Origin of the sequence: Paraburkholderia kirstenboschensis (assembly GCF_904848585.1) — a bacterium.
GTDB classification, from domain to species: Bacteria; Pseudomonadota; Gammaproteobacteria; order Burkholderiales; family Burkholderiaceae; genus Paraburkholderia; species Paraburkholderia kirstenboschensis.
In genome coordinates this window covers 170,835-227,678 of the sequence record NZ_CAJHCR010000011.1, presented here as the reverse complement: position 1 = coordinate 227,678, position 56,844 = coordinate 170,835, and the positions used below count along the sequence as shown (strand labels likewise).

Annotated in this window: 49 protein-coding genes and 1 pseudogene (2 of these 50 running past the window's edge); 21 read left to right on the top strand and 29 right to left on the bottom strand. The window is 63.7% G+C overall.

The window, feature by feature from the left end:
• Together JMY24_RS25475 and yjfF are read left to right on the top strand one after the other, a co-directional pair.
• On the top strand, nt 1-289 hold the 3' end of the coding sequence (locus tag JMY24_RS25475) for an ABC transporter permease (RefSeq protein ID WP_201703153.1). Its footprint begins 755 nt before the window's first position; only the last 289 of its 1,044 coding nucleotides appear in the window; the start codon falls outside the window, past its left edge; the stop codon is at nt 287-289.
• On the top strand, nt 286-1,383 hold the full coding sequence (gene yjfF, locus JMY24_RS25470; protein WP_128586837.1) for a galactofuranose ABC transporter, permease protein YjfF: 1,098 nt from the start codon (nt 286-288) through the stop codon (nt 1,381-1,383). Before JMY24_RS25475 ends, yjfF begins: the two co-directional genes overlap by 4 nt.
• 417 nt (nt 1,384-1,800) lie before the next feature.
• On the opposite strand, the gene JMY24_RS25465 is transcribed toward yjfF, so the two are convergent.
• Nucleotides 1,801-3,102 carry an MFS transporter gene (locus JMY24_RS25465; RefSeq protein ID WP_128596623.1) on the bottom strand — a complete coding sequence of 434 codons (1,302 nt, stop codon included), beginning with the start codon at nt 3,100-3,102 and terminating at the stop codon, nt 1,801-1,803.
• A 67-nt stretch (nt 3,103-3,169) separates the two neighbouring features.
• Nucleotides 3,170-3,949: a putative hydro-lyase gene (locus JMY24_RS25460; protein ID WP_128591498.1), complete on the bottom strand. Its 780-nt coding sequence runs from the start codon at nt 3,947-3,949 to the stop codon at nt 3,170-3,172.
• A 178-nt stretch (nt 3,950-4,127) separates the two neighbouring features.
• Here JMY24_RS25460 and JMY24_RS25455 point away from each other — a divergent pair, with 178 nt between their 5' ends.
• Nucleotides 4,128-5,069: a LysR family transcriptional regulator gene (locus tag JMY24_RS25455; protein WP_201703151.1), complete on the top strand. Its 942-nt coding sequence runs from the start codon at nt 4,128-4,130 to the stop codon at nt 5,067-5,069.
• Between the two features lie 12 nt (nt 5,070-5,081).
• Here JMY24_RS25455 and mdcH read toward each other — a convergent pair whose 3' ends face one another.
• From mdcH to JMY24_RS25415, 8 genes are all read right to left on the bottom strand, one after another.
• Nucleotides 5,082-6,014 carry a malonate decarboxylase subunit epsilon gene (mdcH, locus tag JMY24_RS25450; RefSeq protein WP_128596624.1) on the bottom strand — a complete coding sequence of 311 codons (933 nt, stop codon included), beginning with the start codon at nt 6,012-6,014 and terminating at the stop codon, nt 5,082-5,084.
• Nucleotides 6,014-6,709 (bottom strand): malonate decarboxylase holo-ACP synthase, encoded by a 696-nt coding sequence (locus tag JMY24_RS25445; protein ID WP_201703149.1) that lies wholly within the window; start codon nt 6,707-6,709, stop codon nt 6,014-6,016. Before JMY24_RS25445 ends, mdcH begins: the two co-directional genes overlap by 1 nt.
• Nucleotides 6,709-7,524 carry a biotin-independent malonate decarboxylase subunit gamma gene (mdcE, locus tag JMY24_RS25440; protein ID WP_201703147.1) on the bottom strand — a complete coding sequence of 272 codons (816 nt, stop codon included), beginning with the start codon at nt 7,522-7,524 and terminating at the stop codon, nt 6,709-6,711. The genes JMY24_RS25445 and mdcE overlap by 1 nt, the downstream gene beginning before the upstream one ends.
• Entirely contained in the window at nt 7,521-8,408 is an 888-nt protein-coding gene (locus tag JMY24_RS25435; protein WP_201703145.1) for a biotin-independent malonate decarboxylase subunit beta, read from the bottom strand. Before JMY24_RS25435 ends, mdcE begins: the two co-directional genes overlap by 4 nt.
• Entirely contained in the window at nt 8,405-8,719 is a 315-nt protein-coding gene (locus JMY24_RS25430) for a malonate decarboxylase subunit delta (RefSeq protein ID WP_128596627.1), read from the bottom strand. Before JMY24_RS25430 ends, JMY24_RS25435 begins: the two co-directional genes overlap by 4 nt.
• A complete protein-coding gene (locus JMY24_RS25425; RefSeq protein ID WP_201703163.1) occupies nt 8,707-9,660 on the bottom strand; it encodes a triphosphoribosyl-dephospho-CoA synthase in 954 nt (317 codons plus the stop codon). The genes JMY24_RS25430 and JMY24_RS25425 overlap by 13 nt, the downstream gene beginning before the upstream one ends.
• A gap of 203 nt (nt 9,661-9,863) precedes the next feature.
• Nucleotides 9,864-11,525, bottom strand: a complete 1,662-nt coding sequence (mdcA, locus tag JMY24_RS25420) for a malonate decarboxylase subunit alpha (RefSeq protein WP_128596628.1) — start codon at nt 11,523-11,525, stop codon at nt 9,864-9,866.
• Between the two features lie 8 nt (nt 11,526-11,533).
• Nucleotides 11,534-12,307 carry a GntR family transcriptional regulator gene (locus JMY24_RS25415; protein ID WP_128587434.1) on the bottom strand — a complete coding sequence of 258 codons (774 nt, stop codon included), beginning with the start codon at nt 12,305-12,307 and terminating at the stop codon, nt 11,534-11,536.
• A 171-nt stretch (nt 12,308-12,478) separates the two neighbouring features.
• Between JMY24_RS25415 and JMY24_RS25410 the strand changes: the two genes are divergently transcribed.
• Nucleotides 12,479-13,777 (top strand): MFS transporter, encoded by a 1,299-nt coding sequence (locus JMY24_RS25410; protein ID WP_201703143.1) that lies wholly within the window; start codon nt 12,479-12,481, stop codon nt 13,775-13,777.
• Between the two features lie 72 nt (nt 13,778-13,849).
• Here JMY24_RS25410 and JMY24_RS25405 read toward each other — a convergent pair whose 3' ends face one another.
• On the bottom strand, nt 13,850-14,782 hold the full coding sequence (locus JMY24_RS25405) for a DMT family transporter (protein WP_128596629.1): 933 nt from the start codon (nt 14,780-14,782) through the stop codon (nt 13,850-13,852).
• Between the two features lie 102 nt (nt 14,783-14,884).
• Between JMY24_RS25405 and JMY24_RS25400 the strand changes: the two genes are divergently transcribed.
• Nucleotides 14,885-15,772 carry a LysR substrate-binding domain-containing protein gene (locus tag JMY24_RS25400; protein ID WP_128596630.1) on the top strand — a complete coding sequence of 296 codons (888 nt, stop codon included), beginning with the start codon at nt 14,885-14,887 and terminating at the stop codon, nt 15,770-15,772.
• 45 nt (nt 15,773-15,817) lie between these two features.
• Here the strand turns inward: JMY24_RS25400 and JMY24_RS25395 are convergent, their stop codons facing one another.
• Complete coding sequence (locus JMY24_RS25395) at nt 15,818-17,374, bottom strand: carbohydrate porin (protein WP_128596631.1); 1,557 nt, start codon at nt 17,372-17,374, stop codon at nt 15,818-15,820.
• A 261-nt stretch (nt 17,375-17,635) separates the two neighbouring features.
• Between JMY24_RS25395 and JMY24_RS25390 the strand changes: the two genes are divergently transcribed.
• The 8 genes from JMY24_RS25390 to hutC (JMY24_RS25355) all read left to right on the top strand — a co-directional run bounded on the left by JMY24_RS25390 (nt 17,636) and on the right by hutC (JMY24_RS25355) (nt 25,631).
• A complete protein-coding gene (locus tag JMY24_RS25390) occupies nt 17,636-18,322 on the top strand; it encodes a hypothetical protein (protein ID WP_128596632.1) in 687 nt (228 codons plus the stop codon).
• A gap of 28 nt (nt 18,323-18,350) precedes the next feature.
• Nucleotides 18,351-19,187, top strand: a complete 837-nt coding sequence (locus tag JMY24_RS25385) for an arylamine N-acetyltransferase family protein (protein ID WP_128596633.1) — start codon at nt 18,351-18,353, stop codon at nt 19,185-19,187.
• Nucleotides 19,188-19,705: 518 nt separating this feature from the next.
• Nucleotides 19,706-20,566 (top strand): transporter substrate-binding domain-containing protein, encoded by an 861-nt coding sequence (locus JMY24_RS25380; protein WP_128587424.1) that lies wholly within the window; start codon nt 19,706-19,708, stop codon nt 20,564-20,566.
• Nucleotides 20,567-20,654: 88 nt separating this feature from the next.
• Complete coding sequence (locus JMY24_RS25375; RefSeq protein ID WP_027780247.1) at nt 20,655-21,377, top strand: ABC transporter permease; 723 nt, start codon at nt 20,655-20,657, stop codon at nt 21,375-21,377.
• A 13-nt stretch (nt 21,378-21,390) separates the two neighbouring features.
• The gene (locus JMY24_RS25370; RefSeq protein ID WP_128587422.1) at nt 21,391-22,146 is read left to right on the top strand and encodes an ABC transporter permease; all 756 of its coding nucleotides are present in this window, start codon (nt 21,391-21,393) and stop codon (nt 22,144-22,146) included.
• A gap of 35 nt (nt 22,147-22,181) precedes the next feature.
• Entirely contained in the window at nt 22,182-22,973 is a 792-nt protein-coding gene (locus JMY24_RS25365) for an ABC transporter ATP-binding protein (protein ID WP_128596634.1), read from the top strand.
• A 38-nt stretch (nt 22,974-23,011) separates the two neighbouring features.
• Nucleotides 23,012-24,688 carry an HAL/PAL/TAL family ammonia-lyase gene (locus JMY24_RS25360; RefSeq protein WP_128596635.1) on the top strand — a complete coding sequence of 559 codons (1,677 nt, stop codon included), beginning with the start codon at nt 23,012-23,014 and terminating at the stop codon, nt 24,686-24,688.
• Nucleotides 24,689-24,947: 259 nt separating this feature from the next.
• Nucleotides 24,948-25,631 (top strand): histidine utilization repressor, encoded by a 684-nt coding sequence (gene hutC / locus JMY24_RS25355; RefSeq protein WP_128585090.1) that lies wholly within the window; start codon nt 24,948-24,950, stop codon nt 25,629-25,631.
• 42 nt (nt 25,632-25,673) lie between these two features.
• Here hutC (JMY24_RS25355) and hutC (JMY24_RS25350) read toward each other — a convergent pair whose 3' ends face one another.
• From hutC (JMY24_RS25350) to JMY24_RS25330, 5 genes are all read right to left on the bottom strand, one after another.
• Nucleotides 25,674-26,504: a histidine utilization repressor gene (hutC, locus tag JMY24_RS25350; protein ID WP_201703141.1), complete on the bottom strand. Its 831-nt coding sequence runs from the start codon at nt 26,502-26,504 to the stop codon at nt 25,674-25,676.
• 51 nt (nt 26,505-26,555) lie between these two features.
• Nucleotides 26,556-27,419 carry an amino acid ABC transporter ATP-binding protein gene (locus JMY24_RS25345; RefSeq protein ID WP_128596636.1) on the bottom strand — a complete coding sequence of 288 codons (864 nt, stop codon included), beginning with the start codon at nt 27,417-27,419 and terminating at the stop codon, nt 26,556-26,558.
• Between the two features lie 17 nt (nt 27,420-27,436).
• Nucleotides 27,437-28,099, bottom strand: a complete 663-nt coding sequence (locus JMY24_RS25340; protein ID WP_128596637.1) for an amino acid ABC transporter permease — start codon at nt 28,097-28,099, stop codon at nt 27,437-27,439.
• Nucleotides 28,100-28,118: 19 nt separating this feature from the next.
• The gene (locus tag JMY24_RS25335) at nt 28,119-28,769 is read right to left on the bottom strand and encodes an amino acid ABC transporter permease (protein ID WP_128596638.1); all 651 of its coding nucleotides are present in this window, start codon (nt 28,767-28,769) and stop codon (nt 28,119-28,121) included.
• A gap of 91 nt (nt 28,770-28,860) precedes the next feature.
• Nucleotides 28,861-29,688, bottom strand: coding sequence for a transporter substrate-binding domain-containing protein (locus JMY24_RS25330; RefSeq protein ID WP_027780241.1), 828 nt, complete (start codon nt 29,686-29,688; stop codon nt 28,861-28,863).
• 218 nt (nt 29,689-29,906) lie between these two features.
• Here JMY24_RS25330 and JMY24_RS25325 point away from each other — a divergent pair, with 218 nt between their 5' ends.
• Nucleotides 29,907-30,881: an isopenicillin N synthase family dioxygenase gene (locus JMY24_RS25325; RefSeq protein WP_201703139.1), complete on the top strand. Its 975-nt coding sequence runs from the start codon at nt 29,907-29,909 to the stop codon at nt 30,879-30,881.
• Nucleotides 30,882-30,908: 27 nt separating this feature from the next.
• Nucleotides 30,909-32,330: an FAD-binding oxidoreductase gene (locus tag JMY24_RS25320; protein WP_201703137.1), complete on the top strand. Its 1,422-nt coding sequence runs from the start codon at nt 30,909-30,911 to the stop codon at nt 32,328-32,330.
• Between the two features lie 10 nt (nt 32,331-32,340).
• Here the strand turns inward: JMY24_RS25320 and JMY24_RS25315 are convergent, their stop codons facing one another.
• Nucleotides 32,341-35,751, bottom strand: a complete 3,411-nt coding sequence (locus JMY24_RS25315) for an alpha/beta fold hydrolase (RefSeq protein ID WP_201703136.1) — start codon at nt 35,749-35,751, stop codon at nt 32,341-32,343.
• Between the two features lie 190 nt (nt 35,752-35,941).
• A complete protein-coding gene (locus JMY24_RS25310) occupies nt 35,942-36,733 on the bottom strand; it encodes a hypothetical protein (protein WP_128585082.1) in 792 nt (263 codons plus the stop codon).
• A gap of 341 nt (nt 36,734-37,074) precedes the next feature.
• On the opposite strand from JMY24_RS25310, the gene JMY24_RS25305 reads away from it, so the two are divergent.
• Nucleotides 37,075-39,012, top strand: a complete 1,938-nt coding sequence (locus JMY24_RS25305; RefSeq protein ID WP_128596641.1) for an ATP-binding response regulator — start codon at nt 37,075-37,077, stop codon at nt 39,010-39,012.
• Nucleotides 39,013-39,062: 50 nt separating this feature from the next.
• On the opposite strand, the gene JMY24_RS25300 is transcribed toward JMY24_RS25305, so the two are convergent.
• The 4 genes from JMY24_RS25300 to JMY24_RS25285 all read right to left on the bottom strand — a co-directional run bounded on the left by JMY24_RS25300 (nt 39,063) and on the right by JMY24_RS25285 (nt 42,734).
• A complete protein-coding gene (locus JMY24_RS25300; RefSeq protein ID WP_128596642.1) occupies nt 39,063-39,824 on the bottom strand; it encodes a response regulator transcription factor in 762 nt (253 codons plus the stop codon).
• Nucleotides 39,825-40,165: 341 nt separating this feature from the next.
• A complete protein-coding gene (locus JMY24_RS25295) occupies nt 40,166-40,318 on the bottom strand; it encodes a hypothetical protein (protein ID WP_164853690.1) in 153 nt (50 codons plus the stop codon).
• Nucleotides 40,293-41,297, bottom strand: coding sequence for a cytochrome d ubiquinol oxidase subunit II (gene cydB, locus JMY24_RS25290; RefSeq protein ID WP_128596643.1), 1,005 nt, complete (start codon nt 41,295-41,297; stop codon nt 40,293-40,295). Before cydB ends, JMY24_RS25295 begins: the two co-directional genes overlap by 26 nt.
• Nucleotides 41,298-41,321: 24 nt before the next feature.
• Complete coding sequence (locus tag JMY24_RS25285; protein ID WP_201703134.1) at nt 41,322-42,734, bottom strand: cytochrome ubiquinol oxidase subunit I; 1,413 nt, start codon at nt 42,732-42,734, stop codon at nt 41,322-41,324.
• 600 nt (nt 42,735-43,334) lie between these two features.
• On the opposite strand from JMY24_RS25285, the gene JMY24_RS25280 reads away from it, so the two are divergent.
• From JMY24_RS25280 to ilvD, 3 genes are all read left to right on the top strand, one after another.
• Nucleotides 43,335-44,186: an NAD-dependent epimerase/dehydratase family protein gene (locus JMY24_RS25280; protein WP_128596644.1), complete on the top strand. Its 852-nt coding sequence runs from the start codon at nt 43,335-43,337 to the stop codon at nt 44,184-44,186.
• Between the two features lie 29 nt (nt 44,187-44,215).
• Complete coding sequence (locus JMY24_RS25275; protein ID WP_128596645.1) at nt 44,216-45,514, top strand: MFS transporter; 1,299 nt, start codon at nt 44,216-44,218, stop codon at nt 45,512-45,514.
• A gap of 289 nt (nt 45,515-45,803) precedes the next feature.
• Complete coding sequence (gene ilvD, locus JMY24_RS25270; RefSeq protein ID WP_128596646.1) at nt 45,804-47,663, top strand: dihydroxy-acid dehydratase; 1,860 nt, start codon at nt 45,804-45,806, stop codon at nt 47,661-47,663.
• Nucleotides 47,664-47,809: 146 nt separating this feature from the next.
• Here ilvD and JMY24_RS25265 read toward each other — a convergent pair.
• A pseudogene (locus JMY24_RS25265) lies at nt 47,810-49,682 on the bottom strand (glycoside hydrolase family 28 protein).
• Between JMY24_RS25265 and JMY24_RS38485 the strand changes: the two are divergent.
• Entirely contained in the window at nt 49,576-49,809 is a 234-nt protein-coding gene (locus JMY24_RS38485) for a hypothetical protein (protein ID WP_236597502.1), read from the top strand. The pseudogene JMY24_RS25265 and the gene JMY24_RS38485 overlap by 107 nt on opposite strands.
• A 223-nt stretch (nt 49,810-50,032) precedes the next feature.
• On the opposite strand, the gene JMY24_RS25260 is transcribed toward JMY24_RS38485, so the two are convergent.
• Nucleotides 50,033-50,947 carry a 2-hydroxy-3-oxopropionate reductase gene (locus JMY24_RS25260; protein WP_128585076.1) on the bottom strand — a complete coding sequence of 305 codons (915 nt, stop codon included), beginning with the start codon at nt 50,945-50,947 and terminating at the stop codon, nt 50,033-50,035.
• A gap of 54 nt (nt 50,948-51,001) precedes the next feature.
• A complete protein-coding gene (gene garL, locus JMY24_RS25255; protein ID WP_128596648.1) occupies nt 51,002-51,808 on the bottom strand; it encodes a 2-dehydro-3-deoxyglucarate aldolase in 807 nt (268 codons plus the stop codon).
• Between the two features lie 228 nt (nt 51,809-52,036).
• Here garL and JMY24_RS25250 point away from each other — a divergent pair, with 228 nt between their 5' ends.
• On the top strand, nt 52,037-53,644 hold the full coding sequence (locus tag JMY24_RS25250; RefSeq protein ID WP_201703131.1) for an aldehyde dehydrogenase (NADP(+)): 1,608 nt from the start codon (nt 52,037-52,039) through the stop codon (nt 53,642-53,644).
• A 113-nt stretch (nt 53,645-53,757) separates the two neighbouring features.
• Here the strand turns inward: JMY24_RS25250 and JMY24_RS25245 are convergent, their stop codons facing one another.
• The 3 genes from JMY24_RS25245 to kdgD form a co-directional block, all read right to left on the bottom strand.
• Nucleotides 53,758-54,501 (bottom strand): FadR/GntR family transcriptional regulator, encoded by a 744-nt coding sequence (locus JMY24_RS25245; RefSeq protein WP_201703129.1) that lies wholly within the window; start codon nt 54,499-54,501, stop codon nt 53,758-53,760.
• A 178-nt stretch (nt 54,502-54,679) separates the two neighbouring features.
• Nucleotides 54,680-56,029, bottom strand: coding sequence for an MFS transporter (locus JMY24_RS25240; RefSeq protein ID WP_128596651.1), 1,350 nt, complete (start codon nt 56,027-56,029; stop codon nt 54,680-54,682).
• Nucleotides 56,030-56,210: 181 nt separating this feature from the next.
• Nucleotides 56,211-56,844, bottom strand: the 3' portion of a protein-coding gene (gene kdgD / locus JMY24_RS25235; protein ID WP_128596652.1) for a 5-dehydro-4-deoxyglucarate dehydratase. The gene runs 284 nt beyond the window's last position; only the last 634 of its 918 coding nucleotides appear in the window; its start codon lies beyond the right edge, outside the window; the stop codon is at nt 56,211-56,213.

Genomic DNA, 56,844 nt, shown 5'->3' with positions numbered 1-56,844 from the left:
CGGCAACAACGCCGGCCTTCTGCTGGAGCTCGACGCTATTCTTGCCGTGACGCTCGGCGGCACGTCGCTGCTCGGCGGCCGCTTCAGTCTCGCGGGCACGGTGCTCGGCGCCCTGATCATCCAGACGCTGACCTACACGACGTATTCGATCGGCGTTCCGCCCGAAGCCACGTTGGTCGTGAAGGCGGCGGTAGTGCTCACGGTTAGCGTAATCCAGTCGCCAGCCGCGCGCGCACTCGCGATGTCGTTCGGAATGCAGATGATCAAGCAACGCGGGGTGGCACGATGAGACGATTTTTCTCGGCGTGGGCTCATATCGTCGATCCGCGCACGTTGCCCATCGCGGTCACGATTTTGCTGTTCTGCGCGCTGTTCGGCTTCGGCTCCGTGATGTACACCGGTTTCTTCTCGTGGCAGGTATTGCTCGATCTGCTCGTGGACAACGCCTTTTTGCTGATCGTTGCAATTGGCATGACGTTCGTGATCGTGTCGGGCGGCATCGACCTGTCGGTGGGCTCCGTGGTTGCCCTCACCACCATCGTCGAAGCGGTATTGTCCGAACGCCTTCATTTATCGGTGTGGGTCATCGTGCCGATCGTTTTGTTGATGGGCACCGTATTTGGCGCCGTACAGGGCGCGCTGATTCACTTCTTTCGCCTGCAGGCGTTTATCGTGACGCTCGCCGGCATGTTCTTCGCGCGCGGCTTGTGTTTTCTGATCACCACACAGTCGATCACGATCACGGATCCGACCTTCCACGCCATCTCGGCATTCCGGCTGGACATCGGTATCGGCTCTGTGACGGCGAACGTGCTGATCGCTTTCGTCGCGCTGCTCGCTGCCATCTACGTCGCGCACTTCACGCGTTTTGGCCGCAACGTGTACGCGGTAGGCGGCAATGCCCGCTCTGCTTTGCTAATGGGGCTGCCGGTCGCGCATACGCGCATCGGCGTGTATGCGCTGAGCGGTTTCTGCTCGGCGCTCGGCGGCGCTGTTTTCACGTTCTACGTGTTGTCCGGCTACGGCCTGCAAGGGCAAGGGATGGAACTCGACGCCATCGCGGCAACCGTGATCGGCGGAACGCTGCTGACGGGCGGCGTCGGCTATGTGGTCGGTTCGCTGTTCGGCGTCGGCATTCTCGGCACGATTCAGACGTTGATTACGTTCGACGGCACACTTAGTTCCTGGTGGACCCGTATCGTGATCGGCGCGCTGCTTTGCGCTTTCTGCCTGCTGCAACGGCTGATCGAACGGCATGCAAAGTCGGTGCGGCGACCTGGCGGCACCGGCGCGGTCGTAACGTCGGGACGCGAGCGCGGGCAAAGCGAGCCTTCGAGCGCATCGGACTCGCATGTGATAGGACGCGCGCCCGAACAGGCGTGAGCGGTGGCTGGCGGCGGGTGTAACCGCTGGCCTTAACAGTGGCCTCAACGGCGGCCTCACCAGCGGCCTGAACCGCGGCCTCACCAGCGGCCTGAACGGCGGCCGCACCAGCGGCCTGAACGGCGGCCGCACCAGCGGCCTGAACGGCGGCCGCACCAGCGGCCTGAACGGCGGCCGCACCAGCGGCCTGAACAGCGGCCGCACCAGCGGCCTGAACAGCGGCCCTACAGCGGCCTGAACGGCGAGCCATGTGGCGGATAAAGCGGCGCGGGATAAAGCGGCGGCTTGCAGCGGCGCCATAAAGAGGCGCCATGCAGCAGCGCCACGAAGCGACAGACGTCAGCCGCGGATGCAAAGCGACGGGCTCGAACGATGACCTCAACCGCCCATCGAAACACACCACACCCACCGCAATCCTCACTCCCTAAGCGCCCGCCCTCGCGTTTCCGGCAGCGTAAGCGCGGCGAGAATCACGATGCCGTAGGCTGCCGCAGCGAATGTGCCGATCGCGTGGCCAAGCGTCATCGTTTGCGACACGTAGCCGATCAGGAACGGAAACGTCGCGCCGATAGCTCGCCCGAAGTTGTAGCAGAACCCTTGGCCCGAGCCGCGGATCCGCGTCGGAAACAACTCGGTCAGGAACGCGCCCATGCCCGAGAAAATGCCCGATGCGCAAAATCCGAGCGGGAAACCGAGCACGAGCATCGACAGATTATCCAGCGGAAGCTGCGTGTAAATCGACGCAATCGCGCATGAAGCGACAGCGAACGCGATGAACGCGCGCTTGCGGCCAATACGGTCGCTGACATACGCGCCTGTCAGATATCCGCAATACGATCCGACGATCACGACGCCAAGGTAGCCGCCGGTGCCGATCACGCTCAAGTGCCGCTCGGTTTTCAGATACGTCGGCAGCCACGTGGTCACCGCGTAATAACCGCCTTGCACGCCGGTCGCGAGAATGGATGCGCGCAGCGTCGTCCAGACAATATCGCCGCGGAAAATGTCGAATATTGAAGGACGCGCCTGTGCCGCATCCTGAGCTTCTTTTTGCCGCCGATGCACCTCCGGTTCTTCGACGAAGCGGCGGATCCAGATCACGAACGGCGCCGGCGCAATGCCGATCGCGAACAGCACACGCCACGCGTAATCGGCGGGGACGAGCGAGAACACGGCCATGAAGAGCAGCGTCGACACGCCCCAGCCGATCGCCCATCCGGCCTGCACGAGTCCCACCGCCTTGCCGCGGTCGCGCGCGCGGATCACTTCGCCGATCAGCACGGCGCCCGCGGTCCATTCGCCGCCGAAGCCGAGTCCCATCAATCCACGCGCCCACAGCAGTTGCGAGAAGTTCTGCGCGAGCGCGCAGGCCAGCGTAAAAATCGCGAACCAGAGAATCGTGATCTGCAAGGTTTTCACGCGGCCGACGCGATCCGACAGCACGCCCGCCGCCCAGCCGCCGACCGCCGAACTCAGCAGCGTGACGGTGCCGATCAGTCCCGCGTCGCCGCGCGTGATGCCCCACGTCGCGATCAGCGTCGGAATCACAAAGCTCAGGAATTGCGTGTCCATTGCATCGAGCACGTAGCCGATCTTGCAACTCCAGAACGCGCGCTTCTCGGCAGCGGAGATCTGCCGATACCATGCAAATGGGCCTTTCGCTGCGACGGACTCGTCGTAGCGCTCGGCGTCCGCGGTCAACTGCGCTTTGCTTTCCATGCTTGAACTCCGGTCGTCGTGATGGGCCGCGTCTTTGCGCGCGGCTTGCGGATGAAATGGCGCCGCGCTAGATGACGGCGAGCGAGGCGTTGGGAATGTCGGTGACGAGCATGTGTCCCGGCTTGTGCGCGATCGCGAATGGCAAGCGCGCGCTCTCGATCGCGACTTGCGGGGTGACGCCGCATGCCCAGAACACCGGCAGCTCGTCGCTGCGCACTTCGACTGCATCGCCGAAATCGGGCCGGCCGAGATCGCGAATGCCGATCAGCGACGGGTCGCCGATATGCACGGGGGCGCCATGCACCGCGGGAAAGCGGCTCGTGATCTGAATCGCGCGGATTGCGTCGGCGGCGTTCATTGGGCGCATCGAGACGACGCGGTTGCCGCCGAACACGCCTGCCGGCACGTTGCGTTCGCGCGTGCGATACATCGGCACATTGACGTGCTGTTCAATGTGACGCAGGCCGATGCCTTCGCGCCGCAGCATCTCTTCGAATGAAAACGAGCAGCCGATTGCGAACACCACCAGGTCGGCGCGCCAGAGTTCGTTGAGGCTGCGCACTTCCTCGGCGCGTTCGCCGTGGCGATACACATAAAACGCGGGCACGTCGTTACGAATATCGAGGTCCGCGCCGAGCGAGGGCACGCGCCACTGGCCCGTCTCACCGATGCCGAGCAATGGGCACGCCTTCGGATTGAGCGTGCAGAAACGCAGGAAATCGGCGGCGTATTGCTGCGGAAGAATGGCGAGATTGGCTTGCGCGTAGTCGCCGCAAAATCCTGCGGTGGGGCCCGACAGACGGCCGCTGCGTATCTGCTGACGAAATTCGGATGGCGTATAGGACATGAACTGCTCGCTTCGGATTTGACGGACTGGACCTTCTGATGCGTTCCAGAGTAGTAACGTCAAAAATATCCATCCAGCGAGTTTTTCTTCCGTTCCGTTAAATTAAACTTAACGGCGGGACTGCTGCTTTACGGCGATCATGTCGCCTCTTCATCCGCTGCTTGCGAGACTTCATGCAATGAATACCCGCTTCGTCGAAACATTCCTGACGCTCGCCAGGCTCGGCAGTTTTCGTGCGACGGCAACGGCGATGCACGCAACGCCCGCCGCCATTTCACTGCGTATCAAGACGCTGGAGTCGGAGCTCGGCGTCGAATTGATCGAACGCGATGCGCCCGAGTTCAAGCTCACCGCAAATGGCGAGCGGCTACTTGCGCACGCGCGCTCGGTGGTGCAGGCCACGCGTTCGCTGCAACTGGCCGCGCAGGACGAAACGCAGTTGGCGACCCGGCTGCGCCTCGGCGTGGTCGAGACGGTCGTGCATAGCTGGTTACCCGACTACATTCGCATGCTGAACCTCGAGTACCACCGCATAGTCGTGGACTTGACTGTCGATTCGAGCGCTGTGCTCGGACCTCGCCTGCGCGCGGGCGAACTCGATCTCGTGATCCAGGTGGAAGAGGCGGGCGACCAGGAGGCGTCGATTGTGTCGGCGCTGCTGGCAAGTTATCCGGTGCGCTGGATCGCGCGCAGCGACCTGATTCCCGCGAGTCGCGCGAAGCATGTCGCGGCGCTGCTGAGCAAACCGGTACTCACGTTCGGCCGCGGCACGGCGCCGCAAATCGCGGTGGAGGCCATCGTGCGCACGCTGGCCACGCGCGCCGGCGTTCCGCTCGCCGATACGCAGGTGACGTGCATGCCGTCGGTGGCGGTCATCGTCAAACTGTTGCGCGACGGCTATGGCATCGCGGCTGTGCCCGCGCTTTTTGTCGAGCCGTATCTGACGAGCGGGGAGTTAGGGCAGTTGCAGGTGCGTCCGCTGCCGCCCCCGATCAATGTGGCGATGTACTACCGCGACGATGCCGACGTCGGCGTGCTCGCGGCGGCTCGCGTTGCGCGCAATGCATGCGATGGGTATGCGAAAGCGATGGGCCGGCAGTTGATCGAGAAGCGCCAGTAAAGCGCGGCTTGCCTAGCTGGTTTCGAGGCGCCGCCGTGCCGTCGCCGTCAGGCGTTCAAACGGAAGTGTACTGGCCGCGAGCGCGGCGACATCCGGATAGTGTTCGCGCGTGATGTCGGTCAACACCTGGCCGGGCGGCGCTTCTATCGCGACGCGCATGCCCATTTCCTGCATGACGGTGAGCGCGTCGAACCATCGCACGGTGTAGCGCATGTTGGTCGCAAGGTCGTCGCGAATCGCGTCAGCCGTGTACAACGGGCGGCCGCCGCGATTGCCGATGTAGATGCTGTGCGGCGCGCTGAAGTGAATGGTACGTGCGTAGGCCGACAGTCCGTCGCTCGCGTGCGCGAGCAATTCGCAATGCGAAGGCACGCTGACCGCGAGGCGCGTCGCCTTGCGTGCGCCCGCAGCCAACGCACGGGCGAGGAAGCTGTCCAACGCGGCGTTCGCACCCGCCATGACGATCTGGCGCGGCGCGTTCACGTTGCCGATGTAGACGGGCGGCTCGCCCGCGTCGGCATGCTGGGCGGCGAGCGTTGCGAGCTCGTGCTCCGTCAGGCCCGACACTGCCGCAAGACCGTAGCCCGATGGGTACGCGGCCTCCATCAATTCGGCGCGACGGCGAACCATGTTCAATGCGTCGTGGAAGGCGAGCGCGCCGCAGCTGACGGCCGCCGGGTATGCGCCCACGGACAAGCCGGCGCTCATCTCGGGCTTCAGCCCTTCATCGGCCAGCGCGCGGGCGAGGGCCACGCCCGCCACGGTCAAGCCGCACTGCACGGCAACTGTCGAGCGCAATGCGTCTGGCGTGTCGAGCGTGAGGATGTCGATGCCAAGTACGCTGGAAGCCTCGTCGAGCGTCGCCTGCACGGCCGGATGCGGCGGCAGGCGATGCAGGAAGCCGTCGGTCTGCGCGCCCTGGCCCGGGAAGATCAGCGCGAGCATCAGACGTCAGTCGGCTGAACGACGGCCCACGGATCGGCAAGCAGTTGCGGACCGCTTGCGTGGCGCGCCATCACGCGCGCCTTGCCCGCGGCCCACTCGGCTAATGCGACGCCGCCTGCAGGCGTTTCGAGTTGCGCGTCGATGCGAATGCCGGTTTGCTGCGAGAGCGCGTCGAACTGGTTCAGCAAGTCTGCGGCGCATTCGCGCGACAATCGTTCCGGTGTCCGAATCAAAAGATCGAGATCGCTCGATTCCGACACAGTGTTTCTCCGCGTTGCCAGTTCGAAACCCGCGCTGCCGGTGGGGCCCCACACGAGTCGATTCAATGCACTCGTTGAGTCCCGCTGCAACGCGGCGAGCGCGATAAAGGCGGGCAATGCGGCGCGCCCCGCGAGTGGTTCGTTCCGAGCGAGCGCTTCGGGCGCGGTCGCTTCGACGATCTCCGCCGATGCAACCCACGTGCCGTACCGCTGCGAGCGCTGCGCGCCGCGCACGCCAACCGCAACGACGCCCTGCGCGGTAAGCGCACGCCGCACGACGGCATACGGCGCGCGCTCGAACGCGTCGCGGACCCACGCCGGTTCGCCGTCGAACGCAGCGAGGCGCCGCAAGTGCAGCAGGTCGTGCGGCCGCCAACGCGCATCAGACGGCCCAGTGCACAGCGCAGTGAAGGGCGGCGCAGCACAGACCCGCATCACACGGCATCCCATTGTTCAGCGAGCCGCCGCCGCACTTCGATAGACGCCGCGCGGTTCTTCTGCGCAGCCTCCGATTCCAGCCGGCGCGACAGATTACGGCTGCCCGTGCGTGCGCTGCTGATCTGTTCGCACAACACCTGCTGCACGCGCCGGATTTGCGCGGCGTCCGGTGCGTCCGCGTCGATGCCTTCTATCAACTGATCGAGCAGACCGAGCTTCGCGAACGAGGCCATCGAGTAAGACATCGGCACGATCGTTTCGCCGAGTGCGTCGAGTTCTTCGACCGTGCGACGGGTGACCCGCGCGGCGGCTTCCTTGCCCATGGCGTGGACCATCGTGCCAGGTGCATCGAGTGCGACGATGCGATTGGCCTGGTAGCCGTGTGCGAGGAATGCGCCCGACATCGCCGGTCCGACGATCAGCGCGATGACCGGATGCCCCGCATCGCGAGCCGACGCGTACGCGTCGACTGCGGCGGCACACGCGAGGTGAATGCCGAGCATTTCCTCGCGATAGCCATACGCCTGACTTTTCACATCGACGATCGCGACGATCGGGCGGCGCGTGCTGCTCGCCGCATCGCCCGCAATCGTCTCGCGGACCGCTCGTGCGAGTTGCCAGCCTTGTTCGAGACCGACCACATTGTCGGTCGCGCGCGGAAAGCGGTTGCCGGCATCGGGCACGACGGTGATGAAGCGCGCGGTCTCGTCGCCGAGTGGCGCGTCGCCGCTCCACACCGGCGCCGCGCTGCGGGATTCGCCGGCGAGCGCGTGGAACCAGCGCGCGCCACGGCTCAGTGGGGTGTCGCTCATGCTTGCTCCTTGCGCGGCTGATTTCCAGTTTGCTGCGTCGAATAGACCTCGCGCTTGCTTTCCGGCGTCACGTTGGCCGGATCGATCCGCGCGAGCCGCTGCAAGAACGTGTCGACCTGTTCGCTTCGGTGTGCGGCCGGTACGCCCAGTGCGAACGCGGAACGCACGGCGGCGCGCACGGCCTCGGCGTCGTCGTCGACGAGGCTATCGGCGAGCCCCGTCGCCGCGCGCTGTTCCCCGCCGATCAGTTGCCACACGCGGCGCCGGTCGCTTGCATCCAGCTCCTCGATGCCGGCTTCCTGTTCGATCACCTCGGGCCCGTTCATGCCGAGCCGGCCCTGCTTCGTCACGACGAGGTACGAACACAGTGCAGCCGCGAGCGACATGCCGCCGAAGCAGCCGACCATGCCCGCGATCACGCCGACCACCGGCACATGACGGCGCAGCGCAACGATCGCCGCCTGCATCTCGGCGATCACAGCGAGGCCCAGGTTGGCTTCCTGAAGGCGCACGCCGCCGGTTTCGAACAGCACAACGGGACGCACGATCTTGCCGCGCTCGCAATCGCGCAGCGCCATTTCGAGCGCCGCCGCGATCTTGCTGCCCGACACTTCGCCGATGCTGCCGCCCTGGAACGCCGATTCGATTGCGGCGATCACTGCGGGCTCGCCGTCGATCGTGCCGCGCGCGATCACGCAGCCGTCGTCGGCCTGGCAAACGACGCCTTGCAGCGGCAGCCAGGGCGACTCGATCCTGTCGAACGGGCCGAGCAGTTCGCGGAAGGTGCCCGCATCGAGCAGCGAGCGGGCGCGCTCGCGCGCAGGCAATTCGATGAAGCTGTCGCGCAGCAGCGGCGTGGCATGCGTGCTTGCAAGCGTGCTCATGCGTCGTCTCCCTGTTCGGCGGCTTCGACGGCTTCAGCGAGCCGCAACGCCACGACGCCCGGTGTCGCACCGAAGTCGTTGATTTCGATTTGCGCTGCGCCGTCGTAGCGAGTGAAGAAACGGTCGAGCACGCTTTTCCAGATGTGACTGTAGCCGTCCACGCTCGTGCGCACGACGACATGCGCCGCGAGCGCGTTCGCGTTATCGGCGGGGGCGAGCAGCACTTCCAGATCGCCCGAGCCGACCACGCCGACATGCGCGCGGGTCGTGACGGCGCGTTGCGCCGGATAGTCGAAGGTCAGATGTTCCATGTGGCTGAGCTCCCGCCGGCGTCGTGATGCGCCAGCATGTCGAGAAAGAGGGTGGCGGCGAGCAGGTCGGCTGCGCCGCCGGGCGATGCGTTGAGCGACAGCAGTTCGTGTTCGAGTGCGGCGAGCGCGGTCTTGCCTTCGCGTGTCGAGCTTCCACCGGCTTGCAGCACGCGGCGCGCGCCGCGCTGTCCGGCATGCAAGCCGGCGAGACCCGCGCGATGCAGCAGGCAGGTGTCGTCGAGCGAAGCCATGATCGAGAGCAGGGCGTCGACGCGCGCGTCGTCTTCGGCGATGCCGCGCTCGCGCGCCGCGATCAACGCGGGCAAGCCCGTGCCGATCACATGCGGAAAGCCTTCTTGCGCTTCGCGGCGTGCGCCGCCGACCTGATAGCGCCGTCGCGCGCGCTCGCCGTGACTGTCGGTTGCAGCGGCGAAGCGGTCGGGGAAGCAGGCGATCTGCGCCGCGCGCCGGCAGATGTGCGATGCGTCGAGCCGGCCCGCGGCCTGCGGCAGCGACGCGCCCGCGACCAGCAGCCCGACGATCCAGATTGCGCCGCGATGCGCGTTGCTGCCGCCTGTCGCGCGCAGCATGTCCTGCTCGCCTGCGCGGCCGATCTGCGCGAGTTCCGTACGCAATAGCGCCGACGGCTCGCCGCGGCGGCGCGCCGCGCGCGCGAGCGCGGCAAAGGTCGGCTCGAGCGCGTGCGCCGAGCGCCGCATGATCGCGAGGTCGAGGTCTTGATGCGCGCCGCTGCCGCGCCGGTCGACAAGCGCGGGCTTCGGCGTGAGTTCGGCTTCGTCGATCAGCGCGGTTACGGCGTAATGGGCCAGCTCTGCGTCGGTGAGCAGGCTCTGCGGAGGCTTGCTGACGCGAGCGGCCGGCAACCGAGCGCGCTCGCGCAAGGCTGCGGGCGCTCGCGTTATCGGCTCGTGACTGTGCATGCTTTGCGCGGAACGCAATTCTTCGCGGTCAGGCAAAGCAGTCGCAGAAGTCGTTAGCAGTTCGTGAATCGGCATGCTCTGCGCGGAAGACGATTTGTTTCGCTCAAGCACAGCCGCCGCCGCGCTCCTTACCGGCACCTGAACTTGCACAGCCTGTGCGGACGACGGCTCTTCGCGCTCGAACAAAACAGCAGCGGCTCTCATCACCAGCTCCTGAAGCGAGCCGGCGGCGCGTACAGACCGCCCGACCACGTGACCAGATCGTCGATGCTGCGTGCCGCCAGCAGCGAACGCTTCGCTTCACCCCGGCGAATGCCAAGATCTTCGGGATACGCCACGATGCCACGCCGGCGCAGTTCGGCGGTTTTCTCCGGCTTCGCGCGCAAGCCGATCGGCGTCACGCCGGCCACGGCGGCGATCGCGGCGCGCCGTTCGTCGATGCCTTCGGCCTTATGCAAATGCGCGATGCCTTCCTCGGTGACGACATGGCTCACGTCGTCGCCATAGATCATGACCGGCGCGACCGGCATGCCGTTTTTCGCGCCCACGGCGACGGCGTCCAGTTCGTCGACGAAAGTCGGCTCGCCGCCTTTCTTGTACGTCTCCGCGAGTTGCACGACGAGCTTCTGACCGCGCGACACGGGCCCCTGATCCTTCAGAAGCTTGAGCCACGCTTCGCTCGAATGACGGCGGCCGCGCGGATCGTGGCCCATGTTCGGCGCTCCGCCGAAGCCGGCGAGACGTCCGCGCGTCACCGTGGATGAATTGGCGTCCGCGTCGATCTGCAACGTCGAGCCGATGAACAGGTCGACACCGTACTGCCCGGCCAGTTGGCACAGCACGCGGTTGGAGCGCAGCGTGCCGTCATTGCCGGTGAAGAACACGTCTGGACGCGCCTCGATATACGCCTCCATGCCGACTTCGCTGCCGAAGCAATGGATGCTGTCGACCCAGCCCGATTCGATCGCGGGGATCATCGTGGGATGCGGATTGAGCGTCCAGTTGCGGCAGATCTTGCCCTTCAGCCCGAGCGACTCGCCGTAGGTGGGCAGCAGCAGCTCGATCGCCGCAGTGTCGAAGCCGATGCCGTGATTCAGCGAACTCACGCCATATGGTTCGTAGATGCCGCGTATCACCATCATCGCGGTCAGCACCTGCAGGTCGCCGATGTGGCGGGGATCACGCGTGAAAAGCGGCTCCACGGCAAAAGGCCGGTCCGCTTGCACGACGACGTCGACCCACGAGCCCGGAATATCGACACGCGGCAGTTCATCGACGATCTCATTGACCTGCACGACCACGATGCCGTGACGAAACGCGGCGGCCTCCGCGATGGTCGGCGTGTCTTCGGTGTTCGGGCCAGTGTAGAGATTGCCGTGACGGTCGGCCTTTTCCGCGCAGAGCAGCGCGACATGCGGCGTCAGGTCCACGAACATGCGCGCGTAAAGTTCGACATACGTGTAGATCGCGCCGATTTCCAGTTGCCCGTCTTCGAGCAGTTGCGCGACGCGCAAGCTCTGCGGCCCGGCAAACGCAAAATCCACTTTATGCGCGATACCGCGCTCGAACAGCGTCAGATGCTCGGGGCGGCTGATGCTCGATATGAGCAGATGCACGTCGTGAAGCTTCTGCGGATCGACTTTCGCCAGCGAGCGCGACAGAAAGTCGGCCTGCTTCTGGTTGTCGCCCTCGAGCGCGACTCGGTCGCCTGGCTGGATCAGCGTTTCGAGTGCATCGACGATGCGGCTCGGCGACAGTACGCCGTCTTCGAGCCATGGCGCGATGGCGGCGAGGCGGCGGTTCTTTTCGTCGCGGCGCGTGGTCCATGAACGTGCGGCGGATGACGCTTCGGCGGATGGGTTCATCGGCTCAATCAGCTCCCGGTAGTGGTGCGCGGGGGTCTGCCGCGCGGCTTGGGCCGGTTCGCGAGCGCGGCTTCCGCCTGCGCGCGTTCGGTCAGGAAACGGTGGAGCAGCTCGCCCGTACCGAGCAGGTGCGCAACGACGAGCGCTTGCGCGCCCGGTACGTCGCGCCGTTGCACGGCGTCGAGCAATTCGCTGTGTTCATTGTCGGATTCGCCCTTGTACGAAGGCAACCCGAATTTCAGGCGCAAATACCGTTCGCCGCGCCGATGCAGCACGCGGATCAGGTCTTCGAGCTGAGGACGCGCGGCCGGCGCATACAGGCTCATATGGAACTCGGCATTACGCGCGACGTACAGCGACGGGTCCGGCTCGCGCTCGGCCGCGCGACACAGCGCCACGCATTCGCGCAGCGTGGCGGCGGTGTGTTTGGGTATTGCAAGCCCGATGGCAAGGCTCTCCAACGCGGAGCGGATCTCGTAGATTTCACGCGCTTCATCCGCCGACAAGGGCGCGACGGTTGCACCCTTGTGCACCGCGACCTTCGCCCACCCTTCGGTCTCCAGCAGGCGCAAGGCCTCCCGCACCGGGATCGCGCTAACCGAAAAGTGACGGGCGAGCGCGTCCTGGCGCAGCGGCGCGCCAGGCGCCAGGGTGCCGTCGATAATCGCCTCGCGCAACGCCTCCGCGATTACGCGGGACGTGCTCTCTCGGGGCGCGGCCGCAGGAAGAAGCGGGGCGCGCACGGGGGCATCCAGGGGAAAACCATCGGTTGCGTCGTTCATAGGTTCAAATATTATATATAAAACGACGTGAATTAAAGGCGGGCAAACCCGGAATTTGTCTCCGGAGTCCCGTAGGGTCCTGCTGGCTTGAACGGCAACCATGGCTCACCGACAGCTCGCGTCCGGTCGTTTCCCTTTCAAATGCAGGTAACAGCAGGCAGGAGGAGCACGATGAGTTCACTCACCGACCGCACGTCGGCCGCACGGCGCCGCACGCCGTTGAATCGCTCGCAGATCGCGGGTTTTTGGGGCGCATGGGCCGGCTGGACGCTCGACGGCATGGACTCGTTCATCTACGCGCTCGTGCTCACGCCGGCGCTGACCGAGCTATTGCCGCGCTCCGGCTACGCGGCGACGCCCGCCAACGTCGGGCTGGCCGGTTCGATTCTGTTCGCGCTGTTCCTGGTGGGCTGGGGCATGTCGTTCATATGGGGGCCGCTCGCCGATCGCTTTGGCCGGACCAAGGTGCTGGCCGGCACGATCTTCACGTTCGCGATTTTTACGGGGCTTGCCGCCACCTCTCATAACGTGTGGGAGTTGGGGATCTATCGCTTCATTGCGGGCGTCGGCATTGGCGGGGAATGGGCGCTGGCCGGCACCTACGTGGCGGAAGCGTGGCCGGAGGATCGTCGCAAGATGGGCGCCGGTTATCTGCAAACGGGTTATTACGCGGGTTTCTTTCTGGCGGCGGCGCTCAATTACACGATTGGCGTGCACTTCGGCTGGCGTGCGATGTTTCTGACGGGAGCCGTGCCGGTCGTCGTCGCGATTCTGATTCTGCTGCGCGTGAAGGAATCTGAGAAATGGCAGAAGGCCGAGGCGCAAGCCGAACGCGCGAAGCCGCTGCGCGAGATCCTGGGGCCGGCCTACCGGCGGCGCACATGGGTCGCGTGCATTCTGTTGACGATCGCCATTATCGGTTTGTGGGCGGGCGCCGTGTATGAGCCGTCGGCCGTGATCCAGCTTGCGTCCAAGGCCGGCATGGCGAAGAACGATGCGATCAGAATGGCGTCGCTCGCAACCGGCTTGCTGTCCGTCGGCACGATTCTCGGTTGTCTCGCGCTGCCGCCGCTCGCGGAACGCTTCGGCCGCCGCAAGACGCTGGCGTTTTACTTCGCGGGAATGGCGGTGGCTATCACCGGCAGTTTTGGCTGGGCCTTCTATTTGCCGAACGGGCTCGCGCCTTTCATCGCGTGGCTGTTCGTGCTGGGTTTTTTCGGCGGCAATTTTGCGCTGTTCAGCTTGTGGCTGCCCGAGCAGTTCGAAACACGCGTGCGTGCGACGGCGTTTGCGTTCTGTACGTCGTTCGGACGGTTCGTCGGCGCGGGCGTGAACTTTCTGCTTGGCGCGGCGGTTCTTCACATGCACACGCTCGGAGTGCCGGTGGCGCTGACGGCGCTCGTGTTCGTCGCCGGTCTGTTCGTCATTCCGTTCGCACCGGAGACGAAGGGTGAAGTGCTGCCGCAGTAAGTATGGAGGGCTGGGCGGCGTGGTGCTGGCCGTTTGCCGGCACTTATTTACGATCAAGCCTGCACGCGGAACTCACTCTGCATGACGCCCCGCGCGCCGGCGTGGAAGCAGCAACGAAACTAGCGGCCAGCCGAGATTCACGCCGAGACTCGCGATCACGATCAGCGCCATACCCGAGAGTTGCGGCAGCGAAAGCGCGCGGCCGTACACGATCGCATCGACGGCAATCGCGGTGAGCGGATAGACGAACAGCAGCACGGCGATGACCGGTGTGGTGAGCTTGGGCAACGCGCCGTAGATCAGCACATACGAGAGCCCCGTGTGCAGCACGCCCATGCCGACGATCCAGAACCACTGCATTGCCCCGATATGCACGGCGTCAAAGGGCGCAATAAGCGGCGCGATGATCGGCAGGCACACCACGCCCACCGCGCATTGCGCGAGCGTCAGCAGGTGCGGACGCAAATCGCCGAGTCCCTTCGCGATCAACGTAACGCTCGCATACAGCACCGAGCCGGCCAATGCTTCGCCGATGCCGATCAGATAGCTCGTATGGCCTTGCAGATTTTCCGTGGCAGCGACGCCCGACGCGAGCACGAGCCCGACGAAGGCGGTCGCGATCCAACCAAGCCGGTCCGCGCCCAGCCGTTCGTTGAAAAGCGCCGCGCCGATCAGCACGACCCAGAACGGCTGCACGTGGAACACCACGGTCGCGACCGCAATGCTGGTTCGATGGATCGCATCGAAAAAGCCGACCCATTGCGTGACCATCAGCACGCCGGAGATCAGCGCGAGCACGACCGTGCGCCGCGTGAAATGTGCGCGCGTGAAGAAGCCCTTCCACGCGCAGTACGCGGCCAGCGAGAGAAACCCGAACAGGCAGCGAAAGAACACCAGTGTCAGCGCGCCGAGCCGCGCTTCCTCGACGAAGACGCCCAGCGTGCCCATCAGCAGCCCGCCGCCGGCCAACGTAATGGCGCCTTGTTGACGTTGGGTGAGGGCCATGCCGATCGTCTCCGTGAAGTGATGCCGTCAAGTATTGCGCCGGTTGCGCGGCATTCACAAACGAATTAAATTTAGAAATTCCATAAGCGAGATTGATAAATCATGCACCCGGAATTCGACGCCGATCTGTTGCGCACTTTCGTTGCGGTCGTGGATACAGGCAGTTTCACGAAAGCGTCGGCGACCGTGCATCGCTCGCAAGCCGCCGTCAGCATGCAGATCAAGCGGCTCGAAACCATGCTCGGCACCACGCTGTTCGCGCGCAACACGCGCAACCTGTCGCTCACGCGGCCCGGCAATACGCTGCTTGAATATGCGAGGCGCGTGCTGGCATTGCACGAGGAAGCGTGGTCGGCGATCGTGCGGCCCGAAGTTACTGGACGCGTGGTGCTCGGCGCGCCGGACGATTACGTGTCGTCGCTGTTGTCGCCGGTCTTGCGGCGATTTTCGAATCTCTACCCGCACGTGGAGATCGAAATCGTCTGCGCGCAGAGCACTTCGCTTGCGCCGATGCTGGCCGACAACAAGATCGATCTCGCCTTTGTCACGCGCGACCGCAAATTGCGCGGCGAATTCGTTCGCAGCGAGCCGATGGTGTGGGTAGGGGCTTGCGTCGACACGCCGGTGCTGGCGGCGTCGCCGTTGCCCGTCGGGCTGTACGAGCCCGGCTGCGTGGCGCGCCAGCATACGCTGGCCGCGCTCGACGGCGCGCGGATTCGCTATCGCGCGGCATTCAGCAGCGCGAGCCTGATGGGCCTCGTCGCAACGGTGGACGCGGGCTTGTCGGTGGTTGCGCTCACGCGTTGCAGCGTGCCGCCGCGCCTCGCTATTCTCGGCGAAGCACAAGGCCTGCCGAAGATAGAGCCGCTGGAAATCGTGGTGGCGCGCAGCGCGAAATCGGACCGGCCGACCTGCGATTATCTGGCCGCGCAGATGGTTCAGGATCTGTCGTTACGCACCCAGCCGCGCGGGTCGGCGGCCGCGTTGTGAACGGGTGCAGCGAGCTTCACGCGTCCGGTCGCAGCGCGAAGCGTATCAAAACGTAATGTTCGTGCGCAGGCCGACGACGAAGGTGTTGCGCAGCGGCTTCGTCGGATCGTTTGGATTCTGACCGGCGCCCGCGTTGAACGTGTATTGCGCGTCGGCCTGGAGCATCCACCACGGGGCGATCTGATACTGATAGGTCGCTTCGAGCGCGGTTTCACTGGTGCGAACACCATACGGGCCGCCGCTGAATGCCAGGTTATCCTGATCGATTCCGTGTGCGTGGCTGCCGATCTTGATGTACGTGAGCGCCAGACCCGCGCTGTCATTGTCGCGGCCGGCGAACGGCGCTTTGAGTACGACGCCGAGATTGGCCGCGACGCTCACCAGATTGCGGTCACCCGGCGCGCCCATCACGCGGGCGAACACGCCGAGGCTGCGCGCTTCGCTCGGGTTGGGCCGCCAGACCGTCTGATCGGCCACCGCGTAGAAACTGTAGTCGCCGCGATGGTTCGCCGCGACACCGGTTGACGCCGGACTCGCGAGCGACACACCGTTGGTGTCGTAGCGTTGATCCGCGAAGCGGCCATTGTTGTACCAGACCCCGATCTTGTAGGTGCCCGGCAGTCCGCCTCCGGCAGTGCTCGCCGCAGGCGCCGTGTCGCCGTCTGCCGGCTGGTTGATCGCATACTGCAACTCGCCGATGAACAGCGCGCCGTTATGCAGGTTGAAGTTAGTCCCGCTGCGGTTGTTCGGATTGTTGCCGAGCGGATCGCCGTCGAATACACCGGCGAGCGCCGTCAATGAAGGCGTGATCTGTCCGCGCACGCGCACGCCTAGCGCCGACAGCGGGTACGCCGGCCCGCCCGACGGCATGTCGTAAGTGGGCAGCGCGGGCCAGCCGAACATCGTGTTCATGAAGAGCGCGGAGTACGTGCTGGCGATGAACTCCTGGTCGATACTTTGCTGACCGATCTTCACGTCGACGCGTTTGTTCAGGAACGACTGCTGATACCACAGCTCCCACAGGCGCGTGCTGTTTTCGGCTTCGATGCCGCTTGCCGTATTCAGCGTGCCGAGTTTGTCGCCGCTGAAGTTGCCCCCGTGAATCTGCAATGCGCTCACGTTGAACTGGCCGCCCGGCAAGCCGAACGCCTTTTCGGTATCCAGTTGGACAGTGGCGGTGGTGACGCCGTCGTACGCGGCGCCGCGCGCGAGGCCGCCGCGCAGGTTGCCAAGCAGTTCGCTGGTTTCAGTGAGCGCGAAGCTCACGCCATATTTGCCGAGCCACGGGCGCAAGCCGCCCATGTCGCCGAACATCTGGTCGCGGCCCCAGAAGCCGGTCTCGCTGGCTGCGGCCTTGCCCGTATCCGCGCCTGCCGCTTCGCTTGTGTCGCGCGCGGCGTCGGCATTTGCGCCTGCATTCGCATTGCCCTGCGCCATTGCCGCACCTGAAGCGCAAGCGCAAGCGCAAGCGAACGCCGTGCACAACGCGGTGCGGCGAAACGAAAGCGTGCGGGGCCGTCCGGCCGCCTTGCTGCCAGATGACAGAAACTCGCAGCGGACAGACAAGGGTGCGAAGGGGCGAACGGATCGGGCGAGCTTCATCAAAAGCCTTTAATGTTGTTATTGACTGCTCTCGCGCATCGCGGCGTTAAATAGCTATTTAACCGGGCGCGGGCCGGCATCGGTTCACACGAACCGAACAATGGGCGTGATCGTACCGAGGCAAGATAGGTGCGTCAACGAGATGCAAATGACTCGCGCCAACACGCCGGGGACTGACGAGTTGATAAATTCGTGCGAACGCGTAACGGTGCGGCTTGTCGAACCGCACGAGTTTCCGCAGTCTCTTACAAGGAGTTACATATGATAAAGCGTGTCCTACTGGTTTCGTTGCTGGCAAGCGCCGGTCTCTTCGCAAGCGGCGTCTCGAACGCACAGTTGAATCTGAAACAGTTCGGAATTGGTAGCGGGGACACATCCGCGGATGCTGGCGCGGCGTCGTCGGGCGGTGTATCGCAGTTATTGCAAACGTATGTGGGCGCGAATCAGCAGGTGTTGAGCGGGCAGTCGTCGCTTGCGTCCGCAATGGGTTTGTCGAGCGCGGCTGGGCAGGCGCAGCAGGCTGCCGGCTTGCTGAGCGGCGGCACGCCGTCGGTCAGCCAGTTGACGCAAGTGGGCAGCACTCAGCAGTCGCTGTCGCAAACGTTGACGCAGGCATTTGCCAGTCGTGCAGGCGGAACGAGCAACGCAACGCAAACGCCGGTGAACAAGCAAGCGTTCACCGACGGCCTGTCGTCGCTCGGTAAAGGCGTCAGTCAGTATTCGAGCTTGCAGTCCAGCCTCGGCAGCATCGGGCAGATGAATCCTGCTTCGCTGCTGCAGGCCGGCATGAATCCCCAGATCGCGCAAAGCGCGTCGTATATCGCGCAATCGGCGCCGGGGCAATTGCAGTCGCTGATGTCGACGCTCAGTTCCGCGATACAGTTTGCAACGAGCAACGGTATCAGCGTGCCGTCGATCGCGAAGTCGGCGCTCGGAGGCGCGCAGTAGCGCAACAAGAACCAGACGGACGATGCCTATGTCACACACACTCAACCTCGACAATTACTTCGAACGCATTGGTTATACGGGCCCGCGTGCGCCGACGCTCGATGTGCTGAAGGCAATCCACCGGTTGCATCCGCGAGCCATTCCGTTCGAAAACCTGAATCCGCTCACCCGCCGCGCGGTGAAGCTGGACCTCGAATCCGTCGAGAGAAAACTCGTCGACGATCGCCGGGGCGGCTACTGCTTCGAGCAAAACGCGCTGCTCGCGAACGTGCTGATCGAACTGGGCTTTCAGGTCACGCCGTTGCTTGGGCGAGTGCTGTGGGGCCGGGAGCCCGATGCCGTTCCGCCTCGCGCGCACATGGTGCTGCGAATCGATCTGGATAACGAAGCATGGATCGCGGACGTGGGTTTCGGCAGCGTCACGCTGACTTCGCCGCTGCGGCTGACGCCAGGACTTGCGCAACGCACGGACCTCGGCATCTTCCGTCTCGCCGACGCCTCGCACGACGCGCTGTATCTCGAAGTGCAGGCGCGCGATCAAACGTGGTCGCGCGTTTATCGCTTCGATTTGCATCCGGTCGAGTGGATCGATTACGAAACGTCGAACTGGTACACGTCGACGTCGCCGGAAGCGGTCTTCGCGAGCAATCTGATCGTGTGCCGCGTATTGCAGGAAACGCGCCTCACGCTGTTGAACGACCAGCTGAACGAACGCGCCGCGGACGGCGGTATCGTCCGCGAGCAGCGCCTCGCAAGCGCTGACGAGCTCGCGGCCTGTCTGCGCGATCGCTTCGGTCTGAGCACCGGCGACATTGACCTGGCGGAGATCTTTGACCGCGTGCGCACGCGGGCGGATTTCGAGTAACCGGCAACAGCGACGATCGCCCGCCTGGTGTAATCCACGGTATGCGTTGCGGGCATGAGGGTGCTGCTGTTCGCCGCGGCAGCCCCCTCGCGTGACCGGGCCGCGTGTGGTATCTGCTTGAACGCGGCAGGCTCGGCTATTCGGCTATTCGGCATGGGCGGGCTCATGCCTCGCGGACCATGAACCCGCTTTCTCGCCCGGCGCCGTCGTTCCTTTCATCAAGTAGACGTATGAACCCGCCGCACCTTCGCGGCGCATTCGCCCAACCTGTCTAGACAAAGCGCACCATGCCGACGCATCCGCTCCGGCTCGGCAGGTGTGCGCCTTCAGCGGAATTGTCCTCGCGAACCCCAGCCCGCCATGGCTTATAGGGGCTTACCCGATGATCGGGCAATTTTTCGTGAATCTGCTTGCGACGGCTTTTTGACTCATGCAGACTTGTCTATACAAATTCAGCGACGCTCAAGCGCTGGTTCGCATTTCGGTTCGACGGTTTCCTCAATCAAAGGAGTTTCGACGTGAAAGTGAAACGCACCACGGCAGCAAAAGCATTGATCGGCGCCGTGCTCGGCGCCGCGGCGATTTTCGCCGCACCGGCGCAGGCGAAGGACTGGAAGACGGTGACGATCGCGCTCGAGGGCGGCTATGCACCGTGGAACCTGACCTTGCCCGGCGGCAAGCTCGGCGGTTTCGAACCCGAACTGGTCGCGAACCTCTGCGAGCGCATCAAGCTTCAATGCAACCTGGTCGCGCAAGACTGGGACGGCATGATTCCGGGTCTGCAAGCCGGCAAGTTCGACGTGTTGATGGACGCGATCTCAATCACGCCGGAGCGCGAAAAGATCATCGCGTTCTCGAAGCCATATGCGGCCACGCCTGCCACGTTCGCGGTGGCCGACGCCAAGGTGCTGCCCAAGGCCGCGGCCGACGCGGGCGTCGTCAAGCTCACGGGCGATCCCAAGTCCGATCAGCCGACTGTCGACGCGCTGCGCAAGCAGTTGAAGGGCAAGACCATCGGCATCCAGTCCGGCACCGTCTATACGAAGTTCATTAACGACGGCTTCAAGGACATCGCCACGATCCGCGTCTACAAGACGTCGCCCGAGCGTGATCTCGATCTGGCGAACGGGCGTATCGACGCGTCGTTCGACGACGTGACGTATTACGCCGCGAACATCGACAAGAAGGAAACCGCGTCGATCGTGATGGCCGGCCCGAAGATCGGCGGGCCGATCTGGGGTCCGGGCGAAGGTCTCGCGTTCCGCAAGCAGGACGCCGATCTGAAAGCGAAATTCGACACCGCGATCAGCGCGGCGCTCGCCGACGGCACGGTGAAAAAGCTGTCCGCCAAGTGGTTCAAGACCGACGTCACGCCCTGATTCGCGAGGCGTTGCACGAATGCGGCATGCGTGGGCGCGAGCTCGCGCGTGCAGCTGTTTCATCGTCCGTCATGACGGGAGGTAGGCAATGGCTCTGATACAGATGCTCGGCTTCGGGCCGGAAGGTTGGGGCGGCGTGCTGCTGCTCGCGGCGTTGATGACTGTCGCGCTCACGCTCGCGGCCCTCGCGGTCGGGGCCGTATTCGGCGCACTGGTCGCTGCGGCCAAGCTGTCGCGCCTGCGCACACTGCGCGTGATCGGCGACATCTATACGACGGTGTTTCGCGGCGTGCCCGAACTGCTCGTCATCTATCTGTTCTACTTCGGCGGCTCGACGCTCGTTACGACCGTTGGACAGTGGTTCGGCGCCGAGGGCTTTGTCGGCGTGCCGCCGTTCGTGATCGGCGCGCTCGCCGTCGGCATGATTTCCGGCGCGTATCAGGCGGAGGTGTATCGCTCGGCGGTGCTCGCGGTATCGCGCGGCGAGCTCGAAGCGGCGCGCTCCATCGGCATGCCGACCCTGACCATGGCACGCCGCATCCTGATTCCGCAAGTGCTGCGTTTCGCGTTGCCCGGCATCGGCAACGTATGGCAACTGAGCCTGAAGGATTCAGCGCTGATCTCGGTCACAGGTCTCGCCGAACTGCTGCGCACGAGTCAGGTGGCGGCGGGCTCCACGCATCAATACTTCACGTTCTTCGTGGTCGGCGGCGCGCTGTATCTGCTGATGACCAGCATCTCGAACCGGGTCTTCAACCACGCCGAGGCACGCGTGGGCCGGTCCTTCAAGCGCAACTTCGCGCGCAACTGACGGCGACGGCATCATGAACTTCGACTTCGATTTTCTGCTGGATACGGTGAAGCAGCTGCTCGCCGCCGTGCCGACCACGCTCGGCCTCTTCTTCTGTTCGCTGATTCTCGGTGGGCTGCTGTCGCTCGTCATCGTCACGATGCGCGTGTCGCCGCACTGGCTGCCGAACCGGTTCGCGCGCGCTTATATCCTCGTGTTCCGAGGCTCGCCGCTCCTGATCCAGATGTTCCTCGTGTACTACGGCATGGGTCAGTTCGGCGTGATTCGCGAGAGCTTCATGTGGCCGGTGCTGCGCGAGCCGTATATGTGCGCGGTTTTATCGCTCGCGCTCTGTACCGCCGGTTATACCGCGGAAATCATTCGCGGCGGCTTGATGGCCGTACCGGTCGGTCAGATCGAGGCGGGTTATTCGATCGGGCTATCGGGCTTCGCGCTGCTGCGCCGCGTGATCGGCCCGATTGCACTGCGCCAGTGTCTGCCCGCTTATTCGACGGAAGCCGTGCTGCTCGTCAAATCCACCGCGCTGGCGAGTCTCGTGACCGTGTGGGAAGTGACCGGCGTCGCGCAGCAGATCATTCAGCAAACGTATCGCACCACCGAAGTTTTCATCTGCGCCGCGCTGATCTATCTGTTCCTGAACTTCATTATCGTGCGCGCACTCGGCATGCTCGAAACGCGCCTGTCGCGGCATCTGCGTGCGGCGCCGAAGCAAACCGCGCCGAGCCGCCCGGTGTCCGCCACTACCGAAGCACGCCGCGCCGCGCCTTGAGCGCCCGGCCATTCCGGATGAACCTGGAGAATTCCATGAACGCTACGGCACCCGTTGCACTGTCGGTCAAGAACATTCACAAATCGTTCGGCGACCACCACGTGCTCAAAGGCATTTCGCTCGACGCTCATCAAGGCGACGTGATCTCGATTCTCGGCGCGAGCGGCTCGGGCAAAAGCACCTTCTTGCGCTGCCTGAATCTGCTGGAAACACCGGACGACGGTTCGGTCGCGCTCGCCGGAGAAGAACTGAAAATGAAGCGCCGCGGCGACGGCAAGCTGCAACCGAGCGACCGCCGTCAGGTGGACCGCGTGCGCTCGCAACTCGGCATGGTGTTCCAGAACTTCAATCTCTGGTCGCATATGACGGTGCTCGAAAACCTGATCGAAGGGCCCATGCGCGTGCTAAAGCGCAGCCGCGCCGAGTCGGTGGAAGAAGCCGAGGCGCTGCTGGCGAAAGTCGGTCTCGCGGAAAAGCGCGGCCACTATCCGGCGCATCTGTCGGGCGGACAGCAACAGCGTGTGGCGATTGCCCGCGCGCTCGCCATGCATCCCAAAGTGATGCTGTTCGACGAACCCACTTCGGCGCTCGATCCCGAACTCGTTGGCGAAGTGCTGCGCGTAATGCGCTCGCTTGCCGAAGAAGGGCGCACGATGCTGGTGGTCACGCACGAAATGGGTTTTGCGCGGCATGTGTCGAACCGCGTGATGTTCCTGCATCAGGGGCAAGTGGAAGCCGACGGCACGCCTGACGAAGTATTCGTCGAGTGCAAGTCGGAGCGCTTCCGTCAATTCGTGTCGAGTCATCAGGACCGCACGACCAACTAATCCGTATCGCCAGGCAATTTACCGAGCAGAGCAACATCATGGCCGTGATCCGTTCCGATCGTCCTCTCGACTGGGCCCAGGTGGCGGCGGTCGCCGCCGGCGAGCCGCTCGAACTTTCCTCCGACGCCCGCGCGCGCATCGCGGCGGCGCGTGTGCTGGTGCAACAGATCGTCGAGCGCGGCATTCGCGCGTATGGCGTGAATACGGGCGTGGGCGCGTTGTGCGACGTGATCGTGTCGCCGACCGAACAGCGCACGCTGTCGCGCAACATTCTGATGAGTCACGCAGTCGGCGTCGGCGCGCCGCTCGGTGTCGCCGAGACGCGCGCGATCATGGCCGCCGCCGTCAACAATTTCGCGCATGGGCACTCGGGCATCCGTATCGAGGTCGCCGATCAACTCGTGGCCTTGCTCAACGCCGACTGCTTGCCTGAAGTGCCGGCGTTCGGCTCGGTCGGTTATCTGAGCCATATGGCGCATATCGCGCTGGTGTGCATCGGCGAAGGTCATGTGCGGTATCGCGGCGAGCGTCTGACGGGGCGCGACGCGTTGCACATGCTCGGCCGCGAACCGCTCGTGCTGGAAGCGAAGGAAGGGCTCAGCCTTATCAACGGTACGCCCTGCGTGACCGGGCTTGCCGCGTTGGCGCTTGCACGCGCGGTGCGTCTGCTGGATTGGACCGATGTCGTCGCCGCAATGAGCTTCGAAAATCTGCGCGGCCAACTGGCAGCATTCGATGAAGACTCGCTCGCGCTGCGCATTTCGCCGGGGTTGAACCTCGTAGGCGAACGCATGCGCACGGCGCTTGCCGACAGCGGCATTCTCGCGGCTGTGGTCGGCCAGCGCACGCAAGATCCGCTCAGCATGCGCACCATTCCGCACGTGCACGGCGCGGCGCGCGACGTGCTTGCCGCGACCGCCGACGTGGTGGATCGCGAACTGGCGTCGATTACCGACAACCCGATTGTCGCGGGCACGCCGGAAGATCCGCGCGTTTATTCGCAGGCGCATGCGGTGGGCGCATCTATTGCGCTGGCGATGGACAGCCTCGCTACTGCCATCGCGCAGGTCGCCGCAATGGCCGAACGGCGGCTCGATCGTCTCGTCAATCCGCTGGTGAGCGGCTTGCCCGCGTTTCTCGCCGAGCCTGGCGGCACCTGCTCGGGCTTCATGATCGCGCAGTACACGGCGGCCTCGCTGGTTGCGCAGAACCGGCGCCTCGCGCTGCCCGCGAGTCTAGACGGCGGCATCACGTCGGGCTTGCAGGAAGATCATCTGTGCCACGCCACGCCTGCCGCATTGAAAGCGCTGGAAATCGTCGACAACGCAGGGCGCATCGTCGCGATAGAGCTGCTGGCCGCGGCGCAGGCCTACGACCTGCAAGCCACCGGCGCACCACCGGCGCCGCACACGCAGGCGTTGTGGCAACGCGTGCGGCAGATCGTGCCGACGTATCGCGACGACCGTCCGCTCGCAGACGACATGAGCGTGGCTTTCCGGATGATCGCTGGCGAGGCGCCGCCGCCGTTGCCTGGTCCTGACAAGATGAGGCAGCACAATTTCAGTGTCGTTGCGGACGCGTCTGTCGGGAAGCTCGCAGCGGCGAGTAACTTTCCCGCCGCCGCGAATAGTGTTAGCGATAAGGCCGGCGCGATCAATGTAGCCGGCCAGATCGCCATCGCAGGCGGCGCGCCGGTCGTCGCTCACGTGGCCTGATGGAGACAAACCGGCGAGCGGGCTTACCCGCCGGCGAACCGACCGAGGTGTCCCCAAGGGGACTTACTGCGGGGCGTAAAAGCGGTACAACGGATAGGATCCGCAACCCACCCACGAGGTCGGAGTGAACACAACTACAAATGAGCAAAAGCAAGCAGAACAAAGCGCGCAAACAGGTGCACAAGCGGCCGCACAAATAAGCGCGCGAAGTGGCGGCAACGTGGACCGCGCCGCTTGCAAGGAGACGCCGCCGAAAGCAATGCCCGCCTATGAGCAGATCAAGCGCTATGTGATCCGGCGTATCACCGAAGGCGACTGGAAGCCGGGCGGCCTGATCCCTTCCGAAACGGAACTGGTGAAGGAGTTTGGCGTCGCTCGCATGACGGTTTCGCGCGCGCTGCGCGAATTGACCTCTGAGCGGGTGCTAACGCGTGTGCAGGGTTCCGGTACGTTCGTCGCGCCACAGCGGTACGAATCGACGGTATTGGAAATCCGCAATATCGCCGATGAAATCGCCGCGCGCGGTCATCGTCATTCGGCCCGCGTGTTGACGCTCGAACCGAGCGACGATCCGCAGGCGCTCGAAGCGCTCGGTTTGTCGAGCGGCCCGGCGTTTCATTCGTGCATCGTGCACAGCGAAGAGGGCGAGCCGATCCAGTACGAGGATCGCTACGTCAACCCCAAGGTGTTCCCCGAGTATCTGCAGCAGGACTTCACCATCGAGACGCCGAATCACTACATGGTGCGTCTCGCACCGATTCAACGGGCGGAGTTTCGCATCTATGCGCAGAAGCCGGACGCGTATGTGCGCCGTCATCTGTCAATGGAGATCGGCGAGCCGTGCTTGCAGCTATGGCGTCGTACCTGGGTGGGCGAGGACGTGGCGACGTCCGTGCAGTTGTGGCATCCGGCCTCGCGTTTTCATCTGGCGGGCAATGTGTGACGCGCCAACATGGTGTGAGACGAAGTTGTGACGCGTAGCGCGTCAGCCTTGCCGTTGTGACATATCCGGCGAAAAGCGGCAGCCGAGCCGATAACGCGAGCCAGGATGTACGAACCGCGCGAACGTCACGGCAACACCACTCGTCCACGTTCGGCGCACGAGCGTGAGACAAGGTTCTTCCGCGCGAATTTCGAGTAGTCCGGCTTCGGCCTGAGTCGGTAGTCCCGCGTCGACAATGTGTTCGACGTCGTGCGCGGGCACCGTTTCGAATAGATACTCCGACGGCCTGATCGCCGAAAAATCCTGCTGCAAAAAATCCGGCGCAATGGCCGGATTGACGTAGCGGTCCTCTAGCTGCACCGGCAAGCCGTTCTCGCGGTGCACGCAAACCACATGAAAAACCGAAGCGGCCGGCGCGAGCCCTAACGCATTCGATACCACGACAGAAGCGGTCTCGCGCTGCAAAAGCACGGTACGGTAGCTGTATTCGTGTCCGCGCGAGCGAATCTCGTCGCCGATATGCGCGATCATCAGGAGCGTGGATTGCGGCCTCGCTTGCGCGACGAACGTGCCGACGCCCGACACGCGCGTAACGAGCCCTTCGTGCGCCAGCTCGCGCAGCGCGCGATTGACTGTCATGCGCGAAACGCCCAGCGTCGCAACGAGATCCAGTTCGGAGGGCAGACGCTCGCCGGCCTGACGCGCGCCCGATTCGATGATGCCGCGAATATGATGCTTGACCTGCTCGTAGCGTGCGGCCGGCGCTTCGCCTGCAGCGCGTGTACCCGAAGTCGCGTCGCGCGTGCTTTGAGCCGCGGCGGCTGGCGGCTTGCCGTGGGCTTTGTGGCTCTTGCCGCGAAGCATGGAGGACATCGGCAGCCCCTGGTTACTGTCCGCGCAATGCGGTCGGGGCAGGGCTCGCGTTCATAGCGGCTCTGCGTCGTCTGGGCCGCGCGCCCAGAAAGCGTTGCGGTCGAAGTAGTTCTGCAGGAACTGCCGCAAGCGGGGCTGTCCGGCGTCATGGAAAACTTCGCGCGGTTTGCCTTGAACAGCAATGCGTCCCTGGTCGATGAACATGACCTTGTCCGCGACCTGCGCGGCGAAGCCCATTTCGTGCGTGACGACGGCCATCGTCATGCCGTCGCGCGCGAGTTGCTTCATCACTTGCAGCACCTCGCCGACGAGTTCGGGATCGAGCGCCGAAGTAGGTTCGTCGAACAGCATGATGTGCGGCTCCATTGCCAGAGCTCGCGCAATCGCAACGCGCTGCTGCTGGCCGCCTGAAAGTTTCGCCGGGTATGCATCGCCCTTATGCGAGAGGCCCACTGTTTCGAGCATTGCGTTCGCGCGGCGGCGCGCGTCGGCGTGCGGTAGACGCCGCACGCGCACCAGCGCTTCCATTACGTTGCCGAGCGCCGTCATGTGCGGCCATAGATTGAATTGCTGAAACACCATGCCGACGTTCCGCCGCACGCGATTGATCTCGCCTTGCGACGCGCGCACGCGCTTGCCGTTGCGCTCGCTATAGCCGAGCAGTTCGCCTTCGATGCGCACGTCGCCGTGATCGTACGTTTCCAGCGCAGCGAGGCAGCGCAACAGTGTGCTCTTTCCCGATCCGGAAGGCCCGATGATGCACACCACCTCGGAGCGGGCAATCTCCAGATCGACGCCGCGCAGCACTTCGACTTCGCCGAAGCGTTTGCGAAGATCGCGCACTTCGATCAGCGGCGAACCATGTCGGGTGTCGACGGCGGACGCGGAAGAGGGCATGTCGGCGATAGCGTTCATGAAGTAATCCGATTCCTTTATGCCATGAAACGCGCGATGCGGGTTTCGGCCCACATGCCCGCGCGCGAAGTCAGTTCGACGAGCGCGAGATAGCACACGCACAGCATGAGCAGCGTTTCGACGAAAGCGAAGCTCGCCGAGCCGATGCCGGTCAGCACGAACGTCAATTCGGGCACCGTGACGATGGACAGCACAGCGGTCTCCTTGCTCAACACGATGATGAGGTTGGTCAGCGCGGGCACGATCAGCACCAGCATTTGCGGCATCTGAATGCGCCACACGGCCTGGGTGCGCGTCAGGCCGAGACACGACGCCGCTTCGAGATGGCCGGGCGGCACCGATTGAAACCCGGAGCGGAACGCTTCGGCGAAATAGGCGCTGCCATAGAGGCCGAGACCGAGCACGCCGGCTGTCATCGGTTCGAGCGTGAGGCCGAACGACGGGCCGCCGTAGTAGAGCAAAAACAGTTGCACGAGAAACGGCGTGCCGCGAAAGAGCTCGATATAGAAGCGCAACAGGCCGCGTACCCAGCGTCCGCAAAAGAGCTGCAGCACCGCGATCAGAAAGCCGAGCAGCATGCCGATCACGACGCCCGCTGCCCAGGTGCCGAGCGTGGTGGCGAGGCCCGCTGCAATCGGCTGAAGATTGTGCGTGATGACGGTGGGATCGAACTGTTGCATAGCGTAGGCTCCGTGTCGATCAGGCGTGCTTCAGACGGTACTCGGCGGCATGCGCGATGAGCGCGAGCGCACCGCAAATCACGAAGTAAATGAGCCCTGCCGCAAGATACGCTTCGAGCGGTCTGTAAGTACTCGCGGCTATGTTCTGCGCGGTGCGGGTCAACTCCGCTACACCGACAACCGAGATCAGCGACGAAGCCTTGATCAGCAGCACCATTTCGTTGACGAGCGACGGTAGCGTCAGGCGAAACGCCTGGGGTACGAGAATGCGCCGGAGCGTATCGAACGGCGAGAGGCCGAGCATGCGTGCGGCTTCAATATGACCCGGCGGAATGCTGAGAAAACCGCCGCGCAGAATTTCGGCGATATAGGAGGCCGAGCACAGCGACACCGCGCTGATCGCGGCCACGAGCGGCGATACGTTGATGCCCGCGAACGGCAGCAGGTAATACACCAGCAGCAATTGCACGAGCATCGGCACGCCGCGAAAGAAAAACACATACGCACCGCCGAATTTGCGCGCGGCGCGATTCGGCGACAGGCGCGCCGCGCACACGCCGACCGCGACGAAGAAGCCAATGAAAAGACCCGTCAGCGAAACGCCGATGGTGGCAAGCGCCGCGTGCAGCAAGAGCGGCATGCCCTGAACGAAGACGGTCGTGCTGAACATGGGTGTCGCCTTCACCAATGTGCGCTAGGTGCGCACCAGGTGCGCATCAAGTGTGCACTGAGTGCGCGTGCTATGTGCTTCTGCAACGAGTTCAATAGTTCGGCGCGGGCATGGTGGTTGGCGCGTCCATTGCAACGCCGAACCACTTCTTCTGCAAGGTCGCGAGGCGTCCGTCGTTGTGCATTTTCACGAGCGCCGCGTTGAAAGCGTCTGCGAGCGGCTTGCTGTCGGCGTCTTTGCGCAGGCAGTACGCGAAGTACACTTTCGCGCCGAACGGCGGTTGCACCACCGCGAACGTTTCGGGACGCTGTTTGGCGACGTAGGCGATGTTGGTCATTGAATTCGCCACCGCGGCAATGCGGCCGGCGGCGAGGTCGGCATAGGCCTGGTTGTTGTCGACGTATTCGCGGATTTCAGGCGGCTTCGGCAACGTGGCGACATATGCCTTCAACTGATCGAGTTGGGCCGAACCCTTGCCCGCGCCCACGGTCTTGCCCGCAATGTCCGACGATTGCTTGAGCGCCGTGTCGTTCGCGCGTTTGAGCAGCGCGTCGGTGGCGTCCGCAACCGGCAGCGTGTACGTGTAGCGCTCCATGCGCGCTTTCGTGACGGTGAGCGGGCCGCCCACCATATCGAACTTGCCCGCTTCGAGGCCGGGCAGCACGCTCGGCCACGGCAAGTCGATAAAGCGCACCTTCACGCCGAGTTCCTTACCAACCTCGGCGAACAGATCCTTGTTGAACCCGGCTTGCTGACCGTTTTCGAGGAAGTCGAAAGGCGCGAACTGCATCTCGGTCCCAACCACGAGTTCGCCGGCCTTCTTCACTTTGGCGAGCTGGTCTTCCGCATGAGCGGCGACACTTGCGGCGCACAACGCCAGCATGACCAAACGACACTTCCAGCCTGAAAGGATGCTCATGGGATTCTCCGGTTGGCAAAGCGATGCCCGCACAAAGCGGCTCGGCGCAAGTCATTCGAGGCAGTATATACCGCAGTTTTCGCGCAAAATAAATAAACACGCGAGTAGAGAAAAGCCCTTATGCGAAGCACCGCGCGTTCACTTGCGAGCACGCTTTTGGCGGTATATACCACTGCAATGCCCTGGCGATCCCGCCGATCCTCTCACGGAGCAACGCGATGCCTGTGACCCGTATTCCACTCATTGACTTTGCCGGCGTGCGCGCGGGCGACCCGCATGCGTTGCAGCGCGTGGCGCGGGAAATTCGCGAAGCGTGCACGACGATCGGCTTCTTCTACATCGTCAATCACGGCGTGCCGCAAGCAACAATCGACGCCGCGGAACAGGCCGCGCGCACGTTCTTCGCCTTCGCACCCGAGATCAAACGGCGCGCGGCGGTCAACCATCGGCATCGCGGTTTCAATGCGCTTGGCGACGCGACCATGTACCAGGCGAAACGGCCCGATTACAAGGAGTTTTTCAGCATCGGACTCGAATTGCCGGAAGACGACCCGGATGTGCTCGCGGGCCAGGCGCTGCGCGGACCGAACAACTGGCCGGACTTCATGCCCGAGCTGCGTCCCGCGTTGTACGGTTATTACGAGGCGGTGGGCGCATGCGGCGCCGATCTGCTGCGCGCGGTGGCGGTGAGTCTCGGCGTCGACGAACATTTTTTCGCGCCGCGTTATACGAAGCGGATGCAGCGCACGCAGATGGTCTACTATCCGCCGCAGCCGCCTCAGTCGGACGAAGATCAGTTCGGTGTCGCGCCGCACACCGATTACGGCTGCATCACACTGCTGTGGCAGGACCAGGTGGGTGGCTTGCAGGTGCGTGAAATCGCTAACGATACCTGGATCGACGCGCCGCCTGTGGAGGGCAGTTTCGTCGTGAACGTCGGCGATCTTCTTGCACGCTGGACCGACGACCGGTTTCGCTCCACGCTTCATCGTGTGATCAATGCGTCCGGGCGTGAGCGTTATTCGATCGCGACGTTCTACGATCCAACCTACGGCGCAATTGTCGATCCGCGCGACCTGGGCGCGAGCGCGGACCATCCGAAGTATCAGCCGGTGGCCGCGGGCGATTATATTCTCGGGCGCATCAACGATTCGATGGGTTATCGGAAGAAACACGCTGCTCAAACGACATAAGCAAACAGGCAACCGAAGGAACACTGCATGACGGACAACAGCAACGAGAACGCGCCGGTCGGCACGGCGCCGCTTGCGGCAACGCTCGACGCACTGCGTGCCGCGCTCGGCAATGAGGCGGTGCGCGTGGGCGACGAGATCGGCGAACGCGCGCTGACCGACTGGACGCGCCACGCTCCGACGCGGCCAGCCGCATTGCTGCTGCCGCGCAGCACGGAAGACGTCTCTCGCGCGCTCGCCATTTGCCACGCGGCCTGTCAGCCAGTGGTGCCGCAGGGCGGTATGACGGGCCTGGCCGGCGGAGCGATCGCTCGCGCCACTGACATAGCGTTGTCGCTCGAACGCTTGACTGGCATCGAGGAAATCGACGCGGCTTCGGCCACGCTGACCGTACGCGCCGGCACTACATTGCAAACCGCACAGGAAGCGGCGGCGCAAGCGGGCTTTGAACTCGCGCTCGACCTCGGCGCGCGCGGCTCATGCCAGATTGGCGGCAATCTCGCGACCAATGCAGGCGGCAATCGCGTGATCCAGTCGGGCACCGCGCGCGACCAGGTGCTGGGTCTCGAAGTCGTGCTCGCCAATGGCGACGTGCTGACCTCGCTCGGCAAGATGGTCAAGAACAACACCGGCTATGACCTCAAGCACTGGTTCATCGGCTCCGAGGGCACGCTCGGCATCATCACGCGCGCGGTGCTGCGGCTTCACCCGCAGCGCGCCGCGCGTCACACGGCGCTCGTCGCACTCGACGGATACGATGCGGCCGTCAATCTGCTTCGGCGTCTGTCGACGCGTTTCGGCAACGACATCGGCGCATTCGAAATCATGTGGCCGGACTTCTACGATTTCGGCGTCAAGCTCACGGGCACACGTTCGCCGTTCGACGGCTCGCATCCGCTCTATGCGCTAATCGAACACGCGAGCTTCGATGCAAGCGACACCGGCGAGCGCTTTTCCGCCGCGCTCACCGAGGCGCTCGAGCAAGGCGCGATCCGCGACGCGGTGATTGCGCAATCAATGGCGGACGCGCGTACGTTATGGGCAATTCGTGAATGCACCGCCGAATTTCCGGTGCGGCTCGACGCGATCAATTTCGACGTGAGCCTGCCGATTAGCGTGATCGGCGACTTTGTCGAGCGCTGCCGCGCGGCCCTGAACGAACGGTGGGCCGGCAACGAATCCTATTTCTTCGGGCATATCGGCGATTCGAATTTGCATGTCACCGTGGACGGCCATTCGATCCCCGGCGTCGATCATCATGCCGTGTACGCGTTCGTTTACGAAATGCTCGGGCCGCTGCATGGGTCGGTGTCGGCGGAACACGGAATCGGTATGCTCAAGCGCGAGTTTCTGCCTATCTCGCGCTCGCCCGCCGAACTGGCGGCAATGGCAGCAATCAAGCATGCGCTCGACCCTCACGGCATTCTGAATCCGGGCAAGCTGTTTTGAACCTGCGGCTTCAATGCGCGTTCAGATAGCGCGCAATAGACGGATAGACATCGACCGCCGCGTTCTTGCCGAAGATGCAGTCGATGTGTCCGTAGCCAGGAATCAGATACCGCTCATAAGGCTGCTCGGGAAACGCATTGACGAGCATCTCGTAGGTGAGCGCGGTGCTTTTCGGCACATACGTCTCGTTGCGGTCGCCGTGAATGAAACCGATCGGAATGCGCATGCCGTCCAGGCCTTTCATGCCGCGCGCGCCTTTCAGATAAACGTCGTCACCGTCGGCGTTGACGACGTTGCCCGCGCGCACCATTGCGGCAAGATGCTTGAACACGCCGACGTCGTGCACGCCGAGCAATTCCTGCAAATTCGAATGAAGTGTCTCGCTCACCTGAGCGTGTTCGTAGAGCAGGCCATACATGAAAGTCGCGCGATGACAGATCGGGTTGCCGCAGCCCTCGTCGTGATCTACCGGATAGAGCCGCAGTGCTTCGTCGAACAGATTGTGCGGCCACCTTTCGTTCTCTGTATAGGCGGTGAGGTCGGTCACGCCGAGGTGCTGCATGATGTCGGGAATGTGCAGGCCCGCCTTGATCCTGCCGAGACGGCCGGGCACCGGATGCGCGGCCACCTGCGATATCACCGCCGAGCGCACGCCTTCGAGTCCCGCCATCAGCGACATGCTCAACGCGAGGCCGCCCATGCAGTGACCGAGCGCCTGAATATCCGCTGCGCCCGTCACTTCGCGAATCTTCGCAACGGCTGCGGGAATGTCCTCGAGCGCGACCTTATCGACGTTCGTCGGCACGAAGACGCTCGGCATTTCGATGCTCACGCGAAGATCCACGAGCCACACGTCGTAGCCCGCGGCACACAGATATTCGACGAGGTTGGTGCCGATGAGATCCGTCGAGTAGATGCGGCTCGACACGCCCGAGCCGTGAATCAGCAACACAGGGCGCGCATTCTTGCGCGCGGGATCGACATAGCGCGTGAGCCGCAGGTGCGTACCGTCACGTGTGTCGAAAAAGAACACCTGCGGCGCCGGCGCGCGCAGTGCACGCTTCAAGCGTGGCGTCCCGTTGGGGTCGTAGTACTGCAAGGGCGCGGCTACGCCGCCATATTCGTTGAACAGCACGCCGGCAAAGAACTTGCCGAACTTCAACGTCCATTCGAGACGCGTTTTCAGATCGGGCGCATTGGTGACTTCTAGCGTGCGTTGCTGTTTCAGAAAGTTTTCCGGCGTGATGACCAGCTTCGCGCTGCCGATAGGCGGTGCATCCATTGACGGCGCTTCGCGAACTTGCGCATACAGCGTATTCGTTTGCTCCCACAACTCGAGCGGCGACGTGCGTGTAATGATCTTTTGCCCGCTCAGATACCACGTCTTGCCTTCAGCCGAATTGAGCGTCATTCGGTAGTTCATGTTGCGCTCGTCCACATCGTCCGGGTCGGCCACGAAGAGATTGAAGGTGCCCTCCGTGATCGTCATTGGCTGCGCCGACAGAGCGGGGCAGGTCAGCGTGCCGGCGGTTCTTGCCAGATGATCTGGATCGCTAATCATATCGGCGAGGTCGTCGGATTCCACGGTGAGCGTGAACGCCATTGGGCTCGCGGCGGCCTCGTTCGCGCCGGCCGGCGTGTAATGGCCGACCATGGTTTCGGTGAAGCGCAGTCCGATCTTTGGCACGGGTGGCGTGTCGGCGGTGCCCTTCGAATCGTAATCGATCGTCCAGCCTCGCGATGCCGCCAGCAGCGCGCAATTGCGCTCGGCGAGCGCCGAGATCGTCCACAGCGGATTCACGCCGAGCGACATGGGCATGACCGCGCCGTCCATCACATAGAGGCCCTCGTGCACATCGGTGCCGGTCATACCGCTAAAAACGCGGCTCATGTGATCGACCACACCATGTTCCGCGTCCTCGCCCATCGCGCAGCCGCCGAGCGGATGCACGGTCACGGTCCGGTTGCCGAAAATGTCGTTTGAAATCGGATCGCGCAAGTATTTTCCGCCGAGCGGGGCCGTCGCTTTCTTCAGCGTCTCCTCGACGGTTGCGAAAATTGGCTGCTTGCCCGCGTTTTCCCAGGCTATGCGCGGCCGTCCCTTTTCATTCACGCTGATCTGGCCGCTTTCGTCGTCGTGCGCCATCACAAGGTAGCTTTGCGTGTGATTGAGCGCGCCGCGATACGGTCCGTGCAGCAGGCCTTCGACGATCCGTGCATCGTATGCAAGCTGCTGTTCTACCGTGCGCGGCCCCGAAACATCCACGCCCGCGAGCGGCGCAGCGGCGCCTAGCATGCCGACGAGCGCCGCGCCGACCGGCCCGGCGAGCGAGCCTTCCTCGATCACGAAGCCGTCTCTGACGTCCGCGGTATCGCGATGATCGATCAGGCCAGTGATAGTCGGGCCGACCGGAGGTATTTCGCGCTCGACATGCGCGCCCCAGCCGACGCCGTTGATCACGTCGTCGGTGTTGTACGCGAAGGCGAGCACGTCGCCGTTGCCGGTGAAGCGCTTGCCGAGCATGGCGGATACGCTCAAGCCTTCGTTGCGCGAACGCAGGAGCAACGCGCTCGAACCGATTGTTCCCGCCGACACGATCACGATGTCGGCCGTGACGAAGAGATCGGGCGCGTCGTAGCTCTCGCGGCCGAGGCGTACCAGCTGGTAGGCGACTTGCCACTTCTGCTTGTCGGCGCTGCGCACCACCGAATGCACCGCGGCTCCAGTGAAAATCTGCGCGCCATGCGCGACGGCATCGGGCAGATAGTTCATGTGCGTGGAATTCTTGGCGTCGTAGTTGCAGCCCGAGTTGCAGTCGCCGCAGCCAACGCACGCTTTCTGCGCGACGCCGGCCGCGTTGGTGCGGTCCTCGAACGTGACGGTCACAGGCGGCGTGCTGAAGCGGTCCGCCATGCCGAGCGCCTCGGCGGATTTTCCGAGCGCCACCAGTTTCGGCAATTTGCGGAAACGCCCCGGGACCGGCGACGGTTCGAGCATGTCCCAGGCACGCTGATAACCTTTGTCGCGGCCGGCCTGATCGCCGCGCAACGCGGCGGGCCAGCGTACGTCGTCCCATAAGCGCGGATCGACTTTCAACGCGACATTGGCGTTGATCAGCGAAGTACCGCCGAGGCCGCAGCCGACCACCGCGTTGACGTCGTCGTTCACATGCACTTCGAGCAGCGCGAGCGGTGAGCCGATTTGCGCAAGTGCTGTGTTGTACTGCATCTGCTCGGCGCCCTGAAAAGGCGTGCGCGGGAATTCGCCAGCCATGAATTCGCGCCCGCGTTCGAGCACGCACACGCTGCGGCCCGCGCGCGCCATGCGGCTTGCGGCGATGGCGCCGCCGTAACCCGAACCGATCACGACGACTTCGTAGTGCGATTTCATCGCCGTCACGGCGCTCGATAAGCGGTTCATACTGGACCACCTCGTCAGGTCGATGCTGGGAACGGATCCGGGCTGCGCAAGGAAGACGGCGCGCTGCCGCGGTTTTTTTATCGTAGGCGGTGCGGGATGACAAAAAAAGGCGCATCGACGCGACGCGCGACGCGGCATAGGTGCCGCCCCCGGTTTTTGCCTTCTGCCTGGCGCTTGTCCGTTTGCGCTGTTACGCGGCTACTTCATTCATTTCGCTATCGCTCGATTCGGCCGCAAGCAGGTTGAGCGCAAGCAGAATGGCGCCACGATTGTCGATGTCTATCTCGATGCCGAGCACGTCCGTGAGCCAACGGCCGATCTTCGTGTTGGAAAAATCGTCGGCGGTGGCCGTCTTTTTCATGGTGACGCCGAGTTTGACGGCGCGATAGTGATACGAGGGCACACGATGCTGGGCCGCAACCGCCGACAATCCGCCTTTGCCTTCCGAGCACCAGCCAAGGCTGCCGGCCAGCACGATGCGCTCGGGCTCGTCGAGGCTTTCGATAAATGCGCGGGCTGCGAGCCGCACCCTTTGTTCGTTGAGACCATATTGCAGCAGCACGCTTTGCACCGGGTCTTCCAATGCCTGGGCATGCAGATCGATTTCCTGGGCCATGCCGTCGGTTTCCATCGACACGTTGCGTTGATGGCCGGCGCTGCGCAGGCAGTCGATCAGATAGCGGCGAAAATACGCGCACAGGGCGTAGCCGTTGGACGGCGCGCTCTCCGCGCAAGCATGGGTTTCCGTGTGGCCGGGCGCGAGGCGCAGCACCTTGGAATAAATGAACTGCGCGACCAGTTCTTCCTTGTCTTCGCCGAGCGCCTGCAACTCCAGCGGGTGATATGTGCGCAATGCCCGCTTGACCAGCTCGACCATCGACACCATTTCGTCGGCGGACAGTCGGGTACGACGGCGCCACAGATCGGGCAGGATCGCGTCGTCTAGATTGCGGACGAACTCGTGGCTCGGAACTGCGCCCATGAAAGCCTCCATTAGGGTAAGGCGAGAAGCGCGGTGAGCCTCGACTGCAGGCGAATAGTTGACGATGGAACCGTTGCGGCCGCGCGATGTTGTGAAAGCAGTATGGTCGCCGGCGACGGCTTCGCATATATGGATTAAGTCGTAGCTGGTGGGTAAACTGCCGGGTAAACCATCCGACAGGGCGCCTCTCATTCGTCTGATAAGAAAGCGCTCCCGCTGTGCCGCTGCATTGCCGTAGACCGTGCAAGCTCTTGCGCAACACGCCGGGCCGCGCTTCTTGCTAGCGCCGGGTTTTCGCGCCACATCACCGAATTTGCCGTGCCCGACAAGGAGACCGCGCGATGCGGGCTGACCCGATCCAGCGTGCAATCGACGAAGACCTGGTGCGCGTGCTGTACGCACAAGACCCGATCGCGTTCTTCTCGCACTGGTTTTCGATCGCGGTGCTCGTGGCCATCTACTGGCCCGCGATACCATCGCCGCCGCTCTTCATTGCCTGCTTCGGCTTCTATGCGGCGGCCAATTGCGCGGGCCTCGCGCTGTGGATCTGCAACCGGCGTTATCCGCATCTCGTGTCGCCGCGCGGCTGGATCAATCTGCATGCCGTGCGTGGCGTGCTGCTTTACAGCGCGCCCGGTATCGCCATCTGGTTCGCGTTCCAGAGTCCGCAGAGCGATTTGCCGCTGCTGCACACGGTAATGCTCGTCACGCTCGCAGCGGGGGTGTTCATGTCGAATGGTTTCGACATGCTCAACTTCGCCACGGCCATTCCATTCCTGCTGTTCCCGTCGATCGTGCTGCACTTCGGCACGCATACGTTCGACCGCACGATTCTTGCCATCGTGCTCGCGTTCTTCTTCTGCGCGATCAACGTGTATGCGCTTAGCTACCGAAAGCTGTTCCAGCAGGTGGTGCAGGCGCGCGTCGATCAGCAGTATCTGGCGGAATCGCTCGCACTGCAAAAGCAAGTCGCCGAAGAGGCCAGTCTCGCGAAAACGCGCTTTTTCGCTGCAGCGAGCCACGACCTGCGTCAGCCGCTGCATGCGATCGGCCTGCTTGCGGCGTCGCTCAACGATTCCGCGGCGACGCCCGCGCAGCATGCGAAGACCGCCGAGCACATCGTCTATAACGTGGAAGCGCTGAATCAGCTGTTCAACCAGGTGCTCGATCTCGCGCGGCTCGAAAGCGGCGTCACGCAGGTGATCCGTCTGCATTTCCGGCTCTCCGAGTTGTTCGAGCGCGTCGGCAGCCAATATCGGCCGCAGGCGGCGGCCAAAGGCCTCGCGCTGCGGATCGCGCCGACGTCGATGGTGGTCCACGACGATCCAGTGCTGCTCGAACGCGTGCTGAGCAATCTGCTCTCGAACGCGGTGCGCTATACCGAGGAAGGCGCAATCTGGCTCGGCGTCCGGCGCGCGGGGCGAACCGCGGGCGGCTATATCGAGGTGCGCGATTCGGGCATTGGCATTGCCGCTGAAGAGCACCAGCGCATCTTCGAGGAGTTCTATCAGGTCGCCAATCCGCAGCGCGACGCGCGCCAGGGCCACGGGCTCGGGCTGCCGACGGTCAAGCGTCTCGTCGGCATGCTGGGCGGCGAGTTGCAGTTGCGCTCGGCGCCGGGCCGCGGTTCGGTGTTCCGCTTCCCAGTGCAAGCGGGCGACGCGAGCGCAATCGTCGCGAGCCTGAACGAAGCGGTGGCGGGCGGACCATCGGCGCAAGGGCGGCAGGTGCTGTGCATCGACGACGAACCGTCGATTCTCGAAGGCCTTTCCGCGCTGCTCGGACGCTGGGGCTGCACGGTGCGCGGCGCACGCGACGAAACCGCTGCGCTGGCCGCGCTCGCGGATGGTTTCGTGCCGGACGCGGTGCTATGCGATTACCAGTTGGCCAATCACAGGACCGGCGCGCAGGCGCTCACGGCGGTGCGCAGCATGCTCGCGCGCGCAGGTCACGAAGGCGTGGTGACGCTGCTGATTACGGGCGACATGGCGTCGGCGGAACTGGCTGCGCTCGCATTGCAAGGCATTCCGGTGTTGCACAAGCCGGTTACGGCGGCGCGTTTGCGGCGCACGCTGGAAATGCTGTGGCAACAGGCGGAACTCGACAAGGGGCATCAGGGCGCCGCTATGGAATTGCCTGCGGGCCAGAGCGCCGATGCAGGCCGTGAAGGGACCGTGCTGAGCGGAGAGACTGGCGGCGATCACGTGATCAGGCCGCAAGGCACGGCGCGAGTGGAAGTGCGGCATCGTCCGCAGAGCGCATCGCAAGAGGAAGGGTAGGCGGTGATAGCGGAGGTCGCTGCGTGTCGCGGCGGCGCCGACCGCCACCGCTATAGCGTTTTGCCAGCTTCGAGCCAGCCGTTGATCACCGCGATTGCCGTCGACCGGTTGTGCACGCCGAGCGCCCGGAAAATCACCGACAGATGCACCTTGACCGTGCCCTCGGCTACGCCGAGTTCGCGTGCGATCATCTTGTTGGTCCAGCCGCGATGCACGAGCCGCATGATGTCCTGCTGACGCGGCGACAGGTTTTCAAGCAAATGCTGCTGATGCGGCTGCAGCGCCTGAAGCTGTGCGACCGGTTCGGTTAGCGTCGCCGTGCTCTGGCCCGCGCTGCTCGGCGCTGCCTGCTGCGACAATGCAGCACCCGCGCGCTGCGCGCATGAGTCCGCGGATTGTGCGTCGCGTGAGCCCAGCAGGCTCAGCGCTTCCATCGGCACATATGCGCCGCCCGACAGCACCAGTTCGATCGCCTTCAGCATCACGCTCGCGGGCTGCCGCTTCGGCACGAAGCCGAGCGCGCCGGCGGCGAGCACCGCACGCATTTCGTCCGGTGACTCTTCGGCGGAAAGCACGACTACCGGCAGAGCAGGATTCGCCTTCAGCAATATTTCGAGCGACGACGCGCCGCTCATGCCCGGCATATGCAGATCGACGATCGCGAGATCGTGATCGGCGTCGGGCCGCGCGGCGGCGGCCAGGGTTTCCCAGGTATCGGCTTCGTCGAACTGGGCGTCGGGGTCGAGTCCGCGGAGCATTCCCTTGACGCCTTGCCGGATCAATTCATGGTCGTCCGCCACAAGAAACTTCATGATGTCTCCACGAGTCGGGCTTGCGTGTTGTGGACTACCGCCGTTGCTGGGTCTTGTTCTGCTTGTATTGTCGTGAATCGCATCATTGCCGGCTACCCCGTGATCATAAGCCGATCGGTGCGGGGCGGCGGGCCTTGCGGCTCGCCGCCCCGGTCATTCTCTGCTCGTGGCATCGCCGGCGCCACGTTTTGTCTATGCCTTGTCCAGGCAGGTCTCACTCGCGCATCGGTTCCGGCTTGCTACGTAGACGAGCCGCGCGCGCCGTTTTTGAAGCCGCGGCGGCCCAATACGAAAGCTTATGCCGGCCGGATAAACCGCACGGGCGCTCGCGCGGCGAGCCGTCATTTCACTGCAAATAGCGTTGCATTCATCAGAAGCTTGAAGGCGAAGCCGAGCGACATCGCCGAGCCCACGCCGAAGCACCACAGCGCAATGAACCAGAGCCAGCCCGGCAGCTTGCGCGCGGAGTCAGTGATAGTGATGTTGGTCGCCATGACGCACCTTGCCTCGAAATACCCAGTAACCCATCGTCGTATAAGCGACGATGATCGGCAGAATCACCGCTGCGCCGACCAGCGTGAACGTCTGGCTGGAGCGCGGCGCGGCCGCTTCCCACAGCGTCACGCTCGACGGTATCGCGTACGGCCACAGGCTCACCAGCAGCCCGGCGTAACCGAGCAGCACGAGCAGTAACGCGAGCACGAACGGCGTGTTGTGATGCCGCTCCCGCACCGCGCGGCGCATGAAGACCGCGCAGGCCGCGACCATGAACGGCACAGGCAACAGCCGGTAGAAGAGACCCTCGTGGAACCAGCGCTGCGCGATGTTCGGGTCTTGCAGCGGAGTCCACAGGCTCACCATCGCGATGAAGCCGAGCAGCACGACAGTCAGCGGCCATACCACGCGATGCAGGCGGCGCTGCAGGTCGCCTTCCGTTTTCGCGACCAGCCAGCAGCAGCCCAGCAACGCGTACGTGACGATGAGCCCGAGGCCCGTCAGCAGGCTGAACGGGGTGAGCCAGCCGAAAGCGTCGCCGGCATAGGCGCCGTCGATCACCGGAATGCCTTGCAGAAACGCCCCGAGCACGACGCCCTGGAAAAACGTCGCGCCCGCCGACCCGCCGATGAACGCGAGGTCCCACATATGCTTCGTGCGGTTCGCCTTCGCGCGAATCTCGAAGGACACGCCGCGAAAGATCAGGCACACGAGCATGAAGATGAGCGGCAAATACAGCGCTGACAATACTGTGGAATACACCATCGGAAACACGGCGAAGAGCGCCGCCCCGCCGAGCACGAGCCAGGTCTCGTTGCCGTCCCAGACCGGTGCGACGGTGTTCATCATCAGGTCGCGTTCCTTCTCGTCTGGGAAGAACGGAAAGACAATGCCGATGCCGAGATCGAAGCCATCCAGCACGACATACATGAAAAGGCCTAGCGCGATGATTGCGGCCCACACTACGGTTACGTCCATTTTGTTACTCGCAGGCGATCAGGGTTAGGCGGCGTCGATCATCTGATCGGCGGCGGAGAAAGGGCGGCGCGCGGTCTGGTTCGGCGTTTGTCCGGGCACGCCGTGCGGCGTGTGTCCAGGCAGCGCCGGGCCCGAGCGCATCAGCTTGAGCATGTAATAGATGCCCGTGCCGAATACGAGGAAATAGACGACCACGAACGCCATCAGCGAAATGCCGACCTGTTGCGCGGTGAGCGGCGACACGGCCTGCGACGTGCGCATCACGCCATATACGACCCATGGCTGACGGCCGGCTTCGGTCGTGACCCAGCCGGCCAGCAGCGTGACGAAACCGCTTGGGCCCATCGCCACGGCGACGCGCTGGAACCACTTCGACTCGAACAGGCGCCCGCGACGGCGCAGCACCCACGCGGCGACCGACATGACGATCATCAGCACGCCGAGCCCGGCCATGATCCGGAAGCTCCAGAACACCACTGTCGAGTTCGGCCGGTCTTGCGGCGGGAATTCCTTCAGGCCGCGTATTTCGCCGTCCCAGCTATGCGTGAGAATCAGGCTGCCCAGGTGCGGGATCGACACTGCATAGCGCGTGGTCTCTGCCTGCATGTCGGGGATGCCGAACAGGTTCAGCGCGGTGCCGCCTTTTTCGGTGTCCCACAGGCCTTCGATTGCAGCGATCTTGGCCGGCTGATATTCGCGCGTGTTCAAGCCGTGCTGATCGCCGACGAACGCCTGGATCGGCGTGAGAATCAGCAGCAGCCACAGCGCCATCGAGAACATCTTTTTGACTGCGGGGTCGCGCCGTCCGCGCAGCAGATGCCACGCGCCCACCGCCGCCACGACGAGCCCGGCGACGATGAACGCCGCGAGCGCCATATGCGCGAGCCGGTATGGGAACGACGGATTGAAGATGATCTTGAACCAGTCGAGCGGCACGACACGGCCGTTCACGACTTCGAATCCTTGCGGCGTCTGCATCCAGCTATTGGACGCGAGAATCCAGAACGTGGAGATCAGCGTGCCGATGGCGACCATCAGCGTCGCGCCGAAGTGCGCGCGCGGACTCACGCGCTGCCAGCCGAACAGCATGATGCCGAGGAAGCCGGCTTCGAGGAAAAACGCGGTCATGACCTCGTACATCAACAGAGGTCCGGTGACGGGACCGGCGAAACTCGAAAAGCCCGACCAGTTGGTGCCGAACTGATAGCTCATCACGACGCCGGACACCACGCCCATGCCGAAGGCAACGGCGAAAATCTTCGACCAGAAGAGGCACAGGTCTTTGTAGTACGCCTTGCCGGTTTTCAACCAGCGCCATTCGAGCACGGCGATAAAGCTCGCGAGGCCAATGCTGAGCGCCGGAAAGACGATATGGAAAGAGACGGTGAACGCAAACTGGATGCGGGCGAGGTCAAATGCCGATATTGCGGAGTTCATGATCGTGAAGTGCGTGATGCCGCGTGGGCGGACTACGCGCGTCGACCGGTGTCGGTGCGCACTGCGTTTCGCAGATGGCCGAAGATTAGGGGAAGAGTCAGATTTATGCTGCGCCGCGACGTGCGTCAAAAAACCGCGTTGTTATATGGATTGCGACGGTTCGTGCGCTGCAAGGTATTGACGTATATCAGCTTTTTCTTATTGCCTGTTTCACCGTGATTAAGCGCCGTGACGTGAAGCTGCGGCAATCGACCGCGTCGCAGCAAAGCGTGCGAGGGATGTTGCTCCTGCTGGCCATGCGCTCGCGATGCTTAAGACTTCGCTGCGGCTAGATATAGGACATGTCGTCAAGGCAGACACCAGCGATGTAGGGTCAAGTTATACGACATCGCACGAACGTACGCGCTTCATCGCAGAGTTCAGCTATGAGAAGCCTTCGAAAGGCGCTTCACGATAAGGGTAAATGCCTAATTGAATTCCGCTTCTGCATCAGAGATAGTACGTTATCGTACAACTAGATCGCGCAACAGGCGATCTCACCCAAGCCGAGGTGTGGATTTATCCATGCCGCTCGCGAGCCGGTGCAGCAAAGGAACCCCTATGAAGAAGACTGCCTTGAGTGGCGCCGGAGGCCAGCTTGGCTCGGTCGTGCGCGCTGCGTTCATTGCGCGCGGCACGCCTGTGCGTTCGGCGGCGGGCTCGAAGCCGCTGACGCCTCTCGTCGACGGCGAGGATGTGATGCACGGCGACCTGCGCGATCCGGCGGTTGTCGATCGGCTGCTCGACGGCGTCGACGTGCTGATCCACTTCGCCGGGACGAGCGTGGAGCGGCCGCTGCCTGAGATCATCGAAAACAATCTGCGCGGTCTCGTCGAGGTCTACGAGGGCGCACGCCGACAGGGCGTCAAGCGGATCGTGTTCGCAAGCTCGAATCACGCGATCGGCATGTACCCGGTGACGGAGCGCCTGAGCCTCGATTGCGAACTGCGCCCGGACGGCTTCTATGGCCTGAGCAAGGTGTGGGGCGAAGCGCTCGCGCGCATGTACTGGGACAAGCATGGCATCGAGAGCGTGTGCGTGCGCATCGGCAGTTGTCTCGAGCGTCCGACCGAGCCGCGTCATCTGAGCACCTGGTTCGGTCACGCAGACCTTATGCATTTCCTCGACCGCTGCATCGAAGCAGAAGAACTGGGCTTCATCACGGTGTGGGGCGTGTCGGCCAATACGCGCAGCTGGTGGGACAACAGCGGCGCGGAGCGTCTGGGATACACGCCGAAGCAGAACGCCGAAGACTACGCCGAGGAAGTTCTGGCGCGCCCCAATCCGCTCGACGCATTGGGTCAGCGTTTCCAGGGCGGCGGGTTTGTCGGCATCGACTATTCGCGCGAGGACACGGATAGCGGCGCGGGCAATGCGGCCGGTTCGGCAGATTCGGCCGCCCGGCCGTCCTGAAAGTTCAAGTATCACGAGGAGACGCAGCAATGAAGATCAAGGGCATCCGCTGGTGGATGGTCAGTCTGGTCGCGGCCGGGCTCATCATCAACTATCTCGCGCGCAACACGCTGTCGGTGGCCGCGCCGACGTTGATGAAAGACCTGCACATCACGACCGAGCAATACGCTCACGTGGTCGTCGCATGGCAGCTTTGCTATGCATTCATGCAGCCGGTCGCGGGCTTCCTGCTCGATACGGTCGGCACCAAAATCGGTTTTGCCGCGTTCGCGCTGGCGTGGTCGCTCGCCTGCGCGGCGGCGGCGTGGTCGACCGGATGGCGCAGCCTCGCATTTTTCCGCGGCCTGCTAGGCATTGCCGAAGCGGCTGGCATTCCGGCCGGCGTGAAGGCCACCAGCGAGTGGTTCCCGGCAAAGGAGCGTTCGGTTGCGATCGGCTGGTTCAACATCGGTTCGTCGATCGGCGCGTTGCTGGCGCCGCCGCTCGTGGTGTGGGCGCTGCTGCACGGCCAGTGGCAACTGGCGTTCGTGATCGTCGGCGTAGCGGGCATCGTCTGGAGCGCCGTGTGGATGCTGCTGTACAAGCATCCGCGCAATCAGAAACTGCTCGGCGACGAGGAGCGCGACTACATCCTCAGCGGCCAGGAAGCGAAGCACAGCGATGCGGGCGCGCCCAAGCGCAGCTGGTCGGCCATGCTGCGCAGCCGCGACTTCTGGGCGATCGGCATTCCGCGCATTCTGTCGGAACCGGCATGGCAGACGTTCAACGCGTGGATTCCGCTTTACATGATGACCGAGCGTCACATGAATCTGAAGGAAATCGCGCTATATGCATGGATGCCGTTTCTCGCAGCGGATATCGGCTGCGTGCTCGGCGGCTATCTGAGCCCGCTGTTTCATAAGTACGCGAAGGTCTCGCTGTTCACGTCGCGCAAGATGGTGTTCGTGGTCGGCGCGCTGTGCATGATCGGACCGGCGTGCGTGGGCCTCGTCGCAAGTCCGTATGTGGCTGTTGCCCTGCTGTGCGTCGGCGGCTTCGCGCACCAGACCTTGTCCGGCGCGCTGTATGCGATTACGTCCGACATGTTCGGCAAGAACGAAGTGGCTACCGCAACGGGTATGGGCGGCATGGCCGGTTATCTCGGCGCTGCGGCGTTCACCGCGTTGTTCGGTGTGCTGGTCACGCAGGTCGGCTACAGTCCGCTGTTCGTCGTGCTGGCGGTATTCGACATTATCGCGGCTGCCGTGGTGTGTCTGCTCGCGAAGAGCGCGGACCGGACGCCGGAGCAGCGTTGGTCCCAGACGGGTGGTGCGGTCACTGCCAAGTAAGAGGCGATAAGTCCGCCCGCGTGAGCCGGCGCGAAGTTCCACCCTGAGTAGAAACGCAAAGCGGCGCCTTCGTGCGCCGCTTTCTTTTATGAACCGCCTTTTGCGCATCACCGCGATCTTCAGCGCGACAACCCGAAGGCCGCGCGCGTGAGCGGCACGCTGCCGGGGCCTGTGGGATAATTGCGCGCTTTGCCCGGGGCGCGGCTCACAAGGTTGTTCGCACGGGCGCTCGAGGGGCCTTCACTCCCTTGGCCCGCTTCTTTCAAGCGATATTCATTCAACCACCACGATGCCCGCATACCGTTCCAAAACCTCCACCGCCGGCCGCAACATGGCTGGGGCGCGCTCCTTGTGGCGCGCCACCGGCATGAAAGACGAAGACTTCTCGAAGCCGATTATTGCGGTGGTCAATTCGTTCACCCAGTTCGTGCCCGGACACGTGCACCTGAAAGACCTCGGCCAGCTCGTCGCACGCGAGATCGAAGCCGCGGGTGGCGTAGCCAAAGAGTTCAACACCATTGCCGTCGATGACGGCATTGCGATGGGCCACGACGGCATGCTGTATTCGCTGCCGAGCCGCGACATCATCGCGGATTCGGTCGAATACATGGTCAATGCGCACTGCGCCGACGCGATGGTGTGCATCTCGAACTGCGACAAGATCACGCCCGGCATGCTGATGGCCGCGATGCGCCTGAACATTCCGGTGATCTTCGTTTCGGGCGGCCCGATGGAAGCCGGCAAGACGCGCCTCGCGAATCCGAAGACCGGCACGATCGAGTTCAAGAAGCTCGACCTGGTGGACGCAATGGTGATCGCCGCCGACAAAGCCTATTCCGACGCCGACGTGGCCGAGGTCGAACGCTCCGCATGCCCGACCTGCGGCTCGTGCTCGGGCATGTTCACGGCTAACTCGATGAACTGCCTGACCGAGGCGCTCGGCTTGTCGTTGCCCGGCAACGGCACCGTGGTCGCGACACACGCGGACCGCGAGCAGCTCTTCAAGCGCGCCGGCCGCCGCATCGTGGAACTGGCCCGCCAGTACTACGAGCAGGAAGAGGCAAGCGTGCTGCCCCGTGCAGTCGGCTTCAAGGCGTTCGAAAACGCGATGACGCTCGATATCGCGATGGGCGGTTCCACCAACACCATCCTGCACCTGCTGGCAATCGCACGCGAAGCCGAGATCGACTTCACGATGACGGACATCGACCGTCTGTCGCGCATCGTGCCGCAGCTGTGCAAGGTGGCGCCCAATACGAACAAGTACCACATCGAGGACGTGCATCGCGCAGGCGGCATCATGGCGATTCTCGGCGAGCTGGACCGCGCCGGCAAGCTGCACACGGACGTGCCCACGGTGCACGCGCCTACGTTGAAAGACGCGCTGGATCAGTGGGATATCGTTCGCACCGAAGACCAGGCGGTCAGGACCTTCTACATGGCGGGCCCGGCCGGCGTTCCGACGCAAGTGGCGTTCAGCCAGAACACGCGCTGGCCCAGTCTCGATCTCGACCGCGCCGAAGGTTGCATCCGCTCTTACGAGCATGCGTTTTCGAAGGAAGGCGGTCTCGCGGTGCTGACGGGCAACATTGCGCTCGACGGCTGCGTGGTGAAGACCGCCGGCGTCGACGAAAGCATTCTGGTGTTCGAGGGTACGGCTCACGTCACCGAATCGCAGGACGAAGCGGTGGAAAATATCCTCGCGGGCAAGGTCAAGGCGGGCGACGTGGTGATCGTGCGCTACGAAGGTCCGAAGGGCGGCCCCGGCATGCAGGAAATGCTTTATCCGACGAGCTACATCAAGTCGCAGGGCCTCGGCAAAGAGTGCGCGCTGCTGACGGACGGCCGCTTCTCGGGCGGCACTTCGGGCCTGTCTATCGGCCATTGCTCGCCGGAAGCGGCAGCGGGCGGCGCGATCGGCCTCGTGCGCGATGGCGACAAGATCCGCATCGACATTCCGAACCGCACGATCAACGTGCTGCTGTCGGACGCCGAACTGGCGAGCCGCCGCGACGAGCAGAACGCGAAGGGCTGGAAGCCCGCCAAGCCGCGTCCGCGCAAAGTGTCGGCGGCGCTGAAGGCCTACGCGAAGCTGGTCATGTCGGCCGATAAAGGCGCGGTGCGCGACCTGTCGTTGCTGGAGGATTGATTGCGATAACGGCTTCGGCCTGTGTTCGTTTCGCAGAAAAACCGCTCATCCGAGCGGTTTTTTTTGCGCCGGTTTTTGCTCGGCCCGAAAGCGCGTCGCCGGCCGCTTGAGACGCGGCGGAGCGGAAGCCCCACCGCGTTCGACGCCTAGCGCTGGTCAGTCACATTCGTGTTGTACGTCGTCGAGCCGATCACGACGTTCTTCAACGTGATGCCATTGACGTTGTACGCATAGATCGGCCCGGGCGTGGTCGAGGTGGCCGGTCCCGCGCAAACCGCCGTGCCCAGGTTGCAGTTGGAGATGGTGACGCCCGTGATAGGCGGAATCGTCGGCGCGGGTGTGGGGCCGTTGTAGTCGAAGGCAACCGGCCCTTGTGCGACGATCGCCTGGAAGCACGAACCGGTGACGCCGCCTACGGTAACGTTGCTCGCCTGCACGTTCGATATGTTCACGTTCTGCACGACGGCAGGCCGCGTACGTATCGCGTCATTGGCGGGCTGATAATCGCAGTCGAATGTGATGAGACCGCCTTGGGCCGCTGACGGATTGGCCGCGCTCGCGGTGGCGACGCCGAGCGGCACCGTGCCGTTGATCGGGCTGCCGGCGAGCAGCGCGCTGCCGTAGCCGCCGCCTTTCAATGCGACGCCGTTGGGCAGTGTCACCTTGTCGACGTAGAAGTTCTTCACGAAGCCGCCGCGATTCATGTTCGTCTTGATGCGGATCGCGATGTTCAGCGGATTGGTCGCCCAGTTCTGATTCAACATTTGCAGATTGCGTGCGTAAATGTTCTGCACGCCGCCGCCCATTTCACTGCCGAGCGTAATACCGCCGTGACCGCTATTCATCGTGCAGTTCTGGATGACGTGGTTCTGCGCCGGACCGTACTGCGTATCCTGATCCTTGCCCGACTTGATCGCGATGCAGTCGTCGCCGGTATTGAATGTAACGTTGTCGCAGAGCACGTTATTGCACGCGTCCGGATCGAAGCCGTCGTTATTCGGGCCGATGCTGTTGGTCGTCACGCCGCGAATCACCACGTTCCTGCAATCGGTCGGATGATGCTGCCAGAAAGGCGTGTTGTTCGTGCAGTAGTTCTCCATCAGCACGTTCGTGCAGCCGATAAACTCGACCATGCAAGGGCGCAGATAATGGCCGATGCCGAAGATACGCTTTGCAATCGGAACGCCGGCTTCCGAGAGAGCGGGCAAGTAGTTCTGATCTTGTTGCCATGGTGTCGTCGGACTTGTCAGCTGTGTGTAGAGCGCGTCGGAAATGCCTGGTGCGGCGGTCCGGAGGTCCACATTGTTCGGATTCCGATACACCTGAGACGGTGTCGACGAACTCACGCAACCGTATGCGCCATTCGAGCCCTTGAAGGTCCACCAGCATGTGGCCGTGTTGCCCGAACCGGAGAAGGGCGTCATCGCCTGGCCGTTCAGAACCGAGGTCGCATCTTCGCCGGTCAGCGCGATGTTGGTCTGATTGCGGGCATAGACGGGTGAGCCGTAGTTCAGGCAATCATTTGCCTGCCAGCGGCTGTAAAAGAGTTTGCCGTTCGCACCGCAGTCTACCGGGCCGTCCTTCGAATAGTCCGCCGGATTCGGGCTGAAATAGATCGTGCAATTCGCGCTCAGGTGAAAGTTGACGTTGCTGAGCAGCACGATCGGCCCCGCGCAATACCAGGTACCGGAGGGCACCACGACGCGGCCACCGCCGGCCGCATTGCAGGCCTGAATCGCGGCGAGAAACGCGGGCCGCGAGTCGAACGACGACGGCGCGTTGGTCTGGTTCGAGCCGGGGCTCGCGGGTGAAGAAGAACCGGTGTACGGATTCGTCGCGGCGACAACGGCGCAAGGCTGTGCACCGTATTGCGTGACGACGAAGTCGCGCGACGGGAACATGGACTGCGTGCGTGACGCTGGCGAGCGACGCGATGATTTGCGTCGCGGCGCCGGAACTGCCCCAGATCGGATCTTCCGGTGTCAGGCCGGAACTGCCCGAGCCGCCGCACGCGGACAGGCCGCCGACGAGCGTCGCGCCCGCCGAGGTCCCCGCGAACACCATGAAAGCCCGGCGTCCCGGCGAGGCAGGCTCAGCGCGACCAGAGTTTGCCGATGTCGCCCCTTTGCTGCCGCTTTTATATTGAGTTGCCACGAATGTCTCCATACCCTTGAGGGCGTTGTAAATAGTCGTCGATGCTCGAAAGTACGCGGTTCATTGCGACCGCTTCAATTCCATCAGTCATCCTTAATAAATGAAAGAAACGAAGGGATTTTGTCGGCTTGCACAGAGTTGGAACGCAATACGCGCCGCTTTACCCGTTCGTCGCATGGAACGGGCAAAGCGGCGCGACCGGATGCGCGTGGGGATCAGGCTGTTTGCTGGCCGATCTCGTGATTGGCGAGCACTTCGAGCGCGCGCACCATCGCGGAGTGGTCCCACGCTTTGCCGCCGTGCGCGACGCATGCGTTGAAAAGTGCCTGACAGGTGGCGGTATTCGGCAACGAGACACCGAGTGTCTGCGCGGTCTGAAGCGCGAGATTCAAATCTTTCTGATGCAGCTCTATCCGGAAGCCGGGGTCGAAGGTCCGCTTGGTCATACGCTCGCCGTGCACTTCGAGAATGCGCGAGGAGGCGAAGCCGCCCATCAACGCTTCCCGCACGCGAGCCGGGTCCACGCCGGCTTTCGACGCGAGCAGCAGCGCCTCGCCGACTGCCTCGATAGTGGCCGCCACGATCACCTGATTGGCGACTTTGCATACCTGTCCCGCGCCGACCGCGCCGATTAGCGTGACGTTCTTGCCCATCATGTCGAACAACGGCTTCACGCTGTCGAAGGTGGCCTGCTCGCCGCCCACCATGATGGTGAGCGAGCCCGCCTTCGCGCCGACTTCGCCGCCCGACACCGGCGCGTCGAGATAATCCGCGCCGGTTTCGCGTACGCGAGCGGCGAACTCGCGCGTGGCCATCGGAGAAATCGAGCTCATGTCGACCACCGTCTGCCCGGCATGCAAGCCGCTCGCCAGCCCGTTTTCGCCGAACAGCACGCGCTCGACATCAGGTGTGTCCGGCACCATGATAAAGATCACGTCCGCCTGTGCGGCGACGGCGGCGGGGCTTTCGCAAGCCTGCGCGCCGGCTCCGGTGAGATCGTCGGGCACGCCGCTGCGCGTAAAGGCAGCGAGCGTAACGCCGTTCTTGAGAAGATTGGCAGCCATGGGCTTGCCCATGATGCCGAGTCCGATAAAGCCTGCTTTTTGCATGGAATGCTCCGGAGATGTGATGGCGGCCACGCTTGTGCCGGGTTGTGTGCGCGTAGCGCCTGCTTAGCGCCCGGTTCAGCTCTGGCCCGCCGGTTTCTGCATGAAGTGTTGGTGGACCGTCTGCGCGGCGTTCCTCAAAAGCCCAAGGTCGGCGCAGACAGCGATGACGCGGCAGCCCATCGCACGATAGCGCTCGGCGTCCGCTTGCACCGGTGCAAGAATGCCGCTCGGTTTGCCTGCGGCCTGCGCGCGGTCGAATACATGCGCAATCGCCTCCTGCACATCGGGATGTCCGGCGTTGCCAAGATGCCCGTATCCCGCGGCGAGATCCGACGGCCCGACGAAAACGCCGTCGACGCCGTCGACGGCAAGAATCTCGTCGATGGCATCCACCGATTTGCGGCTCTCGATCTGCACGATCACGCAGACGTTATCGTTGGCAATGTCAAAATAGTCGGGTACCGTCGCATAGCGGTTGCCGCGGTGACCCACCGAGACGCCGCGAATACCCTGCGGCGGATAGCGCGTGGCCGCGACCGCGCGCGCCGCGTCGTCGGCGCTATCGACGAACGGCACGAGAAAATTCGAGAACCCGCTGTCCAGCAGCCGCTTGATGACGACGCTGTCGTTGCCGGGCGGCCGGACCACCGGAGCGCTGCGGCTGTCCTTGAGCGCCATCAATTGCGGAATCAGCGTGAGGACGTCGTTGGGCGCATGTTCGGCGTCGAGCAGCATCCAGTCGAACCCGATCACGCCGAGCAACTCCGTCACGATCGGGCTGGCCAGCGAGGCCCAGCAGCCGATCAGGGTTTCGCCTCCGCGTACCGCCTGGCGGAAACTGTTGGGAAGGGACTGATAAGGCTGGGAGAGCGCGGTAGGCATGAACGTTTTCCTCGAACGGCAATGGATCGGGCTAATAGTTCCGACGGTGGCTTAACCGCATGTTATAGGTCGTCGTATATCTATTTCCAGAGTAGCACCCGAAGGAGTCGTTGTAACGGGCACGTTAACCCGAACCGAGGCTGAGACAAGGCGGTTCAGGTTGCGCAAGGATGCCTCGATGTTGTAGGATGACTTATATCTTTAGCGTTCAATCCAAAGGAAAGAGACATGCCCAATTCCAGCGAAGTCACCGGTCGGATTACCGGCGAAATGCTGATCGGCCGTGAATCGGTGCGCGGCGCCGAAGAGGCGCTGCACGCGTTCAACCCCGCCACCGGTACAGACATCGCCGAGCCGGTTTTTGGCAGCGGCACCGCTCAGGACGTCGGCCTCGCGTGCGAACTGGCGCGGAAAGCGTTTGATCCGTACCGCCAACTGCCGCTTGCCGTGCGCGCGGAATTTCTTGAGCGCATCGCCGACGGCATCACTGCGCTGGGCGATGCTCTCGTCGAGCGTGCGCAGCAGGAGTCGGGCTTGCCGAAAGCGCGCCTCGAAGGCGAGCGCGGCCGCACGACCGGTCAGTTGAAGCTGTTCGCCCAAGTCGTTCGCTCGGGCCAGTGGCTCGACGCGACGCTCGACTCGCCGCTGCCTGAGCGCAAGCCGTTGCCGCGTTCCGATCTGCGTATGCAGAAGATTGCGCTCGGCCCGGTCGCCGTGTTCGGCGCAAGCAACTTCCCGCTCGCGTTTTCGGTGGCGGGCGGCGATACGGCTGCGGCGCTCGCGGCCGGTTGCCCGGTGGTGGTGAAGGCACATCGTGCTCACCTCGGCACGTCGGAAATGGTGGGCCGCGTGATTCAACGCGTCGCACAGGAAATGGATCTGCCCGAAGGCGTGTTCTCGCTGATCGTCGGCGCGGGCAATTCGGTCGGTGAAGCGCTGGTCGCGCATCCGGCGATCAAGGCGGTCGGCTTCACCGGTTCGCGCGCGGGCGGCCTGGCGCTGATGCGCGTCGCGGCGGCGCGCCCCGAGCCGATTCCGGTCTACGCGGAAATGAGCAGCATCAATCCGGTATTCCTGCTGTCGAACGCGCTCACGCAGCGCACGGAGAACATCGCGCGCGGTTTTGTGGATTCGCTCGTGCTCGGCGCCGGCCAGTTCTGCACCAACCCGGGCCTTGCAATCGCTGTGGACAGCGACGCGCTGAAGAACTTCGTCGCCGTGGCCTCCGAGGCGCTGAGCGGCAAGCCCGCGCAGACCATGCTTACGTCGGGCATCCATTCGGCGTACACGCAAGGCGAGAGCAAACTGGCCGGTATCCCGGGCGTAGAGACGGTGGCGCGCGGCGTCGACGTGACGGGGCCGAACCAGGCGCGCGCGGCATTGTTCGTGACCGACGCCCAGACGTTCCTCGCCACGCCGGCGCTGGAAGACGAGGTGTTCGGACCTACATCGACGATCGTGCGTTGCAAGGACGAAAACGAATTGCTGCAGGTTGCCGAGCACTTTGCCGGCCAGTTGACCGCGACGATCCAGATGGACAGCGCCGACGTGCCCGCAGCTAGAAAGCTCGTGCCGATTCTCGAGCGCAAGGCTGGCCGGCTTCTGGTCAACGGCTATCCGACCGGCGTCGAAGTCTGTCACGCGATGGTTCACGGCGGCCCGTTCCCGGCTACGTCCGATAGCCGCGCGACTTCGGTCGGCACGACCGCGATCGAGCGTTTCCTGCGCCCGGTCTGCTATCAGGATTTCCCGGCCGACCTGCTGCCGGAGGCGCTGGCCGACGGCAATCCGCTCGACCTGTGGCGTCGCCGGGATGGCGAGATCACGCGCAGCTGATCATTGCGCTTGAACTTGTTGCTGAAATGAAAATGGCCGGGGAGGCGACTCCCCGGCCATTTTTTTGCATATTCGCCGTGAGAAACAGAAACGGCCAGGTGCTCAACGACCCGTCAACTATGACTCTCTGACATTTCGTTTGCGCGGCGCAGCCGTTCGCGGCTGTTGGACAGATGCATGCGCATTGCCGCGCGCGCGCCTTCGGCGTCGTGCCGGCTGATCGCTTCGAGAATGCTCTCGTGCTCCAGGTTGACGAGCGACAGATACGCGTCCGGCTCAGCGCGCGCAATGCCCGCCGAGTCGAGCCGGTTGCGCGGAATCAGCGCGCTGCCCATTTGCGTGAGGATGTCCACGAAATAGCGGTTGCCCGTGGCGCGCGCCACCGAGATATGGAACTGCAAATCGGCGTCGACGCTGTCGCGTCCGTTGTGACGCGTCGCTTCGATCGCGTCGAGCGCGGCGCGCATGCGCGCGATGTCTTCGGGCTTCGCGCGTTGCGCGGCCAGACCCGCACATTCCGTTTCGAGGCTGATGCGCAGTTCGAGAATCGACAGCACGTCGCGAAGCGTGGTGGCCGGCACCATGTCGATGCCGAGCTTTTCGCGCTGCGGTTCGAGCACGAAGCTGCCGATGCCGTGGCGCGTCTCGATGATCTTGCCCGCCTGCAGGCGCGAAATCGCTTCGCGGATAACCGTGCGGCTTACGCTCAACGTGACCATGAGTTGCGATTCTGTCGGCAGCTTGTCGCCGGGCTTCAGGGCGTTTGACGCGATCTGCTCGGTGACGTAGTTGACGACGAGCTCGGCGAGATTACGAGCGCGTCGTGGCGGTGCCGCGGATGCCAGTGGTGTAGCCATCGAAAACGCCCCTTGAATCAGATAGTTGCAGAGACTTCGTGCGATCCATTATACCGTCGTCTGACGACTGATTATAGAAAGGCCGGATCATTTAGCGCCGTGCCGCCGTGCCGCCGTGCCTCGGCCGAGAACTGGCGGGCGCGGTACGGCGCTGCCGGACGGCGGCCCGGCGCGGCGATCAGCGCGGGCGCAGTTCCACGCGCTTGATGTCCTTCACGATCACGAGGTAGCTGAACACCGTGAGCAGTGCATTTGCGCCGACGAAAACCAGCGCGCCATTGAACGAACCGCTCTTCGCCACGAGATAGCCGATCACGATCGGCGTGACGATGCCGGCCACGTTACCGAACATATTGAAGATCGCGCCGGACAAACCGAGCGCTTCCTTCGGCGACGTATCGGCGACCACCGCCCAGCCGAGCGCACCGATGCCCTTGCCGAAGAACGCGAGCGACATCAGCGCGACGACGACCCAGTCGGTGGAAACGTAGTTGCAGCCGATGATCGACACCGACAGCAGCATGCCGCCGACAATCGGCACCTTGCGTGCAACGGTCAGCGAATGGCCGCGCCGGATCAGCGAATCGGACAAGATGCCGCCGAGCACGCCGCCCGAGAATCCGCAGATCGCGGGCAACGACGCCACGAGCCCCGCTTGCAGGATCGTCATGCCGCGCGCCTGCACGAGGTAGATCGGAAACCACGTCAGGAAGAAGTACGTCAGCACGTTGATGCAGTACTGCGCGAGATAGACGCCGACGAGCATCCGGTTGCTCAGCAATTGACGCACGAGGGACCAGCCGCCTGCCTTCTCGACGTTTTCGCGACGCGCGTTGTGGTGGCCGCTCACCACGCCGCCGCCCTGTTCGATGTACTCGAGTTCCGCAGCGGACACGCCCGGGTGGTCGGCGGGATGCTTCATCACCTTGAGCCAGGTGAGGGCGAGCAGCAAGCCGGCGACGCCCATCACCACGTAGACCATGTGCCAGCCGAACGCGTGCGTGAGCCATGCCATCAGCGGTGTGAATACGACTGCCGCGAAGTATTGCGCCGAGTTGAATATCGCCGATGCCGTGCCGCGTTCCTTGGTCGGGAACCAGCTTGCCACCACCTTGGCGTTAGCCGGAAAGGCCGGCGATTCCGCCGCGCCCATCGCGAAACGCAACACAAAGAGACCTGTGACCGCGGCAGCCGCGCTGCCGAGCAGGCCAATGGAGCATTGCAGCAGCGTGAAGAGCGACCAGAGGAAAATGCTCGCGGCGTACACGCGCCGCGCGCCGAAGCGGTCGAGCAGCCAGCCGGCCGGCAGTTGCGAGAGCACATAAGCCCAGCTGAACGCGGAGAAAATGTAACCCATCCGGATCGCGTCGAAGCCGAACTCGGCGCGCATTGCCGAGCCGGTGACCGACAGCGTCGCGCGGTCCGCGTAGTTGAACGTCGTGATTACAAAGATAAGCAGCAGGATCGCGTAGCGGACTTTCGTGCGCTTCGCAACGTTCGCGGAACTTGCCGTGCGGCTCAGGTCCATGGTCATCTCCTTAGTTCTTATGCGAGGGAGCGGGCTCCCGGCCTTGGCGGCGCGGCTGCTCCCAAACGCATGTGCAAAAAACGCCCGGTGACGGTGTTGTCCCCGGGCGCTGTTGCGCTGCCGCCTGTGCGGCGCTCATTTCCTGACCGACGCGAAGTCCACGCGCCGGCCAGGGGCAGCATCACTGCGGGCCGAGCTTCTTGATGAGCGCGTCGAGTTGCGCCATTTCTTCTTCGGTCAGATCGGTCAGCGGTGCGCGCACCGGGCCGGCGCTATGGCCAACCAGCTTTGCACCTGCCTTGACGATGCTGACCGCGTAGCCTGCGCGGCGATTGCGGATCTTCAGGTACGGCAGGAAGAACTCGTCGATCAGCTTGCCGACGGTCGCGTGGTCGTCCGCGGCGATAGCGCGGTAGAAGTCCATTGCCGTCTTCGGAATGAAGTTGAACACTGCCGACGAGTACACCGGAACGCCCAGCGCCTTGTATGCCGCGGCGTAGACTTCCGCGGTCGGCAGGCCGCCGAGGTACGAGAAACGGTCGCCCAGACGGCGGCGGATCGTCACCATGTTTTCGATTTCGCCCACGCCGTCCTTGAAACCGATCAGGTTCGGGCAGCGCTCGGCGAGGCCTTCGAGCATGTCGGCGTTGAGCTTGGAATTCGCGCGGTTGTAGATGATCACGCCCATGTTGGGCACGGCCTTGCAGACCTCTTCGGCGTGCGCGGCGATGCCTTCCTGGCAGGCTTCCGTCAAATAATGCGGCATCAGCAGAATGCCGTTCGCGCCATGGCGCTCGGCTTCTTTAGCGTACGCA

What these genes read in the sequence shown, in the direction of transcription:
- yjfF (WP_128586837.1), top strand. Translation starts at nt 286, where the DNA reads ATGAGACGATTTTTCTCGGCGTGGGCTCATATCGTCGATCCGCGCACG.
- JMY24_RS25465 (WP_128596623.1), bottom strand. Translation starts at nt 3,102, where the DNA reads ATGGAAAGCAAAGCGCAGTTGACCGCGGACGCCGAGCGCTACGACGAG.
- JMY24_RS25460 (WP_128591498.1), bottom strand. Translation starts at nt 3,949, where the DNA reads ATGTCCTATACGCCATCCGAATTTCGTCAGCAGATACGCAGCGGCCGT.
- JMY24_RS25455 (WP_201703151.1), top strand. Translation starts at nt 4,128, where the DNA reads ATGAATACCCGCTTCGTCGAAACATTCCTGACGCTCGCCAGGCTCGGC.
- mdcH (WP_128596624.1), bottom strand. Translation starts at nt 6,014, where the DNA reads ATGCTCGCGCTGATCTTCCCGGGCCAGGGCGCGCAGACCGACGGCTTC.
- JMY24_RS25445 (WP_201703149.1), bottom strand. Translation starts at nt 6,709, where the DNA reads ATGCGGGTCTGTGCTGCGCCGCCCTTCACTGCGCTGTGCACTGGGCCG.
- mdcE (WP_201703147.1), bottom strand. Translation starts at nt 7,524, where the DNA reads ATGAGCGACACCCCACTGAGCCGTGGCGCGCGCTGGTTCCACGCGCTC.
- JMY24_RS25435 (WP_201703145.1), bottom strand. Translation starts at nt 8,408, where the DNA reads ATGAGCACGCTTGCAAGCACGCATGCCACGCCGCTGCTGCGCGACAGC.
- JMY24_RS25430 (WP_128596627.1), bottom strand. Translation starts at nt 8,719, where the DNA reads ATGGAACATCTGACCTTCGACTATCCGGCGCAACGCGCCGTCACGACC.
- JMY24_RS25425 (WP_201703163.1), bottom strand. Translation starts at nt 9,660, where the DNA reads ATGCACAGTCACGAGCCGATAACGCGAGCGCCCGCAGCCTTGCGCGAG.
- mdcA (WP_128596628.1), bottom strand. Translation starts at nt 11,525, where the DNA reads ATGAACCCATCCGCCGAAGCGTCATCCGCCGCACGTTCATGGACCACG.
- JMY24_RS25415 (WP_128587434.1), bottom strand. Translation starts at nt 12,307, where the DNA reads ATGAACGACGCAACCGATGGTTTTCCCCTGGATGCCCCCGTGCGCGCC.
- JMY24_RS25410 (WP_201703143.1), top strand. Translation starts at nt 12,479, where the DNA reads ATGAGTTCACTCACCGACCGCACGTCGGCCGCACGGCGCCGCACGCCG.
- JMY24_RS25405 (WP_128596629.1), bottom strand. Translation starts at nt 14,782, where the DNA reads ATGGCCCTCACCCAACGTCAACAAGGCGCCATTACGTTGGCCGGCGGC.
- JMY24_RS25400 (WP_128596630.1), top strand. Translation starts at nt 14,885, where the DNA reads ATGCACCCGGAATTCGACGCCGATCTGTTGCGCACTTTCGTTGCGGTC.
- JMY24_RS25395 (WP_128596631.1), bottom strand. Translation starts at nt 17,374, where the DNA reads ATGAAGCTCGCCCGATCCGTTCGCCCCTTCGCACCCTTGTCTGTCCGC.
- JMY24_RS25390 (WP_128596632.1), top strand. Translation starts at nt 17,636, where the DNA reads ATGATAAAGCGTGTCCTACTGGTTTCGTTGCTGGCAAGCGCCGGTCTC.
- JMY24_RS25385 (WP_128596633.1), top strand. Translation starts at nt 18,351, where the DNA reads ATGTCACACACACTCAACCTCGACAATTACTTCGAACGCATTGGTTAT.
- JMY24_RS25375 (WP_027780247.1), top strand. Translation starts at nt 20,655, where the DNA reads ATGGCTCTGATACAGATGCTCGGCTTCGGGCCGGAAGGTTGGGGCGGC.
- JMY24_RS25370 (WP_128587422.1), top strand. Translation starts at nt 21,391, where the DNA reads ATGAACTTCGACTTCGATTTTCTGCTGGATACGGTGAAGCAGCTGCTC.
- JMY24_RS25365 (WP_128596634.1), top strand. Translation starts at nt 22,182, where the DNA reads ATGAACGCTACGGCACCCGTTGCACTGTCGGTCAAGAACATTCACAAA.
- JMY24_RS25360 (WP_128596635.1), top strand. Translation starts at nt 23,012, where the DNA reads ATGGCCGTGATCCGTTCCGATCGTCCTCTCGACTGGGCCCAGGTGGCG.
- hutC (WP_128585090.1), top strand. Translation starts at nt 24,948, where the DNA reads ATGCCCGCCTATGAGCAGATCAAGCGCTATGTGATCCGGCGTATCACC.
- hutC (WP_201703141.1), bottom strand. Translation starts at nt 26,504, where the DNA reads ATGTCCTCCATGCTTCGCGGCAAGAGCCACAAAGCCCACGGCAAGCCG.
- JMY24_RS25345 (WP_128596636.1), bottom strand. Translation starts at nt 27,419, where the DNA reads ATGAACGCTATCGCCGACATGCCCTCTTCCGCGTCCGCCGTCGACACC.
- JMY24_RS25340 (WP_128596637.1), bottom strand. Translation starts at nt 28,099, where the DNA reads ATGCAACAGTTCGATCCCACCGTCATCACGCACAATCTTCAGCCGATT.
- JMY24_RS25335 (WP_128596638.1), bottom strand. Translation starts at nt 28,769, where the DNA reads ATGTTCAGCACGACCGTCTTCGTTCAGGGCATGCCGCTCTTGCTGCAC.
- JMY24_RS25330 (WP_027780241.1), bottom strand. Translation starts at nt 29,688, where the DNA reads ATGAGCATCCTTTCAGGCTGGAAGTGTCGTTTGGTCATGCTGGCGTTG.
- JMY24_RS25325 (WP_201703139.1), top strand. Translation starts at nt 29,907, where the DNA reads ATGCCTGTGACCCGTATTCCACTCATTGACTTTGCCGGCGTGCGCGCG.
- JMY24_RS25320 (WP_201703137.1), top strand. Translation starts at nt 30,909, where the DNA reads ATGACGGACAACAGCAACGAGAACGCGCCGGTCGGCACGGCGCCGCTT.
- JMY24_RS25315 (WP_201703136.1), bottom strand. Translation starts at nt 35,751, where the DNA reads ATGAACCGCTTATCGAGCGCCGTGACGGCGATGAAATCGCACTACGAA.
- JMY24_RS25310 (WP_128585082.1), bottom strand. Translation starts at nt 36,733, where the DNA reads ATGGGCGCAGTTCCGAGCCACGAGTTCGTCCGCAATCTAGACGACGCG.
- JMY24_RS25305 (WP_128596641.1), top strand. Translation starts at nt 37,075, where the DNA reads ATGCGGGCTGACCCGATCCAGCGTGCAATCGACGAAGACCTGGTGCGC.
- JMY24_RS25300 (WP_128596642.1), bottom strand. Translation starts at nt 39,824, where the DNA reads ATGAAGTTTCTTGTGGCGGACGACCATGAATTGATCCGGCAAGGCGTC.
- JMY24_RS25295 (WP_164853690.1), bottom strand. Translation starts at nt 40,318, where the DNA reads ATGGCGACCAACATCACTATCACTGACTCCGCGCGCAAGCTGCCGGGC.
- cydB (WP_128596643.1), bottom strand. Translation starts at nt 41,297, where the DNA reads ATGGACGTAACCGTAGTGTGGGCCGCAATCATCGCGCTAGGCCTTTTC.
- JMY24_RS25285 (WP_201703134.1), bottom strand. Translation starts at nt 42,734, where the DNA reads ATGAACTCCGCAATATCGGCATTTGACCTCGCCCGCATCCAGTTTGCG.
- JMY24_RS25280 (WP_128596644.1), top strand. Translation starts at nt 43,335, where the DNA reads ATGAAGAAGACTGCCTTGAGTGGCGCCGGAGGCCAGCTTGGCTCGGTC.
- JMY24_RS25275 (WP_128596645.1), top strand. Translation starts at nt 44,216, where the DNA reads ATGAAGATCAAGGGCATCCGCTGGTGGATGGTCAGTCTGGTCGCGGCC.
- ilvD (WP_128596646.1), top strand. Translation starts at nt 45,804, where the DNA reads ATGCCCGCATACCGTTCCAAAACCTCCACCGCCGGCCGCAACATGGCT.
- garL (WP_128596648.1), bottom strand. Translation starts at nt 51,808, where the DNA reads ATGCCTACCGCGCTCTCCCAGCCTTATCAGTCCCTTCCCAACAGTTTC.
- JMY24_RS25250 (WP_201703131.1), top strand. Translation starts at nt 52,037, where the DNA reads ATGCCCAATTCCAGCGAAGTCACCGGTCGGATTACCGGCGAAATGCTG.
- JMY24_RS25245 (WP_201703129.1), bottom strand. Translation starts at nt 54,501, where the DNA reads ATGGCTACACCACTGGCATCCGCGGCACCGCCACGACGCGCTCGTAAT.
- JMY24_RS25240 (WP_128596651.1), bottom strand. Translation starts at nt 56,029, where the DNA reads ATGGACCTGAGCCGCACGGCAAGTTCCGCGAACGTTGCGAAGCGCACG.